This is a genomic window from Desulfuromonas acetoxidans DSM 684, from assembly GCF_000167355.1.
GTDB classification, from domain to species: Bacteria; Desulfobacterota; Desulfuromonadia; order Desulfuromonadales; family Desulfuromonadaceae; genus Desulfuromonas; species Desulfuromonas acetoxidans.
The window spans coordinates 1-57,671 of sequence record NZ_AAEW02000005.1; the positions used below are offsets into that span (position 1 = coordinate 1).

51 protein-coding genes, 1 pseudogene and 1 riboswitch (1 of these 53 running past the window's edge) are annotated in these 57,671 nt (G+C 48.9%); of the genes and pseudogenes, 41 read left to right on the forward strand and 11 right to left on the reverse strand.

Annotated elements, in window-relative coordinates; all coding sequences use genetic code 11:
• The first annotated feature begins 2 nt into the window (after positions 1-2).
• From lepA to mutM, 12 genes and pseudogenes are all read left to right on the forward strand, one after another.
• Positions 3-1,802 (forward strand): translation elongation factor 4, encoded by a 1,800-nt coding sequence (gene lepA, locus DACE_RS04790; protein WP_005998815.1) that lies wholly within the window; start codon positions 3-5, stop codon positions 1,800-1,802.
• A gap of 5 nt (positions 1,803-1,807) precedes the next feature.
• On the forward strand, positions 1,808-2,482 hold the full coding sequence (gene lepB, locus DACE_RS04795) for a signal peptidase I (protein WP_005998818.1): 675 nt from the start codon (positions 1,808-1,810) through the stop codon (positions 2,480-2,482).
• Between the two features lie 86 nt (positions 2,483-2,568).
• Entirely contained in the window at positions 2,569-5,178 is a 2,610-nt protein-coding gene (gene mutS / locus DACE_RS04800; protein ID WP_005998821.1) for a DNA mismatch repair protein MutS, read from the forward strand.
• An 89-nt stretch (positions 5,179-5,267) separates the two neighbouring features.
• Entirely contained in the window at positions 5,268-7,016 is a 1,749-nt protein-coding gene (locus DACE_RS04805) for an N-acetylmuramoyl-L-alanine amidase (RefSeq protein WP_005998823.1), read from the forward strand.
• Entirely contained in the window at positions 7,013-9,691 is a 2,679-nt protein-coding gene (gene glnD / locus DACE_RS04810) for a [protein-PII] uridylyltransferase (RefSeq protein ID WP_005998824.1), read from the forward strand. Before DACE_RS04805 ends, glnD begins: the two co-directional genes overlap by 4 nt.
• The gene (gene xerD, locus DACE_RS04815; RefSeq protein ID WP_005998825.1) at positions 9,692-10,588 is read left to right on the forward strand and encodes a site-specific tyrosine recombinase XerD; all 897 of its coding nucleotides are present in this window, start codon (positions 9,692-9,694) and stop codon (positions 10,586-10,588) included.
• Positions 10,589-10,608: 20 nt separating this feature from the next.
• The gene (locus DACE_RS04820; RefSeq protein WP_005998827.1) at positions 10,609-11,814 is read left to right on the forward strand and encodes a cofactor-independent phosphoglycerate mutase; all 1,206 of its coding nucleotides are present in this window, start codon (positions 10,609-10,611) and stop codon (positions 11,812-11,814) included.
• Between the two features lie 6 nt (positions 11,815-11,820).
• Entirely contained in the window at positions 11,821-12,663 is an 843-nt protein-coding gene (locus tag DACE_RS04825; RefSeq protein WP_005998829.1) for an ABC transporter permease, read from the forward strand.
• A gap of 6 nt (positions 12,664-12,669) precedes the next feature.
• Positions 12,670-12,735: pseudogene (locus DACE_RS18960) on the forward strand (SEC-C metal-binding domain-containing protein); the annotation flags it as partial.
• A 24-nt stretch (positions 12,736-12,759) separates the two neighbouring features.
• On the forward strand, positions 12,760-13,173 hold the full coding sequence (locus DACE_RS04830) for a YchJ family metal-binding protein (RefSeq protein WP_040366265.1): 414 nt from the start codon (positions 12,760-12,762) through the stop codon (positions 13,171-13,173).
• Positions 13,174-13,251: 78 nt separating this feature from the next.
• Positions 13,252-14,598, forward strand: coding sequence for a sodium-dependent transporter (locus DACE_RS04835; protein ID WP_005998832.1), 1,347 nt, complete (start codon positions 13,252-13,254; stop codon positions 14,596-14,598).
• A gap of 4 nt (positions 14,599-14,602) precedes the next feature.
• Positions 14,603-15,421, forward strand: a complete 819-nt coding sequence (mutM, locus tag DACE_RS04840; RefSeq protein ID WP_005998833.1) for a bifunctional DNA-formamidopyrimidine glycosylase/DNA-(apurinic or apyrimidinic site) lyase — start codon at positions 14,603-14,605, stop codon at positions 15,419-15,421.
• Here the strand turns inward: mutM and DACE_RS17065 are convergent.
• Complete coding sequence (locus tag DACE_RS17065; protein ID WP_005998834.1) at positions 15,413-15,886, reverse strand: type IV pilin protein; 474 nt, start codon at positions 15,884-15,886, stop codon at positions 15,413-15,415. The two genes, mutM and DACE_RS17065, sit on opposite strands and share 9 nt — an antisense overlap.
• Positions 15,879-16,403 (reverse strand): hypothetical protein, encoded by a 525-nt coding sequence (locus DACE_RS04850; protein WP_005998835.1) that lies wholly within the window; start codon positions 16,401-16,403, stop codon positions 15,879-15,881. Before DACE_RS04850 ends, DACE_RS17065 begins: the two co-directional genes overlap by 8 nt.
• Positions 16,404-16,649: 246 nt before the next feature.
• On the opposite strand from DACE_RS04850, the gene DACE_RS04855 reads away from it, so the two are divergent.
• The 18 genes from DACE_RS04855 to DACE_RS17800 all read left to right on the forward strand — a co-directional run bounded on the left by DACE_RS04855 (position 16,650) and on the right by DACE_RS17800 (position 36,761).
• Positions 16,650-17,024 carry a molybdenum cofactor biosynthesis protein MoaE gene (locus DACE_RS04855; protein WP_005998836.1) on the forward strand — a complete coding sequence of 125 codons (375 nt, stop codon included), beginning with the start codon at positions 16,650-16,652 and terminating at the stop codon, positions 17,022-17,024.
• Positions 17,021-17,500 carry a cyclic pyranopterin monophosphate synthase MoaC gene (moaC, locus tag DACE_RS04860; protein WP_005998837.1) on the forward strand — a complete coding sequence of 160 codons (480 nt, stop codon included), beginning with the start codon at positions 17,021-17,023 and terminating at the stop codon, positions 17,498-17,500. Before DACE_RS04855 ends, moaC begins: the two co-directional genes overlap by 4 nt.
• Positions 17,497-17,991 (forward strand): MogA/MoaB family molybdenum cofactor biosynthesis protein, encoded by a 495-nt coding sequence (locus tag DACE_RS04865; RefSeq protein WP_005998838.1) that lies wholly within the window; start codon positions 17,497-17,499, stop codon positions 17,989-17,991. Before moaC ends, DACE_RS04865 begins: the two co-directional genes overlap by 4 nt.
• Positions 17,992-18,242: 251 nt before the next feature.
• Entirely contained in the window at positions 18,243-18,779 is a 537-nt protein-coding gene (pyrR, locus tag DACE_RS04870; protein ID WP_005998839.1) for a bifunctional pyr operon transcriptional regulator/uracil phosphoribosyltransferase PyrR, read from the forward strand.
• Between the two features lie 18 nt (positions 18,780-18,797).
• Entirely contained in the window at positions 18,798-19,733 is a 936-nt protein-coding gene (locus tag DACE_RS04875; protein WP_005998840.1) for an aspartate carbamoyltransferase catalytic subunit, read from the forward strand.
• A 26-nt stretch (positions 19,734-19,759) separates the two neighbouring features.
• A complete protein-coding gene (locus tag DACE_RS04880) occupies positions 19,760-21,040 on the forward strand; it encodes a dihydroorotase (RefSeq protein WP_005998841.1) in 1,281 nt (426 codons plus the stop codon).
• Positions 21,041-21,090: 50 nt separating this feature from the next.
• Positions 21,091-22,221 (forward strand): glutamine-hydrolyzing carbamoyl-phosphate synthase small subunit, encoded by a 1,131-nt coding sequence (carA, locus tag DACE_RS04885; protein WP_005998842.1) that lies wholly within the window; start codon positions 21,091-21,093, stop codon positions 22,219-22,221.
• A 10-nt stretch (positions 22,222-22,231) separates the two neighbouring features.
• The gene (gene carB / locus DACE_RS04890) at positions 22,232-25,489 is read left to right on the forward strand and encodes a carbamoyl-phosphate synthase large subunit (RefSeq protein ID WP_005998844.1); all 3,258 of its coding nucleotides are present in this window, start codon (positions 22,232-22,234) and stop codon (positions 25,487-25,489) included.
• A 93-nt stretch (positions 25,490-25,582) separates the two neighbouring features.
• Complete coding sequence (gene greA, locus DACE_RS04895; protein WP_005998845.1) at positions 25,583-26,059, forward strand: transcription elongation factor GreA; 477 nt, start codon at positions 25,583-25,585, stop codon at positions 26,057-26,059.
• Positions 26,060-26,068: 9 nt separating this feature from the next.
• On the forward strand, positions 26,069-26,275 hold the full coding sequence (locus DACE_RS04900) for a DUF1858 domain-containing protein (RefSeq protein WP_040366267.1): 207 nt from the start codon (positions 26,069-26,071) through the stop codon (positions 26,273-26,275).
• A 20-nt stretch (positions 26,276-26,295) separates the two neighbouring features.
• On the forward strand, positions 26,296-28,410 hold the full coding sequence (gene recG / locus DACE_RS04905; RefSeq protein ID WP_005998849.1) for an ATP-dependent DNA helicase RecG: 2,115 nt from the start codon (positions 26,296-26,298) through the stop codon (positions 28,408-28,410).
• A 15-nt stretch (positions 28,411-28,425) separates the two neighbouring features.
• The gene (locus DACE_RS04910; protein WP_005998851.1) at positions 28,426-29,658 is read left to right on the forward strand and encodes a Zn-dependent hydrolase; all 1,233 of its coding nucleotides are present in this window, start codon (positions 28,426-28,428) and stop codon (positions 29,656-29,658) included.
• A gap of 91 nt (positions 29,659-29,749) precedes the next feature.
• Positions 29,750-30,157 carry a hypothetical protein gene (locus tag DACE_RS04915; protein WP_005998853.1) on the forward strand — a complete coding sequence of 136 codons (408 nt, stop codon included), beginning with the start codon at positions 29,750-29,752 and terminating at the stop codon, positions 30,155-30,157.
• Positions 30,154-31,311, forward strand: a complete 1,158-nt coding sequence (locus DACE_RS04920) for a rolling circle replication-associated protein (protein WP_005998854.1) — start codon at positions 30,154-30,156, stop codon at positions 31,309-31,311. Before DACE_RS04915 ends, DACE_RS04920 begins: the two co-directional genes overlap by 4 nt.
• A 325-nt stretch (positions 31,312-31,636) precedes the next feature.
• Positions 31,637-31,873, forward strand: coding sequence for a hypothetical protein (locus tag DACE_RS04925; RefSeq protein ID WP_040366269.1), 237 nt, complete (start codon positions 31,637-31,639; stop codon positions 31,871-31,873).
• 1,056 nt (positions 31,874-32,929) lie between these two features.
• Positions 32,930-33,076: riboswitch (FMN riboswitch) on the forward strand.
• An 82-nt stretch (positions 33,077-33,158) separates the two neighbouring features.
• Positions 33,159-33,800 carry a 3,4-dihydroxy-2-butanone-4-phosphate synthase gene (gene ribB, locus DACE_RS04935; RefSeq protein ID WP_005998860.1) on the forward strand — a complete coding sequence of 214 codons (642 nt, stop codon included), beginning with the start codon at positions 33,159-33,161 and terminating at the stop codon, positions 33,798-33,800.
• 92 nt (positions 33,801-33,892) lie between these two features.
• The gene (locus tag DACE_RS04940; RefSeq protein ID WP_005998862.1) at positions 33,893-35,440 is read left to right on the forward strand and encodes a sensor domain-containing diguanylate cyclase; all 1,548 of its coding nucleotides are present in this window, start codon (positions 33,893-33,895) and stop codon (positions 35,438-35,440) included.
• 86 nt (positions 35,441-35,526) lie between these two features.
• A protein-coding gene (locus DACE_RS17800) for an IS3 family transposase (protein WP_238326394.1) occupies positions 35,527-36,761 on the forward strand; the annotation gives its coding sequence in 2 pieces (ribosomal slippage) (positions 35,527-35,895 and positions 35,898-36,761; 1,233 coding nt in all).
• Positions 36,762-36,819: 58 nt separating this feature from the next.
• On the opposite strand, the gene DACE_RS04955 is transcribed toward DACE_RS17800, so the two are convergent.
• From DACE_RS04955 to DACE_RS04975, 5 genes are read right to left on the reverse strand one after another with little or no spacing between them, the layout of a single operon-like run.
• The gene (locus DACE_RS04955; RefSeq protein WP_005998869.1) at positions 36,820-38,373 is read right to left on the reverse strand and encodes a dihydrolipoyl dehydrogenase family protein; all 1,554 of its coding nucleotides are present in this window, start codon (positions 38,371-38,373) and stop codon (positions 36,820-36,822) included.
• A gap of 43 nt (positions 38,374-38,416) precedes the next feature.
• A complete protein-coding gene (locus tag DACE_RS04960; protein WP_005998872.1) occupies positions 38,417-39,229 on the reverse strand; it encodes a sterol desaturase family protein in 813 nt (270 codons plus the stop codon).
• Positions 39,230-39,252: 23 nt separating this feature from the next.
• Positions 39,253-40,347 (reverse strand): AAA family ATPase, encoded by a 1,095-nt coding sequence (locus DACE_RS04965; protein WP_005998874.1) that lies wholly within the window; start codon positions 40,345-40,347, stop codon positions 39,253-39,255.
• A gap of 45 nt (positions 40,348-40,392) precedes the next feature.
• Positions 40,393-40,773: a DUF423 domain-containing protein gene (locus tag DACE_RS04970; protein WP_005998876.1), complete on the reverse strand. Its 381-nt coding sequence runs from the start codon at positions 40,771-40,773 to the stop codon at positions 40,393-40,395.
• A gap of 34 nt (positions 40,774-40,807) precedes the next feature.
• Positions 40,808-41,269 carry an LEA/WHy family protein gene (locus DACE_RS04975; RefSeq protein ID WP_005998878.1) on the reverse strand — a complete coding sequence of 154 codons (462 nt, stop codon included), beginning with the start codon at positions 41,267-41,269 and terminating at the stop codon, positions 40,808-40,810.
• A gap of 156 nt (positions 41,270-41,425) precedes the next feature.
• Between DACE_RS04975 and DACE_RS04980 the strand changes: the two genes are divergently transcribed.
• Positions 41,426-42,001, forward strand: coding sequence for a hypothetical protein (locus DACE_RS04980; RefSeq protein ID WP_005998881.1), 576 nt, complete (start codon positions 41,426-41,428; stop codon positions 41,999-42,001).
• 151 nt (positions 42,002-42,152) lie between these two features.
• Positions 42,153-43,280, forward strand: a complete 1,128-nt coding sequence (locus tag DACE_RS04985) for a methyltransferase (protein ID WP_005998882.1) — start codon at positions 42,153-42,155, stop codon at positions 43,278-43,280.
• Positions 43,281-43,329: 49 nt separating this feature from the next.
• Here the strand turns inward: DACE_RS04985 and DACE_RS04990 are convergent, their stop codons facing one another.
• Complete coding sequence (locus tag DACE_RS04990; protein ID WP_005998884.1) at positions 43,330-44,256, reverse strand: MBL fold metallo-hydrolase; 927 nt, start codon at positions 44,254-44,256, stop codon at positions 43,330-43,332.
• Positions 44,257-44,529: 273 nt separating this feature from the next.
• Between DACE_RS04990 and DACE_RS04995 the strand changes: the two genes are divergently transcribed.
• The 4 genes from DACE_RS04995 (at position 44,530) to DACE_RS05010 (ending at position 50,506) form a co-directional block, all read left to right on the forward strand.
• Positions 44,530-45,762 (forward strand): acetate/propionate family kinase, encoded by a 1,233-nt coding sequence (locus DACE_RS04995; RefSeq protein WP_005998887.1) that lies wholly within the window; start codon positions 44,530-44,532, stop codon positions 45,760-45,762.
• Between the two features lie 227 nt (positions 45,763-45,989).
• Positions 45,990-47,927, forward strand: coding sequence for a c-type heme family protein (locus tag DACE_RS17070; protein WP_272940858.1), 1,938 nt, complete (start codon positions 45,990-45,992; stop codon positions 47,925-47,927).
• Positions 47,928-48,365, forward strand: a complete 438-nt coding sequence (locus DACE_RS05005) for a response regulator (RefSeq protein ID WP_005998890.1) — start codon at positions 47,928-47,930, stop codon at positions 48,363-48,365.
• A gap of 11 nt (positions 48,366-48,376) precedes the next feature.
• Entirely contained in the window at positions 48,377-50,506 is a 2,130-nt protein-coding gene (locus tag DACE_RS05010; RefSeq protein ID WP_005998892.1) for a GGDEF/EAL domain-containing response regulator, read from the forward strand.
• Between the two features lie 79 nt (positions 50,507-50,585).
• Here DACE_RS05010 and DACE_RS05015 read toward each other — a convergent pair whose 3' ends face one another.
• From DACE_RS05015 to DACE_RS18065, 3 genes are all read right to left on the reverse strand, one after another.
• Entirely contained in the window at positions 50,586-52,673 is a 2,088-nt protein-coding gene (locus DACE_RS05015) for a methyl-accepting chemotaxis protein (RefSeq protein ID WP_005998894.1), read from the reverse strand.
• Between the two features lie 311 nt (positions 52,674-52,984).
• Complete coding sequence (locus DACE_RS05020) at positions 52,985-53,479, reverse strand: hypothetical protein (RefSeq protein WP_005998896.1); 495 nt, start codon at positions 53,477-53,479, stop codon at positions 52,985-52,987.
• Positions 53,480-53,585: 106 nt separating this feature from the next.
• Positions 53,586-53,732: a hypothetical protein gene (locus DACE_RS18065; protein WP_155808995.1), complete on the reverse strand. Its 147-nt coding sequence runs from the start codon at positions 53,730-53,732 to the stop codon at positions 53,586-53,588.
• A 474-nt stretch (positions 53,733-54,206) separates the two neighbouring features.
• Between DACE_RS18065 and umuD the strand changes: the two genes are divergently transcribed.
• From umuD to DACE_RS05045, 5 genes are all read left to right on the forward strand, one after another.
• Positions 54,207-54,638: a translesion error-prone DNA polymerase V autoproteolytic subunit gene (gene umuD, locus DACE_RS05025; RefSeq protein WP_005998900.1), complete on the forward strand. Its 432-nt coding sequence runs from the start codon at positions 54,207-54,209 to the stop codon at positions 54,636-54,638.
• Complete coding sequence (gene umuC, locus DACE_RS05030) at positions 54,635-55,900, forward strand: translesion error-prone DNA polymerase V subunit UmuC (protein WP_005998902.1); 1,266 nt, start codon at positions 54,635-54,637, stop codon at positions 55,898-55,900. The genes umuD and umuC overlap by 4 nt, the downstream gene beginning before the upstream one ends.
• Positions 55,901-55,919: 19 nt before the next feature.
• Positions 55,920-56,204 carry a YkvA family protein gene (locus DACE_RS05035; protein ID WP_005998904.1) on the forward strand — a complete coding sequence of 95 codons (285 nt, stop codon included), beginning with the start codon at positions 55,920-55,922 and terminating at the stop codon, positions 56,202-56,204.
• Positions 56,205-56,338: 134 nt separating this feature from the next.
• Complete coding sequence (locus tag DACE_RS05040; protein ID WP_005998907.1) at positions 56,339-57,661, forward strand: diguanylate cyclase domain-containing protein; 1,323 nt, start codon at positions 56,339-56,341, stop codon at positions 57,659-57,661.
• Positions 57,661-57,671 carry the beginning of a hypothetical protein gene (locus DACE_RS05045; protein WP_005998909.1) on the forward strand. 370 nt of this gene lie beyond the right edge of the window, so the window shows 11 of its 381 coding nt (coding positions 1-11); the start codon lies at positions 57,661-57,663; its stop codon lies off the right edge, out of view. Before DACE_RS05040 ends, DACE_RS05045 begins: the two co-directional genes overlap by 1 nt.

The following is a 57,671-nucleotide window of genomic DNA, read 5'->3' on the forward strand; positions in this document are numbered from 1 at the left end:
TTATGAACCAGAAAAATATTCGCAATTTTTCCATCATTGCCCATATTGACCATGGCAAATCAACGCTGGCAGACCGTCTTCTTGAGGATACCGGCACCGTCAGTGATCGGGAAAAAACCGATCAGTTTCTTGACAAGATGGACCTGGAGCGTGAGCGGGGCATCACCATTAAGGCTCAGGCTGTATGTCTGAAGTATCGTGCAGACAATGGTGAGGACTATACTCTCAACCTGATCGACACGCCGGGACACGTTGACTTCAGTTATGAAGTCAGTCGTTCTTTAACTGCTTGTGAAGGTGCCCTGCTGGTGGTTGATGCCTCACAGGGTGTTGAGGCTCAGACTCTGGCGAATGTTTACCTGGCTTTGGATGAAGACCTGGAGATTTTTCCTGTCCTTAATAAGGTGGATCTTCCTGGTGCCGAACCCGAACGGGTTAAAGAAGAGATTGAAGACATCATCGGTCTCGACACCAGCGACGCCATTGTTGCCAGCGCCAAAGAGGGTATTGGCATTCATGATATTCTGGAGCGGGTGGTTCAGCAGGTACCTGCGCCTCAAGGCGATGTTGATGCGCCGTTGAAGGCGCTGATTTTTGATTCCTGGTATGACTCGTATCAGGGTGTTGTCGTCATGGTGCGGATTGTTGATGGTGAGATCAAAAAGGGAGATAAGATCTACCTGATGGCCAGTAAGGGCAGCTATGAAGTGCTCAAGGTCGGGGTGTTCTCTCCGGGAGCCGTTCCCCAGAGTTCCCTTAAAGCCGGTGAGGTCGGGTTTGTCGTTGCCGGAATTAAAGTAGTTCAGGATGCTAAGGTTGGCGACACGATTACCCACTTTCACAAGCGTGCCGATAATGCGTTGCCGGGCTTCCAGGAAGTCAAGCCGATGGTTTTTTCCGGGCTTTATCCCATTGATACCAGCGAGTACGACTTGCTGCGCGATGCTCTGGAAAAGTTGCAACTCAACGACGCATCGATCAGTTATGAGCCGGAAAATTCTGTAGCGCTGGGCTTTGGTTTCCGTTGTGGTTTTCTCGGACTGCTGCATATGGAGATCATTCAGGAACGCCTTGAACGTGAGTTTAATATTGACCTGATCACCACCGCACCGACCGTTGTCTACCAAGTGACGACAGTTAAAAACGAATTGATTCATGTCGACAGTGCTAACAAGCTGCCCGAAGTGCAATATATTGATAGAATCGAAGAGCCGTTCATTCTGGCTTCGATTCATGTGCCGAATGAATTTGTCGGATCGATTCTGGCTCTGTGCGAAGAAAAACGCGGTATTCAGCGTGAGATCAAATATCTGACGGAAACCCGTGTCATGATTGTCTACGAGCTGCCGCTCAATGAGATTGTCATGGATTTCTACGATCGGCTCAAGTCGATCAGCCGCGGTTATGCGTCGTTGGATTATGAGCCGTTGGATTACCGGCCCAGCAAGTTGGTACGGATGAATGTGATGATTAATGGGGATACTGTGGATGCACTGTCATTGATCGTTCACCAGGACAAGGCTCAGGCGCGTGGACGAGAGCTGGTCTCCAAAATGAAGGAATTTATTCCCCGTCAGCAATATGTTGTGGCCATTCAGGCGGCGGTCGGCGGTAAGATTATCGCCCGTGAAACGGTCAAGGCGTTGCGTAAGGATGTGACGGCCAAATGTTATGGTGGCGACATCTCCCGTAAACGAAAATTGCTTGAAAAGCAAAAAGAGGGCAAGAAGCGCATGAAGCAGGTCGGCAGTGTTGAATTGCCGCAGGAGGCCTTTCTGGCCATACTTAAAGTTAAAGAGTAGGAAATATGACGAAATTGCCTGAATTTAAAGAGGAAATAAAGCAGAATAAAACCTGGTATCGCGAATATGGTGAAGCTCTGCTCGTTGCGGCAATCCTGGCTTTGATCATCCGCACATTTGTCGTTCAGGCGTTCAAAATCCCCTCCGGCTCCATGGAAGATACGTTGTTGATCGGTGATCATCTGCTGGTGTGCAAATTTATTTATGGCACTGAGATCCCTTTCACCGACAAAGTCGTTCTGCCGCTGACAGACCCGCAGCGCGGCGATGTGATTGTCTTTGAATTTCCCGGTGATCTGGAAAAGCCGTGGCTGGAACGGCGTGATTTTATCAAGCGCATTGTCGGCACACCCGGTGATACCGTTGAAGTGCGTAACAAGCGTGTTTATGTCAACGGTGAGGTGTACGATCTTCCCCAGGAGGTGCATAAGGAATCATCGTTGATTCTTCCCGGCACCCGTGTTTCCCCCGAAGATCGGCGTGATTTCATGCCCAAACTGGTGGTTCCTCCCGGCCAATATTTTGTCATGGGGGATAATCGTGATCGTTCTTATGACAGCCGCTTTTGGGGCTTCGTCGATCGCGACCTGATTAAGGGCAAAGCGTTCATCAAGTATTGGTCGTGGGACGGTGAAGAACACTGGCCACGATTCAACCGTATCGGTCGCCTGATTGATTAAATCTACCCGGATGCCGAAGTGTTTCTCTGCTTCGGCATCCGTCGTTCTATCTGCGTTGCTTTCTCTCCAATTCTATTGAGGTTCCCATGGCTACACCCACGCCAATGATGCGCCAATATCTCGAAATCAAAAGTCAATATCCTGATGCGATCCTGTTTTTCCGCCTCGGTGACTTTTATGAAATGTTTCTGGATGATGCCGTCACAGCTGCGCGGATTCTCGATATCACGTTAACATCACGCAACAAAAACTCTGACGACGAGGTGCCGCTGTGTGGTGTGCCGTACCACAGTGCACAACCGTATATTGCCAAACTGGTTGCCAGTGGCCATAAAGTTGCGGTATGCGAGCAGGTGGAAGACCCAAAGTCGGTCAAAGGGATTGTTAAACGAGATGTGGTGCGAGTGGTCACGCCGGGAATGGTTCTCGAAAGTGACATGTTGACGCCGGATGAGAACAATTTTCTCATGGTTCTGGCGCATTGCGACAGTGCTTACGGTGTTGCTATCGTCGATATTTCAACGGGGGAATTTCGCGTTACCTCGGTTGAGTCGCCTGCCGATTTGGGTCGTGAAATCGACGGCAATCAGCCGCGTGAGATTGTGTTGTGCGAATGCGATGAAGAGGTGTTGCGGGATCAGTTGGCCGGACATTTTCAGGAGCGGATGGTCAACGTGTTGCCGGAATGGGTCTTTGAAGGCGAAGACGCTCAGCAACGTCTTTACCGGTTCTTTCAGTGTGACAGCCTCGATGCGTTTGGCTGCCAACAGTTACCGGCGGCGATTTGTGCCGCAGGGGCAGCACTGTATTATGTGGAGGAAACCCAGAAAAACACTGTGGAGCATATCCGCACCCTGAAAACCTATCATGTTCAGGACTTTATGGTTCTGGATGAAGCGACCCGACGCAATCTCGAACTGACGGCCACCCTTATTGATGGTAAGCGCCAGGGCTCACTGTTGGGCGCGTTGGATCGCACCGTGACCGCTATGGGCGGCCGCAAGCTGCGCCAGTGGATTAATCAGCCTCTGATCGATTGTCAAGCCATTGTTCAACGCCATGAACTGGTCAGTGAACTGGTTGATGCACCGCTGTTGCGTGACGAACTCGGCCAGTGTCTTGATGATGTGTATGATCTTGAACGGCTCAGTGCGCGCATTTCCATGGCCAGTGCCAATGCCAAAGATCTGGTCGCCTTGCGCCATTCTCTGGAGCAGTTACCGGCAATTATTGCCCAGGCCTCTGAGTTGCAATCAACCATGGGTACCACCTTGGCTGGTGAGATCGACCCTCTGGATGATGTTTTACGTCTAATCTCTGCGTCAATTGCTGATAATCCGCCGTTTGTGCTGCGCGAAGGCGGCCTGATTCGTGATGGTTATCATGAGGAACTTGATGAATTGCGCCTGATCAGCCGTGAGGGAAAAAGCTGGATCATTGGTTTGGAGAAAAAGGAGCGCGAGCAGACCGGAATCAATACGTTAAAGGTTCGTTTCAATAAGGTGTTCGGTTATTACATCGATGTGCCGAAAACCCAGATTAGCAAGGTTCCCGAGTCGTATGAGCGCAAACAGACTCTGGCGAATTCCGAGCGTTATTTCACCCCAGAGCTCAAAGAGTACGAAGATAAGGTCCTTGGTGCCGAAGAACGTTTGGTTGCCCTTGAATACGAGCTGTTTCAGCAGATACGCAGCCAGGTTGCTGCGCAGGGAGCGCGCATTCAGCAAACTGCGGAAGCGTTGGCCCAGTTAGACGTGATGGTGTGTTTTGCTGCGGTGGCGCATGAGCGCAACTATGTGCAACCGGTGATGGATCAGGGAACGGCTCTGACTATTGAAGAGGGACGTCATCCGGTCATTGAGAGCATGAACCTGGGTGAGCGTTTTATCCCCAATGATGTGCAGCTTGATACCGAAACTGATCAATTATTGATCATTACCGGACCGAACATGGCGGGTAAATCAACCTTTATGCGTCAGGTCGCTTTGATCACTCTGATGGCCCAGGTTGGGAGTCTGGTGCCGGCTAAGTCTGCCCATATCGGTGTCGTTGACCGCATTTTTACCCGGGTTGGAGCCAGTGACAACCTGGCGCGCGGGCAGTCGACCTTTATGGTGGAGATGAGCGAGACCGCAAACATTCTTAACCATGCAACGTCGCGCAGTCTGATCATTCTCGATGAGATTGGTCGTGGCACGTCAACCTTTGATGGTGTCAGTATTGCCTGGGCGGTGGCCGAATATTTGCATGACAACGATCAGGTTGCTGCAAAAACCTTGTTTGCCACCCACTATCATGAACTGACTGATCTGGCATTAACACGCGAACGGATCGCTAATTTCAATATTGCGGTGCGTGAATGGAATGACCAGATCGTCTTTTTGCGTAAAATTGTTGCTGGTGGGGCCAGTCATTCCTACGGCATCCAGGTGGCACGGCTGGCCGGTCTGCCTGATGCGGTGATCGGCCGGGCCAAAGAAGTTCTGGCGAACCTTGAAGGTGGCGAGTTCTCGACTCAGGGGGAGCCGCGTCTGGCGCGGAGCCGGCAGCAACCACACCAGGTGAAGAGCCCACAGATGTCGCTGTTTAATGCGGATGATGACCCGGTACGCCAGCAACTGCAGAAGGTGGATGTGAATACACTCAGTCCACTTGAGGCGTTGAATCTGCTTGATGAACTGAAAAAACTGCTTTAGTGGTCTTCCAAAACAACCGAAAGAACAACTACGGCCAATCATCGTTGCCGTTATAAGCTGTCTTTGCGCAGACCAACAGGGGTTAACCAGTGCTGAGATTGAATCGTATATTTCTGATTCTGTTGTTTGTCTTCTTCGCTGTATCATCAGTGAGCCAGGCCAGTGTTCTGCAGGATTACCGGGATGCGCGTTATGCGTATCAACAGTTGCTCCGGGCACCGCAAAAGCAGCAGTATCGCCATCATTGGGATAAAGTTTTCACCCAGCTTCAACACTTTGTTGATCAGCATCCTGACCACGAAAAAGCTCCCGGAGCGTATTACCTTCTGGGCCAATCCCACGAGAAACTCTATGAAATATCACGGGTCAAAAAAGATGCTCGTGCTGCAGTGGATTACTACCAGAGTCTGGCTCGTCGTTATCCTTCAAGCTCTTTGGCGGATGATGCGTTGCTCTTCAGTGCCCGTCTGCAATGTGAAGTGCTCGGTGCCGAGCAAGCGGCGCGTAACGACTGCCAGGTGATTCTGCAACGTTATCCTTCCGGAGATATGCATAAGAGGGCCAGGGAGTTGTTGGCCACATTACCACCGTCCACAACACCTGTACCTGTGAAGGTCACGACATCTCAACCAGTGGTTTCTCCAGGGCCTCATGTGGTTTCCGCCATTCGCCATTGGCAGGATGCAGATCATACCCGGCTGGTTCTCGACCTTGATGGTATTCCGGTTTATCGTGTCAATACTCTGCCTCCGAGTCAAAAAGACAACACTTCTGCACGGTTATATATCGATCTTTTTAAAACGAATCGCGTTCCTACTCTATCGTCCAACCAAAAAATTGGTGGGACTCTGGTAAAAAGTATTCGCGTTGGTGAAACCGAAGAACGCACGCGCATCGTTTTCGACCTGGCGCAGTTGACCCGCTACAAAGTGATCACTCTTGCTGGGCCACCACGCATTGTAATCGATTTGGCGAACCATGTCGGAGCAACATTGAAAGAGGACGTGCCGCAACTTGAAACTTCGACTGATGCGGTTAAGGGTGACTCGGGTTCCGATCAGATTTCCCAGGTGTTGCAGCGGGTGCCTGCGGATGAAACCCCACAAATTCATCTGCCGGATGTGGCGGCTAAAACACATGGCAAACTGCGGATTGTGGTAGATGCCGGTCATGGCGGCAAAGACCCCGGTGCGATTGGACCGGGCAAACTGTATGAAAAGGATGTCGTGCTGAAATTGGCCAAAACGCTTGCGCAACGGCTTGAATCATCCTTTCATTGCGAGGTGTTGTTAACTCGTGATCGGGATATTTATATCCCGCTTCTGGAACGGACTGCGTATGCCAATGAAGTCGATGCGGATCTGTTCATCTCTATCCATGCCAATGCCAGCGTTAACAAAAAGGCCTATGGCATCGAAACGTTTTATCTGAATTTTTCTAAGACCGATAAGGCCATGGCGGTTGCCGCTCGTGAAAACGGGATGAGTTTGCAGGAGGTCGGTGATCTTGAACTGATCCTGTTTGATATGATGGCCAACTCAAAAATTAATGAATCCAGCCGTTTAGCAGCAGAGATACAGTCGTCTCTGGTGGGACAGTTGAGTCGTAAGTACTCGAATGTCAAAGACCTTGGCGTGCGTCAGGGCCCGTTCCATGTGCTTCTGGGGGCAACGATGCCTTCGGTTCTGGTTGAAGTGGCGTTCATTAGTCATTCACGCGAAGCCAAACGATTGAACAGCCGAACCTATCGTGAACGGTCGGCTGAGGCTATCGTTCATGGCGTGCGTCAGTATTTGCAATCACAGAACCTCCTTGCGAAACGAGCCAGTGACTCATGATTACCATTGACAACAGTTCTTTATTAGCGTTCAGCGACAACATTGACCAACCGGACTTTGACCGATTTCGCCCTGAGTTTCTTAAAGCGTGTATTGAATATCGCGATGTTCATCAGGAGCTGATCAAGCATTATCACCGGACCGGAGGCAGTGGTCGCCAGGTGGTTGAAAAAATTACCTTGATGACCGACCTGATGCTGGAAGGGATTTTCCGCTTTGCCATTCAGGATCTTGACATTAAGCAACCGTGCACCCTGATCGCGTTAGGTGGTTATGGGCGCTCGGAAATGAATCCGTTGTCCGATATTGATCTGATGTTCTTTTGTCAGGACCCGGAAACACCCTATATGCTGCAACTCTCTGAGAGAATGTTGTATCTGTTGTGGGATCTTGCCTTTGATGTCGGTCACTGTGTGCGCAATGAGAAACAGTGTATTGATATTGCCGCAGATGATTTGACCGCGTGTACGGCATTGCTTGATTCGCGCTATTTGTGCGGCGATGAAGAGTTGTTTGCGCATTATGAAAAGAAAGTTTTGCCGGCGGTTATGGGGCGCAACAGTCGCTCTTTTATTCGTGAAAAAATGGCTGAGCACGACAAGCGTATCAAAAAATACGGTTCATCCGTTTATCTTCTTGAACCGAATATTAAAGAGGGAGAGGGCGGTCTGCGCGACCTGCACACAGCCTTGTGGGTTTCAAAGATCAAATATAAGGTCTATACCCTGCGTGGCTTGGTAATCAAGGGGGTCATGAGTGAGGCCGAAGAAGAAAAATTTCTCGAGGCACTCGATTATCTATGGCGGATTCGTACTGAATTGCATTACTTGTCGTCACGTAAAAACGACCAGCTTCATTTTGAACAGCAGGAACAGATTGCGTTATTCCTCGGCTATCGGGACAGCAAGCGCGCTCTGGCCGTCGAACAGTTCATGCAGGATTATTATGCTCAGGCGACTCGTGTCGAACACCTGGCTTCGACAATGATTTCACGAGCATCGGATCATGATAGGGAAGAGTCGCGGATCCTCGGCTACTTGCGACGTCGCAATGTCGATGATGGATTCTATGCATTACGCGGTGAGCTCAATGTGACGGAAGATGATTTGTTCGTCAATCAACCCGAACTGATGATGAAGGCCTTCTGGCTGGCTCAGCGTCAGGAATTGAAGCTGAGCTTGAAGTTGAAAACATTGATTCGTGAGAGTCTGCACCTGATCAATGATCGTCTGCGCCGCTCACGGGCCATGAGCTCAATGTTTCTCGACATTCTGCGTTATAAGCGTGGTATCTACGAAATTCTGTCCCAGATGCATCACCTGCTGTTTCTCAACCAGTTCATTCCCGAGTTTAAGCGGATCTACTGTCGAGTGCAGCATGATGCCTACCATATTTACACCGTGGATACCCATACCCTGTTCGCTATCCGTGAAGTTGAGAAGCTGTGGCGAGGTAAATACACGGAAAAAAAACCGCTGTTGACTCGGGTTGCCGATGAGGTGGAAAAGCCGGAGTTGTTGATTCTCTCTGTCATGCTGCATGATATCGGCAAAGGCGAAGGGCAGAAGCACAGCGAAAAGGGCGCTGCAATGATTCCGACCATTGCCCGCCGTCTGGGACTGAACAAGGAAGACAGTCTGCGTTTGCAGTTCTTGGTGATGGAACACCTGCAAATGGCTCACATCTCCCAGCGACGTGATTTACACGACGAACGGATGATTGCCCAGTTTGCCCAGACCATGGAGATGAGTGAAAACCTCAAGATGCTCTACATCCTGACCTTTGCTGACATTAAAGCGGTTGGCCCGGATGTCTGGTCAGAATGGAAAGGGTTTTTGCTTCAAGAGTTGTACGAAAAAACCTACGATGTTATTGAACGGGGTGATTTTTACAAAGAGAAACGTTCTGAGAAGATCCGCAATCGCAAACGCAAAGTGGTTGAATTGCTCAAAGATGAATTTGATCCACGCGCGCTCAAGGAGTGTTTGCGCAATTTCTCAACGCGCTATTTGATGACTTATCGCTCCCTCCAGATTGCCGAGCATGTGCGTCTGATTTTGAGCCGTGGTGATGATCCTTTGGCCATGAGTGTTGTTTATAATCGGGAGAGCAGCTACACCGAGGTGATTCTGGTCACTGTTGATATCGCCGGCTTGTTCAGTAAAATCAGCGGGGTCATGGCTGCTAATGGTGTTAATATCCTTGGTGCGCAGATTTTTACCCAGAAAAGTGGTATTGCCGTAGATATTCTTCAAGTGGGTCGCGATGGCAATATTTACGACGATGACCGCAAATGGGCGACCATTGAAAAAGATCTGATCTGGTTCCTGCAGGGTCGAGGCGATGTTGACGAGCAGGTGGAAAAACGCAAAAGCTCTATCCTTGATCTGTCCCGTCAGGTGCCAACAATTCCGCCACGGGTCGATATCGACAACGAGGTTTCGGACGAATATACCGTCGTTGATGTTACGACTATGGACAGGGTTGGCTTGCTGTACCAAATTGCTAACAGCTTGAAAAAAATCGGTATTTACATCGGTGTATCAAAGATTTCGACCAAAGGTGATCGCGCTGGCGATACATTTTATGTTCAGGATATTTTTGGCCATAAAATTGTGCAGCCCGAAAAACTTGATGAATTGCGTGAGACCCTGATCAAGGACCTGAGTTCTTAAGTGACCCTACTGAGCCTGCTTGACAGTTTTCTCGACTATCTGAGTATTGAACGCGGTTTGTCGGCCAATACCTTGGAATCCTATGCGCGTGATTTGCAGCGTTATATTGGATTTCTTGAGGAACGTCACATCAACGACGTGATTGCTATTCGTCAGAATGATGTGTTGGATTTTTTTACCGAGCTTAAAGAGCAGGGGATGGGCGTGCGCAGTCGGGCGCGCTTGCTTGCGGCGTTGCGTGGTTTTCATCACTATGCTGTTGACGAGTATCAACTGGCCAACAATCCGGTTGCGCGTTTGACGACACCGAAAATGCTCCAGACACTGCCGGATACACTCAGTCCTGCCGATGTCGATGCTCTGCTGGATATCAACGATGATGGTCAGGCGTTGACCCGCCGCGACATTGCCATGCTCGAATTGCTTTACGCGACAGGCATGCGCGTGTCGGAGCTGGTTGGATTGAAACTGGATGATCTGCATTTGAATAGTGGCTATTTGCGTGTCTTTGGCAAAGGAAGCAAGCAGCGCATTATCCCGATCGGAGAGATTGCCATCGACACGTTGAGGGACTACCTCGCCCGGGTGCGTCCCGAGCTGGATCGTCAGCGCAATCTGAGCCCATGTGTTTTTCTCAACCGATCCGGCAAAGGGTTGACACGGCAGGGGTTCTGGAAGATGATTAAGCGCCGCGCCTTGGAGGCCGGTATCACCAAGAATGTGACACCGCACACCTTGCGCCATTCGTTTGCCACCCACCTGTTGGAGAACGGGGCGGATCTTCGGGTTGTGCAGATGCTGCTTGGTCATGTCGACATCTCGACAACACAGATTTACACCCATGTAACCCGTGAGCATGTACGCCATGTTCATCAATCATTTCATCCCCGTAAGTAATTACGGATTATGAGGAGTATATGAAGTATCTGGTTTTACTCGGAGACGGTATGGCGGACGAGCCGTTAGAGGCTCTCGGCGGCAAAACACCTCTGGAGCACGCGGCAACGCCTAATATGGACAAGTTGGCGGCAACGGGTGAAATAGGATTGGCTGAAACGGTTCCCGATGGGTTTCATCCGGGCAGCGATGTGGCCAATCTCAGTGTGTTTGGCTACGACCCGTCACAGTGTTATACCGGACGCTCGCCGTTGGAAGCGGCAAGTATGCATGTTGAACTTGGCCCGAACGATGTGGCTTTTCGCCTTAATTTGGTCGATATCATGCATCATTACGGCAAATTGTACATGGCGGATTTTGCGGCGGGACATATTTCCACCGAGGAATCCGGTCAGATCATCGCAACGCTTCAGGATGAGTTGGGTGATGAGAACTTCGAGTTTTATCCTGGTGTTTCTTATCGCCATTTGATGGTGTGGCGCAACGGTAAAGATCAGATGGAATTTGTTCCGCCCCATGACATCATCAACCAGAGCATTGAAGATAAGATGCCTAAAGGGGATGGTGCTGATGAGCTGATCCACCTGATGAATTCAGCTCAGATGCTTCTCAGTAATCACCCGGTGAATGTACAACGGACCCGCGACGGCAAAGCGCCAGCCAATTCCATCTGGTTGTGGGGCCACGGCAAAGCCCCGCAAATGGAGACCTATCAGGTTAAATTTGGGCTGAGCGGTGCAGTGATCTCTGCTGTTGACCTGATCAAAGGGATCGGTATTTATGCTGGTCTGGAAATTATTGATGTGCCGGGTGCCACAGGTTACATCGACACCAATTATCAGGGCAAAGCGCAAGCCGCTCTTGACGCATTGCAACGCCACGACTTTGTTTATCTTCATGTCGAAGCACCGGATGAAGCCGGGCATTCCGGCGATTTAGAGGAAAAAATCAGGGCCATCGAACTTTTTGATGAACTGGTGGTCGGCACGATCATTAATCAGGCCGAGCAATTAGGCGATTTTCGTATGCTGGTGTTACCGGATCATCCGACCCCAGTCGAATTGCGCACCCATACGCCGGATCCGGTGCCGTATATTTTGTATGCGTCTGACGGGTCGCTGGCGGGATCCGGTGGGCGTTGTTACAATGAAAAGGCTGCCAAACAGAGTGGTGTTTATGTGCAGGAAGGGCACCAATTGCTGACGAAAATGATTCAGCGGAGTTGATCTTTCATGACTGACGAACGCACCGTGTCAACCTGGCGTTTGATCGCTGCAAATAAAATGGCCATGGCCGGAGCTGCAATGGTTCTGGCCATGTTTGTTTTAGCCATCGTTGCACCATTGATCTGCAAGGATCCCGGAGCTGTTGACATCTCCCGCCAGCTCCAGTCTCCAGGTTTTGATGCCTGGCTGGGGACAGATGATCTTGGCCGCGATGTCTTTTCGCGCATCGCTTATGGCGCACGCATTTCGTTGTTGGTTGGCTTTGTTGCCGTCGGCATTGCCACGGTGATCGGCATTTTTCTCGGTGCTGTGGCAGGTTATTACGGTGGTTGGATTGACACTCTGGTGATGCGTTTCGTCGATATCATGTTGTGTTTCCCGTCGTTTTTTCTCATCCTGGTGGTAATCGCTTTTCTCGAGCCGTCGATCTGGAATATCATGGTCATCATCGGCCTGACCGGATGGATGGGGGTTGCCCGCCTGGTGCGTGCTGAATTCATGTCGTTACGTCACCGCGATTTTGTGTTGGCCATCCGTTCTCTCGGTGCCAGTGATCGACGCATTATTTTCCGGCATATTTTGCCGAATGCCTTATCGCCAGTGCTGGTTTCAGCGGCTTTAGGAGTGGCCGGAGCCATCCTGACCGAGAGTGCCTTATCGTTCCTCGGCATTGGTGTACAACCACCGACCCCATCGTGGGGCAATATGCTGATTGCCGGTAAGCAGACGTTGGGAACGGCCTGGTGGTTGTCTTTTTTTCCCGGTGTGGCGGTTCTGATTACCGTGCTTGGTTACAATTTGTTGGGGGAAGGGTTGCGTGATGCCCTTGATCCGCGTTTGAAACGATAGGGTGTCATGTCTGTTGAGCGTAATGCGCCATGCCCTTGTGGCAGTGGTCAAAAATATAAAAAATGTTGTCTTAATAATGGGATAACGACCACCCGATTGAGCGAAACGAGTCCGCCTGAACTTGTTACTAAACGCGTTGAAGCGTTTTCTCACAACGATTTCGGGTTTATTTTCGACACCTATCACCCTGATTCCAATTTCCGCCTGCAATTCCCATCGCGTGTCGCGTATATTCAATATGGCCAATCAACCCTTAATGATGATTATCGGATTCGCTCCTGTCAGATTTTGACTGAGCGCGATGTTGATGAGAGTGTGGCTCAAGTGTTGTTTTTGTTGACCGTCGACTATCAGGGGCAGCAGCAGCAATATTTCGAATTGTCTGAATTTCACCGTTGTCGCGGGCAATGGTATTATCTGCAGAGCCACCGTTTGGAACGCCGCGAATTCAGTGGCGGACTTGACGAAATGACCTGTGACAAGATGCTTGAACAGGGAATCTGTTTTTAACCGGCAGTTCCTCAAGACATTGTTGCACTCGTAACATTTTCTGCTGAACCTGGCACCCCATTCAATGGAGGAAACACCATGACTCAACGAAGCCAATGGGCCTCCCGTCTCGGTTTTATTCTCGCGGCCTCGGGCAGTTCCATCGGGTTGGGCAACATCTGGAAGTTTCCTTATGTTGCCGGACAAAATGGTGGTGGGGCTTTTGTTCTGGTTTATCTGGTTTCGATCCTCCTGGTCGGTATTCCAATCATGATGGCGGAGTTTCTTCTCGGTCGGGAAGGTGGGAAGGATGCCATTGGCTCTTTTGCCCGCCTTGCTGGTAAAAACAGCCCGTGGTGCCTGGTGGGCGGGACCAGTGTCATCGCCGCATTTATCCTGTTGTCCTTTTACGCTGTCGTTGCGGGTTGGTGTTTTGATTATGTTGTGAAATCTGCAGCCGGAACGTTGCAGCACGCATCCCCGGAACAAATCAGCGCTCTGTTCAGTGACCTTCTTTCGTCTCCAGGCCAGATGATATTCTGGCAGGCCTGTTTTCTGATGGCCACTGCGGCCATCGTTTCGTGTGGCATTCAGCATGGTATTGAGCGCTGGAGCAAAATTCTTATGCCGTTGTTGTTTCTATTGCTGCTGTATCTGTTTGTTCATGGCCTGTTTTCCGGTGGAGCAGGGCGTGCGGCCCAGTTTCTGTTTTCTGCGGATTTCTCTTTGTTGACCCCTCAAAGTCTACTTGCGGCAGTTGGCCATTCCTTCTTTACCTTATCTCTGGGTGCTGGTGTGATGATCACTTATGGCTCCTATCTGGATCGCCAGGCCGATCTGTTCAGTATGGCGATAAAAGTTTCAGCACTGGATACCATGGTGGCGTTGCTGGCTGGTATGGCCATTTTCCCGGTGGTTTTTTCAGCGGGTCTTGATCCTGGTGCCGGGCCAGGGCTGGTTTTTCAGACCATTCCCATTGTCTTCTCCTCGGCACCCATGGGTTGGTTGCTGGCTGTTGTCTTCTTTTTATTATTGGCTTTTGCAGCGCTGTCTTCGTCAATTTCCATGCTGGAGGTCTCTGTTGCCTGGCTGGTCGATGAGAAACAGTGGTCACGTTTTAAGTCCACGACACTGCTCTCCTTGGGTGCGTTTTTGCTGGGGTTACCGTCGTTGTTTTCATTCAACCTGTGGCACGATGTGACATTTTTCGGGTCACTGACGTTTTTTGATCTTTGTGACAAGCTGATCACCTCTTATATGTTGCCATTGGGGGGGATGGCTGTGGCGGTGTACAGTGGTTGGTTCCTGAAACGCTCGTCCTCTCAATGTCGTCAAAGTCTTTGCTGCGCTCAATCCTGGATATACCCGCTATGGTCTATCCTGATCCGTTTTGTTGCACCGGTTGCCGTGGCTATTGTCTTTATCCAACAATTAGGAGTGATCTAAAGTAATGCCAGAGTTGCCGGAAGTGGAAACTGTGTGTGCTGGATTACACGATCTTGTCGTTGGCCAGCAGATTGTTGATGTGCGTGTTTATGAGTCACGCCTGCGCTATCCGGTGCCGATGGAATTGGCTGATGTTCTGTCTGGGGAAACGGTTGTTTCTCTTAGACGGCGAGCCAAATATCTTTTAATGGACATTGGGCCGCAAGTGGTCATCCTCCATTTGGGGATGAGTGGCAGTCTGCGCTGGGTTTCTGATGGTCAGACACCGCAAAAGCATGATCATGTTGATATCGTTTTTTCTGGTGGCTGTTTACGTTTTCATGATCCACGCCGTTTCGGTCTGATTGTTCTTGCTCCGCCCCCTGTGGAACAGCATCGTTTATTGGCGCACCTTGGACCGGAACCTTTGTCTGACGACTTTGATGGCCAATGGCTTTTTGAAAAAAGTCGTGGCCGAAGAATCGCGATCAAATCTTTGTTGATGGAGAACAGGGTTGTTGTTGGTGTGGGCAATATTTATGCGAACGAGTCCCTGTTTCTCAGTGGCATGGCCCCGAAAAAAACGTCAGGAGAGCTCACGGATCAACAGTGTGTGATTCTGGTCGATAAGATTAAAAAAGTTTTGGCCGAAGCAATCAAGGCGGGTGGGACAACGCTGCAGGATTTTGTCAATGGACACGGGCAGCCGGGATATTTTCAGCAGAAGCTATATGTCTATGGTCGTGATGAGCAGCCGTGTTTAATCTGTGGAACAATGATCGAGCGTTGTCGCATCGGCCAACGCTCAACATTTTATTGTCCTGAGTGTCAAAAATTAGAATGAGGTCGGATAAAGAGGAAAAGCTGTTTTGTCCGATTCAAAAAGATATAAATCATCAATTCCGTCCATATTCCGATCAAAATTTGTTTTTATCTTTACGGTATAAGCATTCTCTTCCAATCCTATGGGCGTTTGAATTTGGTAGGCTTGGCCATTCGGTATGTAAAGTTCTAAATCGGTACCAGTGACTTCAACCGGTGAGTCGGCATGGGTTATGACGGTATCACCCAAGCTGAAATAGGTCTGATAACTTGTCTTGTAGACTTCCTGGACTAGACGTATTTGGTGAAGCGTTGAGTAAACTGTGGCCATTTTAGCTTTGTCACGATGCGCAATATAGTGTGGAATGGCGATGGTGGAGAGAATCCCAATGATCGTGATAACAGTTAATAACTCGATTAATGTATAACCGGATTCATGTGTGTGTGTTTGGGTCATTTTTAAATTCTCTTTTTGGAATTTACTCATTTTTATCTTCAATTGTGAACGTTGTATTCCCATTTCTTTTATATGTAAAATTATCCAGGAATGGCTGCAGCTTTTCCGAGATATAATTTGGAATCAGCATTTCAAGTGAATCAGGTGCTGCTCCTTTGTGGTCGGTTTGATATGAATCAATAGCAAATACAATCAAAGACCTCATTGTTTCCTGATTTTTTTTTAAGTCAATATGAACACTTTTTACCGGTTCGGGACGATTCATATAGTTAAAAATTTGTACGCAACCAAAGATTGCAAGGCACGTTACAAAAACATAAGCGGCTCTTTGACGTTGTTTTTTTATGATACGTTTGTGTTCTAGCTGATATTCTTCTTTGCGCTGCTGCTTGACAATTTTTTCAGCATGTTTCACTTCTTTGTCGGTGTTTAAAACCACGCAATCTCCACATAAAACTTTACCGGAATCTTCGATTGCGCATTTTTCCAAAATTTTTTTGCCACAGCGCTCGCAGGCTGTATATTTTTCAGTCTGTTCAGAATTCACTGGTACCTCGCATTTTTAATTTTATCAAGTAAGTACGTTTTTAAGAATAATACAATGAAGGGAAAAAATAAACATATTGTCTCTTTGCGAAAGTGCGCAGACAAATTTATTTTTTCTGAGACACAACCCCATGAATTAGTAAAACAGGATGAGGCCCATCAGGCAGAACTCTACTCAAATAAATAATTTGCCCAATGGCGTATACGTGTTAACTCTTCAATAACCAAATAAACAAGGGGAGCTGTCATGGATATCTCAAAAACAATCGCTGAAATGAAAAATGATCCACATTTTGCCGAAAACGTCGGCATGATTCTCGTTCACAATGGAATCGTCCGGGGTTGGTCGCGTGGCGACCGGACAGCGGTGTGCAAAATGATGGTGAGTTCTGATCTGGGCAAGATTGAACAGATTCGCCAAGATATCGAAGCAATGGATGGAATTTATAAGGTTGCCTTTGAAGCGCGTTCCGGTGTTATGGTGCCTGGGGATGATGTGCTGTTTCTTGTTGTTGCCGGCGATATTCGCGAAAATGTTAAACCGGCGTTGGCGCTCATGTTAGATCGGGTAAAAGCCGAAGCAGTAACCAAAGAAGAATATTTCGAGGAGGGTAGCGTATGAGCTTCAATCATTTCGATGGCCAGGGTAAGGCAATTATGGTTGATGTCAGTGGTAAGAAGAAAACATTACGCACGGCTACGGCAGCAGCGACGGTACATATGTCATCGAACCTGTTACAGGCGATCCTCGATCATAAAACGACTAAAGGGGACGTTCTTGGCGTGGCGCGTCTGGCTGGAATCGCCGCCAGTAAAAAGGTTCCTGACCTGATTCCACTTTCTCATCCTCTGGCCATTCACCATGCGGCAATTGAGTTTAATTGTGATGTTGATCAAGGCACTGTTGAAGTACAGGCGACAGTTCGTGCTTACGAGCGTACCGGCGTTGAGATGGAAGCCATGGTGTCCGCATCTCTTGCGGCTTTAACTATTTACGATATGTGTAAAGGAAGTGAAAAAGATATTTCCATTGATGCTGTTCGGCTTCTGTTCAAAGAGGGCGGCAAAAGCGGAACCTATCGCGCGGAGGGGCTATGAAAGCTGCGGTATTGATACTTTCTGACAAGGGTGCTGCAGGAAAACGGGAGGATTTAAGTGGACCGGCCCTGATCGACTGGCTGGAGCAACACCAAGTTGAAACATTACGCTATGAAATGATCCCGGATGATTATGATGTGATTGTTTCTACATTGACGAATTGGTGTGATGAAGGGTTTTGTGACGTGCTCATCACCTGCGGAGGTACCGGCGTGTCACCGCGAGATGTCACACCGGAAGCCACTATAGAGGTCGTGGATCGCATTCTGCCTGGTTTTGGTGAAGCGATGCGTTCTGAAAGCCTCAAAATTACCCCGATGGCTATCCTGTCTCGTGCTATGGCCGGCATTCGCGGTACCTGTCTGGTGATGAACTTGCCGGGTAGTCCTAAAGCGGCAATTGAAAACCTCGAAGCGGTGTGGCCGGCGGTTGCCCATGGGGTGGATAAAATTGGTGGCAATCCTTCGGATTGTGCAGGGATTCATTCCTGATACAACGCCTTAAAAAACTCGTGTACAGATCATCGATTTTCCTTGACTTCACTTCATCATGATTGTTAGGTTCTCGAAAATATCTTTTCCCTTTTAAACCAATCCAGAGAGGTTGGTAAAGGCGATACGAATGAACCAGGCTTTTCAAAAATATCACTATTTCTGTACCCGCAACCTTTTTGCCTTCTTGGTAGGAAGGTATTTTTTTGTCCAAAAAATGAGTTATTCCAACTGCTTTACGGAGGGCAATGATGGGGAGTAAAGAAAAAGTTATTCTTGACAAACAAGGGATTGATCGTGCTGTCACCCGGATCACCCATGAGATTCTTGAAAAAAATAAAGGGTGCGACGATCTGGTGTTGATCGGCATTCGCAGTGGTGGTGACCATCTAGCGGCTTTGCTTCGAGAACGGATGAAAGAGATTGAAGGTGGGCAGGTTCCTCATGGTGCGGTTGACGTTACCATGTACCGCGACGATGTTGGTCAGGGAGCGGTTCGCCCTCTGGGGAAGACGGAAATTCCCTTTGCTCTGGACAATCGTCACGTCATTCTGGTTGATGAAGTGATCTATACTGGCCGAACTATTCGTGCTGCCATGGATGCCTTGATGGATATCGGCCGCCCCAGCAGTATTCAACTGGCGGTTTTGGTCGATCGTGGACACCGGGAATTACCTATCCGTGCTGATTATGTCGGGCGTAATGTTCCATCCGCCCGGGACGAAAATATACAGGTTTTCTTTGATGAGGCTCACCAGCCGCTTGAAGTTCGACTGATTAAGCCTTGATGGAAAAAGGGGAGTGACATGGGATTTGCACACAAGCACATTATCGGCACGCAGCAGCTATCCAAAGAGGATATCGAACTGATTCTTGAAACGGCAGAAAGTTTCAAGGAGATCAACCTGCGTGACATCAAGAAAGTTCCGACGTTGCGTGGTAAAACGATCATTAATCTGTTTTATGAAAACAGTACCCGTACCCGCACATCTTTTGAGCTGGCTGGCAAGCGGATGTCGGCAGATACTATCAATATCTCTGCTTCAGGGTCGTCCGTTACCAAAGGGGAAACCCTTGAGGATACAGCCAAGAACATCGAAGCGATGAATGCCGATGTGATTGTTATGCGTCATTCCTGCTCCGGCGCTCCGGATTATCTGGCCAAGCGTTTGACTAGGAGTGCCGTGATCAATGCCGGTGACGGTGCTCACGAGCATCCGAGTCAGGCGCTGCTTGACCTGATGACCATCAAAGAACATAAGGGCCGCATTGAAGGGCTGACCGTTGCCATTATCGGTGATATTGCCCGCAGCCGTGTCGCCCGTTCCGATTTGTATGCTCTGAAAACCATGGGCGCCACGGTGCGTCTTGCCGGACCGGCAACCATGCTTCCCCCGGGCATTGATGAACTGGGCGCTGAAGTTTACACCGACATCAATGAAGCGATCAAGGATGCTGATGTGGTCATAATGCTGCGGATTCAATTGGAACGGGAAGGGGGCAATACATTGATTCCTACCCTGCGTGAATACGCCCAGTTCTTTGCATTGAACACAGAGAATATCAAGCTGGCCAAGCCCGATGCGATCGTAATGCATCCCGGGCCCCTGAATCGAGGTGTTGAAATCTCCTCCTATGTTGCCGACGGTGGCCAGAATGTCATTCTGGATCAAGTGGAGAATGGTGTGGCGGTACGCATGGCCCTGCTTTATCTGCTGGCCGGTGGCAACGACGAAGAATAATCCCCTTCCTGAGATGAGGTTTAGTGATGAAAACAGTGATTAAAAATGGACATGTGATTGACCCCTCCCAGGACCTGGATGGTCGTTTCGACCTGATAGTTGAAGATGGCTGCATTGTTGAACTTGGGGAGAATCTGCCAGCAGAGGATGCTGATGAGGTGATTGATGCTGACGGGCTATTGGTGACACCTGGCCTGATCGATATTCATGTTCACCTGCGTGATCCCGGCTTTGAATACAAAGAAGATATTGTTTCCGGTACCCGCTCGGCAGCAGCGGGAGGATTTACCTCAGTGGCCTGTATGCCCAATACTAAGCCGGTTAATGACAATAAAGCGACCACGCTATACATGATCAACAAAGCCCAGCTGGAAGGGTTCGCCAATGTCTTCCCGATCTGCACCATTACCAAAGGGCAGAAGGGGACAGCGTTGGTTGAAATGGGTGACCTCAAGCAGGCAGGTTGTGTCGGATTTTCCGATGACGGCCTCAATGTTGAGTCTGGCGACGTGTTGCGACGTGCCATGGAATATGCCAGCGGGTTTGATATGCCGATCATCGCTCATGCCGAAGATGAAGGTATCAAATGCGGCGGGGTGATGAACGAAGGACGTGTAGCCACTGAACTCGGTCTGGCTGGTAACCCCTGGGTTGCTGAGGCCTCTACCGTTGCCCGCGATCTGATGCTGGCGGAACTGACCGGTGCCCGGCTGCACGTGTGTCACATCTCGACCCGTCGCACCGTCGAGCTGATCCGCGAAGCCAAGGCGCGTGGTGTTAAAGTCACTTGCGAAGTCACCCCGCATCACTTCACCCTCACCGAAGAGGCCGTGCGAGGTTATGATGTCAATGCCAAGATGGGGCCGCCTTTGCGTACCGCTGACGATGTCAAAGCGATGAAAGAGGGCTTGGCTGACGGCACGATTGATGCCATTGCAACGGATCATGCGCCTCATCATGTTGATGATAAAAACGTTGAATTCAATGTGGCCGCCAATGGTTTGGTTGGTCTTGAAACCGCGCTGCCGTTGGCTTTAAACCTGGTCAAAGAGGGCGTGTTGACCCTTAATCAGGCTATCTGCTGTCTGACTACGCGTCCGGCGTCGGTCATGCGCATCCCCCGCGGAACGCTGGCCAAAGGAACTGCGGCTGATATTACCTTGATCGATCCGGATTATCAGTGGACTCTGGATGCCACCCAGATGAAAACCAAAGCACGCAATACGCCTTTTGATGGCTGGGAATTGACTGGTGCGGCAATGATGACCATGTGCGCCGGTAAGATCACGTTTCAACGTAACTCATAAATAGACTTAAGATACAGCTACTAACTCTGCAATAAGGAGCACACTCAAGAATGAAAGCTATTCTGGCTCTCGCCGATGGCCGCGTTTTTCACGGTCAAAGCATTGGTGCCGTTGGGGAAACCTTCGGTGAAGTTGTTTTTAATACCAGTATGAGCGGATATCAGGAGATTCTGACGGATCCGTCCTATCATGGTGAAATTGTCACCATGACCTATCCGCAGATTGGCAACTACGGTGTCAACAAAGAAGATGTTGAGTCTGACAAGCCCCATCTTGCCGGGTTTGTCGTTAAAGAGAGCTGTGAGTTTCCCAGTAACTGGCGCAGTGAACTCAGTCTCAATGAGTATCTGCAGCAAAACAATATCGTTGGTATTCAGGGCATTGATACACGCGCCCTGGTCAAACATATTCGGGATCATGGTGCTCAGACCGGCGTGATCTCCACGGTTGACCTTGATGTCGACAGCCTCGTCGAAAAAGCCCGCAAAGCTCCGGGTCTGGTTGGGCGTGATCTGGTCAAAGAAGTGACCACCGCAGAGTCCTATACCTGGACACAGGGCGTGTGGGATCTTGAAAAAGGCTACACCGAGCTGGTTGAACCGGCGCGCTACCATGTTGTGGCCTACGATTTCGGCATCAAACGCAATATTTTGCGCAATCTGGTCAGCGCCGGTTGTCGTGTCACAGTTGTTCCGGCATCAACATCCGCCTCTGACGTTCTGGCCCTCAACCCTGACGGTGTCTTCCTCAGTAATGGCCCGGGCGACCCGGAACCCATTACCTATGCTCAGGAAAACATTCGTCAATTGCTCGGTAAAGTGCCCCTGTTCGGTATCTGTCTCGGCCATCAATTGCTGGCTATTGCATTGGGTGGCACGACCTATAAACTTAAATTCGGTCATCGCGGCGGCAATCAGCCGGTTCAGCGCGATGAAAACAAGCGTGTCGAAATCACCTCACAAAACCATGGCTTTGCCGTTGACGCCCAAAGCCTTGAATCGGCTTCCGCCATCAGTCATCTCAATCTTAATGACAATACCGTCGAGGGTCTGTGCCATAGTCAGTTGCCGGCATTTTCAGTCCAGTATCACCCGGAGGCATCCCCTGGTCCCCACGATGCACATTACCTGTTTGACCGCTTTATTAGCCTGATGGAAGACTTCAAGAAAAACGAGAACTAAGGATAGATAAATGCCTAAACGTACAGACATAAAAAAGATTCTGATCATCGGTGCCGGTCCCATTGTCATTGGTCAGGCCTGTGAGTTTGACTACTCCGGGACCCAGGCGTGTAAAGCGCTCAAAGATGAAGGTTACGAGGTGGTTCTCCTTAATTCCAACCCAGCCACCATTATGACCGATCCCGATTTTGCCGACCGGACCTATGTCGAACCGGTGACCCCGGCGGTACTGGCAAAAATCATTGAAAAAGAGCGCCCGGATGCGCTGTTGCCGACGCTTGGTGGGCAAACGGCCCTTAACACTGCTGTGGCAGTGGCAAAAGACGGCACTTTGGATAAATTTGGCGTTGAGTTGATTGGCGCCAAGCTTCCGGCCATTGAGAAAGCCGAAGATCGTACCCTGTTTAAACAGGCGATGGACAGCATTGGTGTTGCGGTGCCGCGTTCCGGACTGGCGCATAATTACGATGAAGCCATGGTGGTCATTGAAGAGGTTGGTTTTCCAGCAATTATTCGCCCCTCGTTTACCCTTGGCGGGACCGGCGGTGGTATTGCGTACAATCGCGAAGAGTACGAAGCCATGGCCGTGGCCGGCATCGATGCGTCTCCGACCGATGAGATTTTGGTAGAAGAGTCCGTCATCGGCTGGAAAGAGTATGAGCTCGAGGTGATGCGCGATCTTGCCGATAATGTTGTCATCATCTGTTCCATTGAAAACTTCGATGCCATGGGCGTGCATACCGGTGATTCGATCACCGTGGCACCGGCACAGACCCTGACCGATAAGGAATACCAGATTCTTCGGGATGCTTCGTTGAAGATTATTCGTGAGATCGGTGTTGAGACGGGTGGCTCCAACATCCAATTCGGCATCAATCCCAAAGATGGTCGCCTGGTTGTCATCGAGATGAATCCGCGCGTGTCGCGCTCGTCGGCTCTGGCGTCTAAAGCGACCGGCTTTCCTATTGCTAAGATTGCCGCGAAACTGTCGGTTGGTTACACACTCGACGAAATTCCTAACGATATCACGCGTGAAACGTTTGCCTCTTTTGAGCCAACCATTGATTATGTGGTGACCAAGGTACCGCGTTTTACCTTTGAAAAGTTCCCCAGCACCGATCCGACCCTGACCACTCAGATGAAATCGGTGGGTGAGGCGATGGCCATTGGCCGGACCTTCAAAGAGAGCTTCCAGAAGGCATTGCGTTCCATGGAAATCGGCTCGGATGGTTTTGAAAGTCGTCTGTTTGCTTCACCGGCGGATGTTACCACACCGCTCAGTGCTGGCGATCTGGAGCAACTGCGCGACAAATTGCGCGTGCCTAATGTCGACCGAACCTGGTATCTCGGTGATGCACTGCGTGCCGGTCTGTCTGTTGATGAAATTTATCAGATCAGTGGTATCGATCCGTGGTTTGTTAACAATATTGGGCAAATTATTGCCAAAGAGAAACAACTCTACGACTGCCGCGAGACGATTCTGACTGCCACAGAGCAGGGGTTGGACCTGCTCCGTGAGGCCAAACAGTATGGATTTTCTGATCGTCGTTTAGCTTATCTGCTCGGAACGGACGAAGGGGTTATCCGCCAACTGCGTTATGACCACGCTATTCGTCCGGTTTACAAGCGGGTGGATACTTGTGCGGCTGAATTTGAAGCGTTCACGCCTTACATGTATTCTACGTATGAGGAAGAGTGTGAAGCTAACCCCAGCGATCGTAAAAAAATTATGATTCTGGGCGGCGGCCCCAACCGCATCGGGCAAGGTATCGAGTTTGATTACTGTTGTGTTCACGGTGTTTTTGCGCTCCATGATGACGGTTTTGAAACCATCATGGTTAACTGCAACCCGGAAACGGTTTCCACTGATTACGATACGTCCGATCGTCTCTATTTCGAACCGTTGACTTTGGAAGATGTGTTGGAGATTGTCGCTGTTGAAAATCCAGATGGTGTCATCGTTCAATTCGGAGGACAGACACCGCTTAAGCTGGCGGTTGCGCTTGAAAAAGCCGGTGTGCCCATTATCGGGACCAGTCCGGATGCCATTGACCGTGCCGAAGATCGTGAGCGTTTTCAGGCTCTGCTGCACAAGCTGGATCTCAAGCAACCGGCCAACGGCTTGGCGCGATCCTTTGAAGAAGCGGAGACCATTGCCGAGCAGATCGGTTATCCGGTTGTCGTGCGTCCGTCCTACGTACTCGGTGGGCGTGCCATGGAGATCGTCTATGGTATTGAGCAGTTGCGCAATTACATGAAATTTGCGGTTCAGGCTTCTCCTGAGCATCCGATTCTCATTGACAAGTTTCTTGATCATGCCATTGAAATTGATGTTGATGCCTTGGCCGACGGCACTGATGTCGTTATTGGTGGCATCATGCAACACATTGAGGAAGCCGGTATCCATTCCGGTGACTCAGCCTGTTCCCTGCCGCCGTATTCTCTTGCAGAAGAGCTTGTCGAAGAGGTGCGCCGCCAGACGCGAGCCCTGGCTCTTGAGCTGGGCGTCATCGGCTTGATGAATATTCAGTTTGCGGTTAAAGACAATGTTGTCTACCTCATTGAGGTGAACCCGCGTGCCAGCCGTACGTCACCCTTTGTCTCTAAAGCAACCGGACGTCCCCTGGCAAAAATTGCAGCACGCCTGATGGCAGGAAAAACCTTGAAAGAACTCAATATCCTCGATGATATTGTTCCTGACCATGTTGCGGTCAAAGAATCGGTTTTCCCTTTTGCCAAATTCCCCGGCGTCGACACCTTGTTGGGACCGGAAATGAAATCCACCGGTGAAGTTATGGGCCTGGACAAGGACTTCGGGAAAGCTTTTGCGAAAGCTCAGATGGGTGCCGGCGTCAATCTTCCGTTGAGTGGTAAAGTGTTTATCAGTGTCAAAGACAGCGATAAGCCGGAAACGATTGCGATTGCCAAGAAGCTCGTCGATGCCGGATTTAGCCTGATTGCCACCGGTGGCACGGCAGCAACCCTTCAAGAAAACGGCTTGCCGGTTGAACGTGTCAATAAGGTGAAAGAAGGGCGACCGCATTGTGTTGACGCCATTAAAAATGGTGACATTGCCATGGTCTTCAACACCACCTTTGGTATTCAGTCTATTGCAGACTCTTACTCGATCCGTCGTTCAGCTCTGATGTACAGTGTGGCCTACTTTACAACGGTCACCGGAATGGACGCTGCGGTCGATGGCATCCTGGCCATGCAGCGAGAAACCCTTGACGTTGTTGCTCTCCAAGAGTATAGTTTGAAGTCTTAAACGCAAACAAAAACAAGTTGATACACGATACAAGGTTGCGGGTAGAAGCACTTCTGCCCGTGACTTTGTTTTTTAGAAGAGGGAAAAAGAATAATGTCTGATTCTGTACCGATGACACCTGAATGTTACGCGCGTCTTCAGGAAGAACTCAAAAACCGCATTAAGGTTGATCGCCCTAAAGTTGTTCAAGACATTGCAGAAGCTCGCTCCCATGGTGACCTCTCTGAAAATGCTGAATACGATGCTGCCAAAGACCGTCAGGCCCACATCGAAGGTCGTATTGCTGAGCTCAATGACAAACTGGCGCGAGCTGAAGTGATTGATCCGAAAAGTATTAATACGGATAAAATCGTTTTTGGTGCAACCGTCACGCTTTTCGATACGGACTCTGACAATGAAGTGGTTTACCAGATTGTCGGTGAAGATGAAGCGGACATCAAACAAGGAAAAATCTCTGTAACGTCGCCGGTGGGTAAGGCGTTGATCGGCCATACTCTGGATGATGAGGTTCGCATCAATGTTCCTTCTGGAACACGCATTTATGAAGTGACGGAAATCGAATACAAATAGGCGTTGTCCATGTTCGATAAAACCACAAAAATGGCAGCCGTGTTAAAGGGCCATCCCAAAGCCAAAGAGGTTCTGGAATCCTTTGGGTTACAATGCTCAACCTGCTCCGGAGCCAAGCATGAATCTATAGAGCTCGGGGCGACCAACCACGGCCTGGACGTTAATGAGTTGCTCACTCATCTCAATGCTTTGTTTGACGAGCCTCCTGGAAAATAACCAACAAGATTGACATCGGGATGGGACACCATACGTCACAGTCTGCTGATTTAAACACCCCTCTGAGCTCACTCAGGGGGGTGGGTCCCAAACTGTGCGAAAAACTGACCCGCCTTGGTCTTCACACCGTCGAAGACCTGCTGTACACCTTGCCGCATCGGTATGAAGATCGGCGGCATTTCTCTACCATCAACCAGCTTAAACCTGGAGAACCTGGCCAGTTTCGCGGTAAAATCCTCAATGCCGATGAAGTGCCGATCGGCCGTGGTCGCCAAAAACTCTTTGAAGTTGTTGTTGGCGACGACACCGGCCAGATGCTACTCAAATGGTTCCATTACCGACGCGACTGGATGAAAAAAAACTATACGCCCGGACGAATTGTCCAGGTTTATGGTGAAGTGCGCTTCTACTCCGGTCGCCGTGAAATCCTTCACCCTGAGATTGACTTTAATGACGCGACAGATTCTGCCAGTCTGCGCATTCTTCCGGTCTACCCGTTAACCGAGGGGTTGTCACAAAAGCAGTTACGCAACTTTTGCCAACAAGCTGTGGCGGACTATGCTGATTCCGTTCCGACCCATCTGCCTGAGTGGGTCATGAAAAAGCGCGACCTTCTCCCGTTGAATCAAGCCTTGCTGCACTGCCATTGCCCACCCGTCGACAGTGACTTTCTCTGCTTACAGCAAGGGCAGGACCCGGCGCGACGGACGCTGGTTTATGATGAGTTTTTTTACCTTCAACTTGGTTTGACTCTCCGCCGCCAGGGCGTTCAGGTCGAGCAAGGCCGAGCGTTCACATTGGAGCACCGCTATACGCAACCCTTAGCTAAAGCACTGCCGTTCAGCCTGACCGCCGCCCAAAAACGTGTTTTGGGTGAAATTAAACAGGATATGCTGGCACCGCACCCAATGAATCGCCTGATTCAGGGCGATGTCGGCAGCGGTAAAACCATTGTCGCCTTGATGGCTGCCCTAATCGCTGTTGAAAACGGTGCCCAGGCTGCGGTTTTGGCACCAACTGAAATCCTTGCAGAGCAACACTACAATCAGTTCCACCATTGGATGACGCAACTGGGACTTCACTGTGCTTTGCTGACCGGATCCACGCCAAAATCCGAACGACAGACGCTGTTAGATGGCCTGGCCCATGGTGAGATCAAACTCTTGGTCGGTACCCATGCCATTCTCCAGCCCGACGTGACGTTTGCTGATCTCGGGCTTGTGATCATCGATGAACAACACCGCTTCGGTGTTCAACAACGTCATCAATTGCGCAAAAAAGGTCACAACCCGGACACGCTGGTTATGACGGCGACTCCCATTCCACGCACACTGTCTCTTACGCTCTACGGTGATCTGGCCATGTCGGTGATTGATGAACTTCCTCCGGGACGAACACCGATTACGACGCGTATTGCCCGTTCCTCGCAACGACCACAACTGCTCGACTTTGTCCGCCGAGAACTCGATAAAGGGCATCAGGTGTATTTCGTTTATCCTCTGGTTGAGGAGAGTGAACGCTCTGAACTCAAAGCCGCTACTGAAGCGTTTGAAGCCCTTGAAAAGGAGTTGGGTTCAGAGTATAGCGGTGGTCTGTTGCACGGACGTCTCCATCCACGCGACAAAGAAGCTGTGATGGATAAATTCAAGCAGGGACAGATTCATTATCTGGTCGCAACCACAGTGATTGAAGTCGGAATTGACGTGCCGAACGCCTCTGCCATGGTGATTGAGCATGCGGAACGATTTGGTTTGGCTCAACTCCATCAGTTGCGAGGCCGGGTAGGGCGGGGCGCTGCAAAAAGTTACTGTGTGTTGGTCCCGTCCGAACAGTGCAGTCACGATGGTCAGCAGCGGCTCAATATCATGCAAAGCTCAAACGATGGCTTTGTCATCGCCGAGGCCGACCTGGAATTGCGTGGGCCCGGAGAATTTCTGGGTACCCGTCAGGCGGGCATTGAGAATTTTCGAGTTGCCAACCTGTTACGCGATGCCTCACTGCTCGAACAAGCCAGGGAAGACGCTTTGCAGCTTATTGAGCAGGATGATTTTCTCACTTCACCACAGTACTATGCAGTGCGCGAAACATTAAAGCAGCGATGGGGCAGTCGCCTCGAGCTGGCCAGTGTCGGATAACCCTCAGGAGCGATTATGATAGATACAAAACGTTTTCAAAAAGATTTTCGTGCGATTGCTCAGTTTGGTGCCTTAGATAATGGCGGGGTGACAAGACTGGCGTTATCCAAAGCTGACCATGAAGCGCGTAACTATTTGATTAAACAGATGCAACAAGCTGATCTTGATGTACATATCGACCCTTATGGCAACATTCGTGGCCGGCGTAACGGCAGTGATAGTCAGCTACCTGCAGTCATGGTCGGGTCCCATTTGGATACCGTGCCGCAGGGGGGACATTATGATGGCATTATTGGTGTTCTTGCCGCCCTTGAACTCGTCCGTCACTTGAACGATGAACACATAACAACTAAGCATCCCATTGAAATTATTGATTTTTGTTGTGAAGAATCCAGCCGGTTTGGTGTTGCAACGTTGGGAAGTAAGGGCCTAACCGGTCAACTCAATTGTGCACGCATGAAAGAACTTTGTGATCGTGATGGAATCAGCTTTTATCAGGCGTTGCTTCAATCCGGCTGCTCACCGGATGTCGAAAACGGTGGCTATCTGACACCGGGAGATCTTAAGGCTTTTTTCGAACTGCACATCGAACAAGGCCCGGTTCTTGAGCATCATCAGGAACATCTGGGCATTGTTGAGGCGATTGCTGCACCCAGTCGTTTTCGTTTGACCATCAACGGCCGCAGTGATCATTCAGGCACAACACCAATGACGATGCGCCAGGATGCTTTGGTCGCAGCAGCGCAGCTCGTTCTTGGTACAGAGAACATCGCGCGACAAAGCAGTGAACAGAGTGTTGCGACCATTGGTGAAATTCACACACAGCCCAATGTCATGAATGTCATTCCAGGGTCTGTCACGTTAGGCGTTGATATCCGCGACATTGATGGTGATCGCAAGCAACAGATGGTTGCAGCGTTTCAAAATCTGGTTGACACCGTTGAGAGCCAATCCGGGTGTCGCATCCATACTGAAAGGTTGTGTGATGATGCTCCGGTCCAATTAGATGGGATGCTGCAACAACAATTGATTGACCTGGCTCAAGCACATCAGTGGCGTTGGCGCAAAATGCCCAGTGGTGCCGGTCACGATGCCATGCATATGGCACGCCTTGCACCAACAGCGTTGATCTTTATTCCCAGCCACAATGGGATCAGTCACAATGTTGCTGAATCGAGTTCACTCGAAGATATTATGCGTGGTGTCACATTGTTATCTGAAGCAGTTCAACAATCGGCTCAAGAGTGATCTTTACTGCCTTGGTGATAAAGTAACAAAAGTTTACATAATATTTCTTATGCGACATAGTTAGTGTGTCGTTTACTGGCGGGGTCGTCTCATGACTCCGTCTCTTACGATCTCTCCTGTTGATGATGGTGCCGTTCAGGTCACTGTCACCATACCTGCTGATCAATCTAACCACTTCGTCAACCTGTTCAACTCTCTGTCTGGATCAGGCGCTACACCCGTTACCGATTCAGTACCGTCCAGACCTCGCAATAAAACTATCAGTGAACTTGACAAGGAACGTGCTGAACAGGCTAAGGCTGCCTACTTTGAGCTGATTGCCGGCCTTTTCGATAAATATACCGCTGAGGGATTTAAACGTAATGATGCTATCAAGCGCATTGCTGCCGACCTCAGAGCCAGGAATCACTGTTGGAGTTCTACTGACCTGGTTAGGTCATTTCTTCCTGCAGCTGGTCGACCTGGTACACGTGGCCCTCGTCCTGAGGGTGTGTCATGATTCCAACCGCAGACAGAAAGGCATCCAGAGGTGTTTATGTAGATCGAGCTGCGGCGGTCGGGGGTGGTGTTGATGCTGCGGGAACAGTGGAGCCACCCTTTTCTCCTGATACCGTTCAGAGTTCTGGGCATTCAGCAGACCTTGGGCCACATCTGGTTTCGGAGCCTCCGCGTCACCGAGGGGCCGAGGTACGCGGTGGAGCTAAACCAGACGGGCCGCTTGTTACTTCTCCCATATCTCAAACTTTTGAAGTTCCGACCTTTCACGTTTATCCTGCAACGGTCAAGATAAAGAGACCTTTTATAGGTAAGGTTCCTGTCGCACCTGATCGCACACGCACATCTATTCAAGGCTTTAGCGATAAATCTCGTGGCCGACTTCGCTTTGTTGCTGCCAATTCCAGGGATAAAATCAAGACTCAATTCTGCATGACCTATGGTGATGTTTGGCCCATCAATGGCCGATCACTTAAAGCCGATCTGAACCGCTTTCTTACCAACGTCCGCAAACAGTTCCCAGGCATGGAATACATCTGGATTGCTGAGTTTCAAACCCGTGGATGTCCTCATTTTCATCTGTTCAGTTCAATCCCTCTTACAGACGAAAACCACCAGAAGCTCACCAAGGCATGGCACCGTGTCGCTGGTTATGGCCAAGACAAGCACCTCCGAGTTCATTCCCATGATCGTAACTTTATCGAATGGGATTTGGGCAAAGGTTCCTATCTGTGCAAGTACCTGGACAAGGAAGCTCAGAAAGCCATTCCCGAAGGGTTCTCTTCCTTTGGTCGCTGGTGGGGAAACAGTCGCACCCTTGTAGATGTTCCCGATGAAATACCCTCAGAGTACCTGGACGAAACCTACGGTTATGAGTCGATTGATTTAGATACTGGTGAGGATACCGGATTCACCCCTTCAAAGTGGATATATCGGCAACTTGGCCGCTACCAGGAAGCATTACACCGGGACAGAGTTCGCAAGATCAAGGAACTCAATCTCACACGCTCAAAGGACGATAAAATCCCCATCCCTCCCCGTCCCTGGTTCCGTCACACGAATAAGAGCACTTCGTCTTTTACAGGCGCACCAGTATTTAACCGTCTACTTGCCTATGCTCAATCTGTGCAACCAGAGTCCGAGAAATCTCCTTTCTAATTCAACAACCAAAAACAGACTATCCGTTCCCCTCCTCTCCCCACTGACCGACGCGCACAGGCGCGCAGCCGGGGGGGGTAGCCCGTAGGGGTCGGCTGGTATCGGTCACGCTCACATGCTCCATGCTGGCGGGAACCAGGGCCGAGGCTCACGCTATTTCGTGAAGGAGGCCAAGTTCCCGTAGCGTAAGCGTTAGCGGTAAGCGTCCAAGCTGAGCGAACGGCGATTTAGCCGGAGCGTGAATTGTGAGCGATTACCTGTTGACTACATATTTTCAGTTGTGATAGAAATGTTACATTTAGATGTCACTAGAAAGGAAAATACTATGGCTAGAAAACGTGTTGCTATGACACTCGACGAGGACATTTATGCACAGTTTCAATCAACCGTTATTGAACAGGGCTACCCTCGCGCTGCTGTTGGTATGATCGTTCAAAATTTTATGAAAAAGGTGATCCGAGATATCGAAAAAAATGGTGTCTCTGTTGACCTAGTACGGTTCGATCTTGGTGATGAGATTGGCGAAGATGAAACTTTGGTTGTCCTGGCTGATAAGAAATAGAGCTTTATCAGTCGTATAGTTGACTAAATAAACCCTTTGGTATTACCATCGAAACATTAGAAAGTCGCGCTAATCTCCTACACTATCTGGTAACTGCAATTACCGGATATGTTACAGATTCCGGCACAACATTAAAATAAAAAAGCCTCCAAGAGCTGCAACTCCTGAAGGCTTAGAACGGTGAAACATCAGAGCTGCAACTCCGGTGTTTCGATAAAAAAACCACCACCTATAGCGGATTTTTGTATGATCGTACTGCCTTTTTTGTATTACGTCAACACCCCTGCACCCACCCATACAGCACCCTTCCGCTTTCCATTTCTGGTTGTTAATTCCGAAAGTTTTCACTATTCACCTTTTCATATATTCAAGAAACAATATTTCTTATGCGGCATGATTAGTGTGTCGTTTGCTGGCGGGGTCGTCTCATGACTCCGTCTCTTTATCTGGATCAGGCGCTACACCCGTTACCGATTCAGTACCTGCCAGACCTCGCAATAAAACTATCAGTGAATTTGACAAGGAACGTGCTGAACAAGCCAAAGCTGCTTACTTTGAGCTGATTGCCGGCCTTTTCGATAAATACACCGCTGAGGGGCTTAAACGTAATGATGCTATCAAGCATATTGCTGCCGACCTCAGAGCCAGGAATCACTGCTGAAGTTCTACTGACCTGGTTAGGCCATTTCTTCCTGTAGCTGGTCGACCAGGTGCACGTGGCCCTTGTCCTGAGGGTGTGTCATGAATCCTACCGCAGACAGAAAGGTGTCCAGAGGTGTTTATGTAGATCGAGCTGCGGCGGTCGAGGGTGGTGTTGATACTGCGGGAACAGTGGAGCAACCCTTTTCTTCTGATATCGTTCAGAGTTCTGGGTATTCAGCAGACTTGGGGCCACATCTGGTTTTGGAGCCTCCGTGTCACCGAGTGGCCGAGGTATGCGGTGGATCAAAACTTTTGCCGACTTGGTATCGGAACAATCATGGTCTTGACAACCGTTCATTGGCTTTATGAAAGAATTTTATCTGGAACTGTATAGACAGACTTGTTACTTTAATGCCCTATTCTCAGGGCGGGGTGAAATTCCCCACCGGCGGTGACTCCTTGTGAGAAGCCCGCGAGCGCCTTTATTATTGGGATAAAGGGTCAGCAGATCTGGTGAGATTCCAGAGCCGACGGTTATAGTCCGGATGAAAGAGGATATTCAGCTTCCTGTGGTTGTTGTTGCAACTCGCAGCACTGTCTTCCTGTGCGCCCTGATTCCCGCTTAGCTCTAAGGAGACTTCGCATGAATCAGACCCTTGATACTCTTTTTGGTACCTCTCAACAACGTGTTCAGCGTGCCCTTCAGGCTCTTCAACGTGGTCATGGTGTCATTGTCACGGACGATGAAGATCGCGAAAACGAAGGCGATCTTATCTTCAGCGCCGACCATCTGACCAACGAACAGATGGCCCTGTTGATTCGTGAATGCAGTGGCATTGTCTGTTTATGTCTGACGGAGGACAAAGTTGCTCAATTGCAGTTACCGATGATGGTCAATGACAACCGCAGCCATTACCAGACCGCGTTTACCGTCAGCATTGAGGCGGCAGATGGCGTGACAACCGGAGTCTCAGCCGCTGACCGCGTTACGACAATTCGTGCTGCAAGTGCCCAAGACTGTCGACCGGAGCACATTCATAGCCCTGGCCATGTGTTCCCTTTGAAAGCAAAATCCGGCGGTGTTCTCGAACGCCGCGGTCATACTGAGGCCACCGTGGATTTGATGGATTTAGCGGGGTTGAATCCGTGTGGTGTCCTTTGTGAGGTCACTTTGGAAAATGGTGAAATGGCCCGCATGCCTCATTTAATTGACTTCTGTCAGAAACATTATTTCCCTCTGGTAACCATTGACGACATTGCCTGTTACAAACAACAGAATTCTTGATAGTTCGTTGATATAAAAGAGATTTTTTTCAACGATTTTTTGAACCTGTGCTATGTTGTCATTATTGATTTAATTCAAATGGAGTAATCCCAATGATGACTCAAGAAGATGTCCTAAATTTTGTTCTCAGCTCAGATGAGTTGCCGACATTATCTGCTGTCGCTTCACGGCTGATTTCCATTACAGCGGAAGAAGACACTACAATCAGTGATATCGCCTCATTGATATCCAAGGACATCTCCTTGTCCACTAAGATTCTTAAAGTGGTCAATTCATCATTTTACAGTTTTCCGCAACAGATCGGCACGATTCATCAGGCGGCATCCATTCTGGGAACCAATGCCGTACGCAGCCTGGTTTTATCCTTTTCCTTTCTGAAGCCGGATAAGCAAAAAAAAGATGGCTTTGACTATGCCACTTTTTGGGAAAAATCATTGTCCGAAGCTGTTGCCTCCCGCATGTTGATGACCACTGTTGGTGCGGATGATACAGAAGAAGGTTTTATCGCCGGTCTTCTGCAAAACCTCGGTGTTCTGGTTTTGGCAAAAGCGTTTCCTGCTGAATACAAAAAGATTGATCAGGCTGTTGCCGATGAAGAGATGGAACGCTGTGAAGCAGAAATAAAATTTATCGGTGCAGACCACACCTACATTGGCAGCGAAGTATGTCGCAGTTGGGGCTTTCCTGCTGAGATTGTCGAACCACTTCGTTACCACCATGAGCCGCATAAACTCCCTTCTAAGGACGCTAAACTGAAACTTTTGTGCGAAGTGGTCTGCTTGTCTGGGATTATTTCACGGGTTTACAATGCGAAAAAGCCGGATGAACTGGTTGGTTTGTTCAAATCTCAGGCCAAACGTCGTCTACACCTAACTGAGAAAAAACTGGAAGACTTTCTTGACCGGGTGCATATGGAAGTTGAAGAGATCGGCAAGTTTTTCGACATCAAGATTCAGAATCAGAAATCAATTGCTGAAGTTCTGCAGATTGCCAACGCTGAACTCAGTGTACTCAACCTCAGTTATGAGCAAATGAATCGCTCTCTGGTGGAGAAGACCGTTCAACTGGAGATGCTTACGGCCGAGCTGGAAAAGAAGAATAAACTGTTGGAGCGTCTGGCCAATGTTGATGGTTTGACTGAAGCCTATAACCACCGCTATTTTCAAAACTTTCTTGATCGGGAGATTAATCGCTCGGAACGCAACGATTACACGCTTAGCGTGGTGATGGTGGACATTGATAATTTTAAAAAATTCAACGATTTGCACGGCCATCAAGTCGGTGACTATATTCTCAAACAATTTGCGGATGTAGCACGCAGTTTACTGCGGGAATACGATCTGTTTGCCCGTTATGGAGGAGAAGAGTTTGTCTTGGTTTTGCCTGAAACCAATGCTCAAGAAGGTGAAGTCGTTGCTGAGAAGTTCCGTAGCACCCTGTCGGAACACACTTTTACCCATGAGCGTGAAACCTATTATATTACGGCCAGTTTTGGCGTCTCCGATATCTCCCCTGCTAAGGATAAAATTGATAAAAATGATGTGATTTCTCAAGCGGATTCAGCCCTTTATGAATCAAAGAAAAAAGGACGCAATCGGGTGACAGTTTACAGCGCGAAAAAGAAATGGTTCGGTAAATAACACAAAAAAGGCTTCGTTAGAAAACGAAGCCTTTTTTCTATCTCTTGTCCCGTCCTGAAATAAGTTTACACCTTGGAGACTTATTTATGGACAGAGTAGAAAGCAAGCGGAGTCGGCGGACTCAACGAGATTACACAATGGGCTTTAAATTGCAGGTTGTTGATGCCGTAGAAAAAGGCGATATGACCTACAAGCAGGCCCAGAAGATCTATGGCATCCAGGGTCGCTCAACCGTGCTAACATGGTTAAGAAAGCACGGAAAGTTGGATTGGACCCAGCCAGTGAGGCTCGCTATGCCCAAAACTCCCAAAGCCAAAGAAACCCCTGCACAAAAGATAAAGCGACTTGAGCGCGAACTTGAAGATGAACGTCTTCGTAATCTGCTTTTGAATGAAGTTGTTGATATCCTGGATTCTGAGCACGGAATGAGCTTGAGAAAAAAGTATATTGCCAAGGAGCGAGACGCATTCAAAAACACAAAGGGCTAAGTTTGAGCCGCGCTTGCAAGCTTCTTGGCATCAGTCGGCAGGCCGTTTATCAAAGAGAAAGGCGCACCCAGCAACGCAACATAGAGCTGGCTCCCGTCAAAGGGATGGTGATGGAGTTGCGACGATTCATGCCGAGGTTGGGCGGTCGCAAGCTGTACTCACTGCTGAAACCGAAATTTGATGCTCAGGGCATCAAATTAGGTCGGGATGGATTTTTTGATTATTTACGAGAGCATCGGCTGTTAGTTCCACCGGTCAAACGATTCATCAAGACAACGCAGAGCAGGCACTGGATGAAAAAATATCCGAATCTTATCGCGAGTCAGGATATCAATCGGGCTGAACAGGTCTTTGTCAGTGACATCACGTACGTTGAAACAGATGAAGGGGTTCATTATCTATCGCTGGTTACTGATGCTTATAGCCGTAAAATCATGGGGTATGAGGTCAGTGACAATCTACGCGCAGAAAGTGTTGTCAAGGCATTACGTCAAGCAGCCAGACAACGCCAGACAGGTAAACCGTTGTTACACCATTCCGATAGAGGATTACAGTATTGCTCATCAATCTATCAGGAAGAGCTGAAGCGTCATGACATAACGCCATCCATGACAGATGGTTACGATTGTTATCAAAATGCTTTGGCTGAGAGGGTGAACGGAATTCTGAAGCAAGAGTTTTTGTTGTTTAAGTGTCGTGATTTGCAGGAACTGAAGGACTTGGTTCGCGAATCGGTCGCTATTTACAACCGCCTACGGCCGCACCTTAGCTTGAATATGAAAACACCGGAAGAAGTACATAAAAAAGCCACCTCCATGGGGGAGGTGGCTTAGGAATAAACTGTCAACGTATTTTAGGACGTGACATCTCCCTTGCTCTAATCTCGTTATTTCAGGGTGTTTTTTGGCTGGGGATTTCACATTGTTCCACTTGGAAATCACGTGAACAATCATGATAACCATCTTGAGGATTCCAGGTTTTCACCCACATTTTTCCTGGGAAAGCCTGGGCTTTGTAGATCGATTTTCCAATCAGCAGGCGCAGGCATTCCTGCGTCGTTTCTGAGATGCTCGGATGAGGATACACCGATTTAAGGACCTCGGCAGCGCCTTTATCGTGATCCATAAAATGAGCGATGGACAGAACGACGTTGGACACTTGCGGTCCGGCAGAACGCATACCAAGAATTTTCATTTCGGCATCATCCGTCACCAAAATCTTAACAAACCCCCTCTTCGCCCGCATGGCCAATGGCCTGCTGGACATGGCATACGCCACATAGGCCACCCGATAACTCAGTTTTTTGGCCTGGCATTGTTCTTCACTCAATCCGACGGTTGCAACAGAGGGATTGAGAAACATGATTGCCGACATATTACAGTAATTCAGTGGACGGATGGCCCGACAAAACATCTCTTTGGCGGCCATGCGTGCTTCCAATTCGGCGATGTTGACCAGATTTGGATGACAGGTTACGTCACCACAAGCAAAGATATTTCCATCAACGCGACAGTCCACCCCAGTGGTCAAAAAACCGTTTTCACTGATATCAATGCCAATCTTGTCCAATCTGAGATGTTGTAAATTGGGTTGCCGTCCTACCGAGATCAGTGCGGCATCAACCTCAATCACTTCGCTGTGGCCGTCTGGAAAATCGAGAACTGCGGCGAGGTAGTCCTGTCGACGGTGAATATCCTGCAGTGTTGCGGATTGATGGAGTACGACGCCGGCACCTTCAAGACTCTGTTCAACAAACGCACTGACATCACGGTCTTCATACGACAGAACCCGGTCTTTGTGGTCAACCAGATGAACCTGTGTCTGTCCAAAGTTGGCAAAAATCGTGGCGTATTCGCAGCCAACGACACCGGCGCCGAGAATCAACAATCGTTTGGGGAATTTTTTAAGTCGGTGAATACCGTTTGAATTGAAGATTTTATCCTGATCCACTTGGAGATTGCCATAACCACGTGGATGGCTGCCAGTGGAGATCAGAAAATTCTTCGCATGGATGTGCTGCGTTGTGCCATCGTCGAGACAGACCTCAACAGTGTGCCGATCAACAAAAGATGCCCACCCTCGAACGTAGGTGATTGACCCCTCTCCTTGCCAACGTCGGGGGGAAAAGGTTTCCAGTTGCGTGAGCATCTGATATTGGCGCTCTTTGACGGCTTCTTCAATGGTTGCATTGACTTCGCTAAAATCAACAGTGAGGTGTTGGCTTTGGTAACCACGATCCTGTTTGGCGGCAATGGAGTAATCTTTGGAAAGCTCCCACATTGTTTTTGATGCCAAAGCCCCCCATTTTACCCCGGCACCGCCAATCTCTCCTCCTTCGACAACACAGACATGTTTGCCGAAATCAAATGCCCTCATGGCTCCGGCAAAACCACCGGGACCGCAACCGAGCACACATAAATCATATTCTACTGTCTGTTCTGTCATGAGCAGGCCTTTCAATATGAAGTCAAGTTAAGAGAAGTATACACTATTTTGGGGCGGATGCGTCATCAGGTTGCGGCGGAATAAAGGGTAACTTAAGCAGGTAAACCAACGTGTGCCGGGCAAAACTCTGATAATCGGACAACCCAATCTGCATGCCCTGATGCCCTTTCTGGGGGTGCTCCGTGTAGCTGTGGAACAAAAAATCCCACCAGGATAAACAGAATCCGTAATTGGAATTGGTTTCGCGGACAGTCACCGAATGGTGAATACGATGCATATCCGGTGTCACCAGAAAATGGCGCAGGAGTCGATCAAGCGGTGCAGGGATGGCTATGTTACCGTGGTTGAACATGGCCGCACTGTTAATCAGAATTTCCGAGACCACCACCACTTGTGCTGGAACGCCCATAAAAGCGACTGCCGCACATTTGAGCAACAGCGATAGTAGGATTTCTGCAGGGTGAAAACGTAATCCCGTTGAGACATCAATGTCCAAATCAAGATGATGCACTTTATGCAAACGCCATAAACAGCCGATTTGATGAAACCAGCGATGTTGCCAATAGATCACCATATCCATCCAGATCAAGGCGATCAGCCAGACCATGGGCGTTGGCAGAGGTATTTGATTGAGGATTCCCAACTGATGATCATGGACACGGGTGGCCACCATAACGACCGTCAACGGCATCCACAGGTACACCACAACAACATCAATTGCGATCAGGCCCAAATTACGCTGCCAGCGGGTTTTCTTCGAATGGTGGCTACTGAGGCGTGGCCAACGTATTTCACTGAAGGCAACGGCAGAAAAAACGATGAGAAATACTGTACCGCGTAAGAGAGTGTTATCCACTATAGTCACCTGTCAGCACTGTTTTAATCAAACAGTCTATCCACCGTATCGAAATCCAATTCAATTTCGGCAAGATGGCCGATCAAATCAATTTTCTCCTGATCTTGAGCCGTAATTTTGGAGACATCATTCTGAATTCGGGTAAAGGCTTCAGAGTTGGTCAAATGGGTACGCATATAAGGAATATTACTGTCATCAACAATTCGCGCCGTAATCGGTGAGACCGGCGCATGTCCCGGAATGATCATGCCGGCAATTTTATGGCGGTATTCCGGAAGATGGTATAGCGATGCCAGCATGACCATCAACTCGTCACGAGTACTGTTGACCAGCAAAAGGCTCGACTCCTCAAGCAGATCCGCAACCCGTTGTGCTGAAGCAGCACCTAATTGAACATGATGGACAATGCGGTGCTGCTCGTCCAGATTGCCCTTCAGGGGTGATTCTAGCAAGCGGCTGATGCGGTGTAACGTGGGGTTCGCCAGGATGGGCGAAAAGTTAAAGCCACCCTGAATGTGAATATCGCGGTTGCCAAAGGCTTTCTTAAGATAATGCATTGTCAATTCACGCTTGTCGGCAATCAATTTATTTGCTACCAGCATGCGCACCGGAGCTCCTGCCAGTTGGAAAACACTGAGATTCATGCTGACAGCATCAATCGCGCGACCGATGCCCCCATCCGTAACCATCATGACCGGAGCATCCAATAATTTAGCAACCTCGGCATTGTTGTAGCCCAACACCGATCCGACTCCAGCATGGCCAGCACCTTCGATCACCAGAAAATCGCACTCTTTTTCAAAATACCGACATGCTTCGATCATTTTTTCGGCAAAAAAGTCCGGGCCAATCTGGCCATCAAGAACTTGCCGGGTGGTATCCGCAAACACGGGAACAGGGTTCATCTGGCGGATATGCTCCTCAAGTCCAAAGACTTGAGCCATGAGAACGGCATCTTTATCCACATGGAAATTGTTGAACTCAATCAGTTTAGGACCAATAGGTTTGATAAAACCGATACGGGGGTATTTTCGCGCAGCGCGGTACAATAACGACAGGCAGATGGTTGACTTTCCGCAGTTTTTACCCGTTGCGGCAACAAAGATTTTTTTTGCCATGGAGCCCCTCCGCAAATAAATATCATGTCATATAGATTCAAGCGTCTACCAGCGACTGTCAAATTGACTGGCACAAAGCGCCAACAGACACCAACCGCACAAGAAGGAGATGCCACCAACCGGTGTGATCAGTCCCAAAACAGTCACCTGGGTCAAAACCAATACATAAAGACTACCTGAAAAAAGAACAATGCCGACAAAAAACAACAAACCGGCTGTTCTTACCCGCCGCACTTCCGGCCAGGTTTTAATACACAGGGCGACCAGCAGCAACGCCAGAGCATGATACATCTGATAGTCTACACCCTTTTCCCAGGTGATCAGCAGTTCAGGACTGACCCGTTGACGCAGACCATGCGCACCAAACGCACCCAGAGCAACGGAAAGGAATGCGTTCACACAACCAAGAACAAAAAACAATTTCATAACAGCCAAACTCCGTTCAGGGCAAAAGGAAACATTAACGTGTCAGAGTGCGCAGTGAAATCTCTCCTTGTTTCTCTACGGTAATTCCCGGCGCTAACCAGCCAATATTGAGCTTGGCACGCAAGGTATAAGTGAACTGATCACGAGGTTGACGGGTCAATTGTGAAATCAGATCAAGGCTGTTGAGTAAGTCGGCGGTAACAGACAACGTCACCTTCTGTTCAGAAAAGCCCTCAATGCGTGGTAGATCCGACTTAACACCCGTGAGCAAAGGGATTTCTTCGATTTCAAGGGCATAACTCAGCCCGTCAATCTCCAGAGGCTGCCGGTTATGATTAATAATATTGAGTGTGATGGCAAAACGCGGTGCCAGCCCCTGGCTCTCCATGACGGAGAAACGGGTGACTTGGATCGTCGGCGATTCAAACCCTGGCCGCATCCAGGCACAAGAACACAGTGAAAAAATCATAACCAGAGAAATTAATATTTTTGCCACAACAAGGTTCCTTTCAATAAAGTTCATGACGTCATTGTTAACCTGAATAGGCAACAATTTCAATCATCTATTGGCAAAATAGTAGATTCCCCCCTTCCATCGAGATCTCTGTTATACTTTCAGGTGTAACATTTTTCCATTAACGTGGAGGGCGCCATGATTGAATCAATCAATACATCAACACTCGACAGCTTTAAAGCTGAAGCACGGCAATTGCTCGAAGCTGCTGTTCAAAAAAGACAAATGCAGCAGGAACAAGGACCTCAGAGAGGTGTTCAGGATACCGTGTCTCTCGGCAATAAACCGGTTGATCCAGGAACCTACACTGCCAGCGTTTCAGATGCTGAGCTGGGCAAAACCTTTACCATGTTGCGTGATCTCTTTGCGACGACTCTGCAGGAACAAGGAATTGCTCTGGAAGTTTCGACCGGAGACAGCACCATTGATCTGCAGACTCTGACACCGGAACAGGCTCAGGATCTGGTGGCAGAAGATGGTTATTTCGGTGTCGAAAATACCGCCCAACGGATTTTCGATTTTGCTGTGGGACTGGCTGGCAATGACCCCAGTCGCGTCGATGCCATTAGAGCCGGAATTGAAGATGGCTTTGCCCGGGCTGAAGAAGCCTGGGGAGGTACTCTGCCAGATATCTCCTATGAAACCAGAGATACATTGATGGCTAAACTTGATGATTGGGTGAATGCCGCCACGGAATCGGCCGAAGCCCCTTAGAAAGATTGGCGCAGGCGCACGATTTTAGTCGTACCTAAAAGACTCAGCTCTTTTTTTTACGGGCAAACAGCGCTAGTATGACCGCTTCAACACGCCATACTGTTTTTCAATTTGCAATGTGGCGTTTAACTACACGAAGGTTGCCGGTCATATGAGCCAAATCAGTGTTCCTCAGGGTCAATGGGATCTTTATCGCTATCCGGTTCGTAACAATGATCCGTTACGCGCCTGGGATGCTGCGGACGAATTTATCCTCAACGAGTTACACGATCAGAGCTTGCCCCAGCCATCGCAACGCCTACTGATCGTCAACGACTCTTTTGGCGCATTGAGTTGTTGCCTGCACCCTTATGAGCCGACCTTGGTCAGCGATTCATGTCTAACGTATCACGGGCTATTACACAATCTGAAAAGTAACCGGATAGCCCAGGACTGCATCACGTTTTTTGACAGCTTAACCACTCCGCCAGGCCACTATGATATTGTCCTGATCAAAGTTCCCAAAAGCCTTGCCTTGCTTGAAGATCAACTGGTTCGGCTACGTCCTGTCATCAAACCGGAGTCAGTGATCATTGGCGCCGCAATGGTCAAGCATCTCAGTGCTTCGGCAATTGAGCTGTTTGAAAAAATACTGGGACCAACTCACACGTCGCTTGCCCGAAAAAAAGCGCGTTTGATCTTCAGTAGCTTTGATGCAGAGCGCACTCTCACGCCATTGCCTCCCGCCAACCTCCGCTTACCGGAGTTTCAGCTTAATCTGCTACAACACCCTGGCGTTTTTTCAATGAACAGGCTCGACTTGGGAAGCCGACTGGTTCTTGAGCAAAGTCACCTACTGCCTCCGGCTAAGGTGATTATCGACTTAGGCTGCGGCAATGGCATTCTTGGCATCACCGCAGCACGCCAGCAGCCTGAAGCGCACCTCACCTTTGTTGACGAATCGTATCGGGCCGTTGACTCGGCTCGGATCAATTTTGAAGCGATTTTCGGTCATCGCCCTGCCCGCTTTGAAGTGATCGACTGTTTGAACGGGATCGATCGGGACAGCGCCGATCTGATCATCAATAATCCACCGTTTCACCAGCAACAGGTTGTCGGTGACCAAGTGGCCTGGCAGATGTTTCGCCAGGCTCGCCAGGTGTTAGGACGTTCCGGGCAGCTCTGGGTTGTCGGTAACCGCCATCTCGGCTACCACACCAAGCTCAAGCGTTTGTTTGGTAACTGCAAACTCGTGGCCAGCACCCACAAATTTGTGTTGTTGAAAGCAACGAAATCCTGACTTGATAACGTGGCTTGGATTGTCGTTTCTCTTCACTGATACACCGGCCTTACGATGGATGATTTTTCCAAGCCTGTTGTTGCTCTGCTGGTAACGTCTTATAATAGAGCTGGATGCCACGCAACGAATTGCTCATAAAATAGCGTTCCCGGGCATAAATATCGGTCTCAAGCTGTTCCACAGCACTGAATGTCGGGTCATTATTTAATAACCAGTCATAAATTACCTCGTCACGTTGTTCTTCAACGATATGATCAGTTACCGCCACTGCTTTCACCCACAGTCCCAACTGCTTGCGGGCTGTTTGCAGATAGCTGACAGCCGGTTCGACAAGCCCGTGATGGGCAATGACAAGATAGCGCGGCGCCACGGCAATCATTTTATCGATCGAGTCTCTGGCGACTTCATAGATAAAGCGTGGCGGCGTAGCCGGACGCATATAGCGCCCAGAGTCAACCGGGATATGCACGCCGGCAATCTCTCCACCGAACACCAAGTCTTCATAGCGGTAACAGACATGATGTGGCGCATGCCCCGGTGTTTCATACACCTGAATGCCGCTGTTGCCAACTTCTGAAGCGTAAAAGATCGACTGCGACGGCACCGGAATAATTTCGCCGTAAACTTCGGCAGTTTCTCCCAGTACTTGCAAAGAGCCTTGCCAGAGTTTTTCCGGAGAAATCATATGCTTAATGCCGCTTTGATGACAAATAACTTGAGCTTCAGGGAAGTACTTGATCAACTCACCGGTCCCTCCGGCATGATCAATATGGATGTGCGTCAACAGGATATAATCGATCGATTCTACCTGCAGATCTCTCAAGGCATTTACCAGAACCGGAATAGTCGACAATGGTCCCGGATCGACAACAGCACGGAACCCGTCGGTTTCGATATACCAGCTGCTGATAAAGTTTCGAAATCCTTCCAACTGTGGTTGATCCAGGTAAATACATTTCAACTGTTTGACATTCATGACGATCTCCATTTAAAGATAAACAGCTTTTGAGCATTGTCCCGTCGGGCGTAATATTTGTCAACACACCCCTTATTGGGTGACCGTTCCCCACGTAAATGGCCTTTCGGATTCACGCTTACCTACCAAATCAACGGTAAATATAACTTTGATTAGCTCAGCATACCTCTATAGCGACTTCAACCGGATCAGTCGTCCACAAAAAGGCTAATTGACGCGAGGGACTAAACATGCCATTTTGTTGATCTTCCCGCTCAACCCGGAGGAAACACCGTGATTATTCTGACCCTGAACTGTCGCAGCCAGACCATTCATTACCATTTATTCGACTACCCTAACCCTATCCCATTAACGCAGGGCTATGTCGAAGGAATAGGCACTCATAGCACCAATTGTATTTTGAACGGCTCGCCCCTGCTGCTCGAAGATCACCACGACGCGCTTGATTACATTTTAAAAACTCTTTGCCACCCTGAATACGGAGTGTTGGATTCTTTGTCGCAGATCCGTGGTGTGGGGCATCGTGTTGTCCATGGGGGGGAAACGTATCATCATTCTGTAAAGATTGATGTCGAAGTTCTGCATACCATTCGCAAAGTTGAGCGCATGGCTCCCAAATACAACATTCCCAGCCGGCAAACGATCATCGCGGCCATGGAATTGTTACCCGATGTTGACCATGTCGCCATCTTTGACACGGCTTTTCATCACACTATGCCAGCCAAAGCGTATATGTATCCCCTGCCCTACGAATGGTATGAAAAATATCGTGTGCGCCGCTACGGATTCCACGGCAGTTCGCATCTTTACTTGGCCCGGCGAGCGGCAGCGCATCTCGGCAAACCCGTTGAACAATGCAATTTGATCACTATTCATCTGGATCTCGGTGTGTCATTGTGCGCCATCCGCAACGGTCAGTCCATTGATACCAGTACCGGCATGACTCCCGTTGAAGGGACCGCCCAGGAACGTCGCTGCGGTAATATTGATCCAGGCATCCCTGGATTTATCATGGATTGGGAGGAACTCAGTCCGCAACAGATTGAAGAAGTCCTCAATGAAAAAAGTGGCTTGATGGGCTTGACCGGTGGAGACTGCACAACACGTCAGGAAGTGCTTATCAAAGCCGAACAGAATGATCCTCGCGCCAAATTTGCTGCGCAGATTGAAGCCTATCGGTTACGGAAGTTTATCGGTGAATACCTCTGTGTCCTCGGTCAATGCGATGCGATCGTCTTTTCTTCAGGCCAGGGAAATATTGAGGCCGATGTTCGCCGTCGTGTTCTCGACGGAATGGATTGCTTTAACATCCTTCTTGATGAAAAGAAGAATGGCCAACCGCGCTGTATTCACAGCGAAATAAAAATCAGCCACCCGGATTCAGCCATTGACCTGCTGGTGATCCCAACAGATGAAGCCCGCGTCTTTTGCGAAGATACAGCTCAAATCGTCAATGGCACCTTTGATCCAACACGCCACATCTCCTACACTTTCGACGATCTGTAATTATCAAGGGAAAAGTTCTTTAAAGTAAAGATGTTGAAGGGGAGGATCTGTTTCCCCTGTAACATCTCTATCCCCATCTAACACCGCCACTATTGCACTTTTTTAGACAAGATTTTACTCATAGTCTTTAAATTAAGATCTTCTATGCTAGTCTGTTTAGGGTTGTTGTCCTTCACAGTCAGGAGATTCTGGTGAAGCTTAATGTGAAATTGATCTCGATCACAGGTGTGCTTTTTCTTGTCTTTCTTCTTTGTGAAGCCTGGTTTGAATTTATTGAAATACAGGACTATTCGCGTCAACAGATCCTTGAGCAATCACGCAGTATTCGTGATTTTATGATGTCAACCCGCTATGTCTATCACCATCAGTTCATCTCCAGTGGCCTACCTCTGACCGATGACACTCTTGGGTTCCTCCCTGCTCATGCCTTAGCACGTATCTCGGAGCATTTTGACCAGATCAACCCGACGGAACTCTCATTTAATAACGTCTCAGCCGATCCACGTAATATCTACAATCGTGCTGACAGTATCGAAACCAATGTGGTTCGCTATTTCGAAGAACACCCGCAACAAAAGGAGTATTTTGAAAAAGTGGCCACCGGGTCGCGGATATTCTATCAATATGCAACGCCTATCTGGACAGAAGATTACTGTCTGAGATGCCATGGCGATGCAGATTCCGCTCCCCCGACTATTTCAGCACGCTATACAACCGGGTTTAATTATCATGTCGGCGACCTGCGTGGCATTATGAGTGTCCGCATTCCTGTAGAGCATTTCAACCGACATGTCAGAGCACAACTATTGAGTAACGTGCCGGTTATTATGGCGTTCCTGCTCAGTTTATGCCTGCTGATGTATTGGTTGGTGCAAACCACGATTGTTCATCGCCTAAAGGGGTTGTTAAGGTCAGTCAACTTCATTCGAGAGGGGCATTACGATCGGCATATGCCGATCAACGGTCATGATGAGATTGCAGATCTTGCCAAAAACTTTGAGCGGATGGCGCAAGCGATTGCGTTGCGAGAAAATCGTTTAAAACAGAGTGAACAGCGCCTTGAAAACGCTCAAAGGATTGCCCGAATCGGCAACTGGCAATGGCATGCTGGCCGAAACGAACTATTTTGCTCTGACCAGATTTACACAATCCTCGATTGTTCGCCGGACAGTGTTCTGACGCCACGGCAGTTTATCCGAAGAGTGCCCTCTTCGCAGAGACAACGTCTTTTTGAGCATCTGAAAAACAGCTTTGCAACACAACAGTTCGATGAGTTTGAGACCGTTATCACGGCCGAAAGCTCTGAACTGGGCTATGTTCGACTTCGTGGTGAGTTCGAGTCACGTCATGGTCAGCTCCTGCTTTCAGGTACATTGCAGGATATAACAACAATGAAGCGAGCCGAACAAGAGATCATCGAATTAAACCACAGTCTCGAAGATAAAGTGGCTCAACGTACCGAACAGCTACAACGGACCAACAAAGAACTTGAAGCGTTCTCCTACTCCGTTTCACACGATTTACGTGCACCTTTACGCGCGATAAGCGGTTTTTCGCAGATACTTCAAGATGAATACAGTGAAAACCTGTCGCCTGAAGCAAGCCGATATCTCAGCCTGGTCGTTGATAACAGCCAGATGATGGGAACCTTGATTGATGATTTATTGCGCTTCTCGCGACTGAATCGTCATGAATTGAAAAAACAGATGATCGACACCGAGGCCCTTGTCCGCCAGGTGGTCGATGAGTTGTTACAGGATTGCGTTTATACATTTATTCATGCACCTGAGATTGAAATTGGTTCACTTGAGAGGTGTTACGGTGATCCGGCACTGATTAAACAGGTTTTTATCAATGTGCTCTCCAACGCCCTTAAATTTACGCAAAAGACCTCTTATCCGCACATCTGTATTACATCAACGCACCAAGGGGAAATTGTTACTTTTAACATCAGTGACAACGGGGCCGGCTTTGATATGCAATATGCAGAGAAACTATTCGGTGTATTCCAACGACTCCACCATCAGAGCGAATTTACCGGTACCGGCGTGGGGTTGGCTATTGTGCAACGTGTCATTGCCAGACATCAAGGAACCATATGGGCGCAGGCGGAACCAAATAAAGGGGCCACGTTTTCTTTCACCCTGGAAAGGTATGTGGAATAAATGGATTCTCCAATTGAAATTCTTCTGGTTGAAGACAATCTCAATGATGTGGAGTTGACGCTTCACGCTTTTAAAAAAAACCATATTAAAAACCCGATTGAAGTTGTCCACGATGGCGCTGAAGCACTGGACTTTATTTTTTGTCGCGGACGCTATGTGGATCGCGACCCGAGTGCCCAACCTCGGTTGATTCTTCTGGACCTCAAATTGCCTAAAGTGGATGGGCTTGAAGTTCTCAAAGTCTTGAAATCTACAGAGGAAACACGCCAGATTCCAGTCGTTGTCCTGACTTCATCGCGTGAAGAGATTGACATGCACAAAAGTTATCAGCTCGGCGTGAACAGCTATATTGTCAAACCGGTCGACCTTGAGCAATTTGTTCAAGCTACCGGTCAATTGGGGCTTTATTGGCTGATTATGAACCAAACCGCTTCATAAAAGGATTTTCGATGCCGGAAACCATCCTGAACATTCTTATTCTTGAAGATTCAGCAACCGATGCAGAACTGATGTTACACACTTTGCGCAAAGAAGGGTTGAATGTCTCTGCCCATGTGACAATGACCCGACAGGGGTATGTCGCTGCGCTAAACGACGAAATTGATCTGATTTTATCCGATTACAATCTGCCACAATACGACGCGCTGCAAGCGCTGGAACATCTGAATGCACTGGGATACGATATCCCCTTTATTCTTGTTTCCGGGACAATCGGCGATCAACGGGCCGTGGAAATTATTCGCCGGGGCGCCACCGACTATCTGCTCAAATCACGCATGCCGAAACTTGGTCAGGTGGTCAAACGTGCGTTGCAAGAACGTCATATTCTCCATGAAAAACAACAGGTTGAAGAACAGCTGCACCTTGAACGGGATCTGTTGCACAACGTTATCGACGGTCTGGAGATGCAGGTCATGATCACAGACCGGGATTTCAACATCCAAGTTCTTAACTGGCAAGCTCAGAAATTGGTTCCTGTCGGTCAATCAGCAACGGAAATGACCTGCTACCAATTGACACGCGGCTTTGATAGCCCCTGTTCAGAGCATGGCATGGAGTGCCCGATTGAAACAGCTTTGGCTAAGAACCGAGCAACAAAAGTGCAACAAAATTATCAGGATGAAAATGGCGAAAACGTTTCTGTTGAAAAAACCGCGACATTGCTGCGTAACCGCCAAGACGATGTTACGGGAATTTTTCTTACCTGCCGCGATATTTCTGAAAATATGCGCCAGAAAGAGGATATTGCCTATAAAGAGATGCAGCTAGAGCAGATTCTCCATTACGACACCCTGACGGGATTACCACAACGGGATTTTTTCTTTGATTTGCTGCACAGCCATATGGTCGGCTGCCAAAAGAACAACCGCACACTGGCGCTGCTCTATCTGGATTTGGATCGTTTTAAAAATATCAATGACACTCTGGGACATACCGTGGGGGATCAAGTATTGCAGGAAGTGGCGCAGCGGCTGCAGAACAATATCCGCATTACCGACAATTTGAGCCGCATGAGCGGTGACGAGTTCCTCATTACCCTTGACCCGGCAGACAATCTGAGTGAGGTAACGCAGCTGGCGCAAAAATTCCTCAGTGTCATTTCAGTACCGATGAAAATCGAACATCACCGCTTTCATTTGACAGCAAGTATCGGTATCAGCCTTTTTCCTGGAGATGCCACCAGCCCGGAAAAACTCTTGAGTTGTGCCGACTCTGCCATGTACCGGGCCAAGGAGTCCGGCCGTGATGCCTTTCGGTTTTATAAACCACACATGAACGAGAAAGCTCAGGGCCTTCTCTGGCTCGAAACGGAGTTGAGGCTCGCCATCGAGCAAGAACAACTTGAGTTGCATTATCAACCGCAATACGATCTCAATACCGGCCAGCTGGTCGGGATGGAGGCTCTGGTGCGCTGGAATCATCCCGAGAAAGGGATGATTCCGCCGGGAGAATTTATTCCTCAGGCGGAAGAGACCAGTTTAATTATTCCTCTGGGAGAATGGGTCCTGAACACGGCGTGTCGCCAAATTGCAGCATGGCACGCGATGGGAATCTCGCCAATACGTATGGCTGTCAACATTTCAGCCGTACAATTTTACCGTATTGATCTGGCGCAAATGGTGGCAAAGCTTCTAGACCACTACGGGTTGCCCGCGACTCTGCTTGAACTGGAGATTACCGAGAGTGTTCTCATGGATGATGTTGAAGCCGCTGCTGAGACCATGAATAAATTGACAGCCATGGGCATCCAACTGTCCATTGATGATTTTGGCACCGGATACTCTTCATTAAGTTATTTGAAGCGCTTTCCCATTTCAACATTGAAGATCGATCGCTCTTTTATCAACGACGTCACCATCAATGAACAGGATGCCGCCATTGCCTTGTCAATTATATCTCTGGCCGGCCATATGGGCATTGAGGTGTTGGCAGAAGGTGTGGAGACGGTTGAGCAACTGAGTTTTTTGCAACGTCATGCCTGTCAATACGGCCAGGGCTATCTGTTCAATCGCCCTCTCCCCGCTAAAGACATCGAACGGCAGCTTAAAACAGCTCATTTGCCAGAGTGTCTGCAATAAGCGTTTTCACCTGAAAAGAACCGATTCAATGGCAAAAAGGCCGCTTCGTTTTTGATTCGAAGCGGCCTTTTCTCATGGATCAGTATTTACCGAATTCATCGTCGTCCAAAGCAATTTGTGCCGAAGATGACGAGGTTCCCCACCCATCATCATGGGGTTTTGATGCCGGTGTTGGTGATTCAATGCGGGGTTGTGGTACCGCAGTCGATTGTGATGGCGCAGGTTCAAAAGATTGATGGGTGGCCAATTTAAAATGACTGACCAGTTGACGGAGTTGGATCGCTTGACTGTTCAGTTCCTCACTGGCTGCGGCCCCCTCTTCAGCACTGGCTGTATTCTGTTGAGTCACTTGGTCAATCTGGGTCAGGCCAATATTGATCTGGCCAATTCCCTGAGCCTGCTCGTTACTGGCCGCAGCAATGTCTGCAACCAGATCAGTGACCTTGGTAATGCCATCAACAATCTCATTGAGCCCATCTGCGGTGCGGTTGGCAATTTCAGCGCCGTTTTCAGCTTTGCTCACCGAGCCCTCAATCAGTTCGGCTGTTTCACTGGCCGCTTTAGCACTGCGTGCCGCCAGGTTACGAACTTCTTCGGCCACCACGGCAAAACCTTTACCATGCTGCCCGGCCCGCGCTGCTTCAACAGCGGCATTAAGCGCCAGCAAATTTGTCTGAAACGCGATCTCATCAATCACCTTGATGATTTTGGAAATATTCTGACCTGCTTCGTTGATTTCCGCCATGGCTTGAACCATCTGTTGCATCTGTTCAGAGCCACGCCCTGCTGAGTTATGAGATTGAGAAGAAAGTTGACTGGCCTGCTTGGCGTTATCCGCATTGAGTTGCGTCTGCGACGTCAACTCATTCATCGATGCCGCAATCTCCTCTAAGGAACTGGCTGATTCCGTCGCACCTTGCGACAATGCCTGACTGGTATCAGAAACCTCCGTGGAGCCAGCGGCAATCTGATCACAGGCTGCACGAATCTGCTCAAGAATATGACATAGATCCGTGGTCATTTTCTGCAGGGCCAGCCCCAACCTGTCATCTTTTGACGCCAGTTTAACATCGACACGCAAATCGCCGCTGGCAACGGTTTCAGCTAAAATAGCCTTTTCTTCCAGACCGTCGGCCATGTGGTCGAGCGCTTGCGTAAGAATTCCCAGTTCATCGCTACGCTCAATATTCAACCGTGTCGAAACATCACCACGACGGACCTTCTCGGCAAAAGCAACTCCGGTGCGGATCGCTTTAACGATATTGTTGACAGCCAGATAGATCACCAGTGCGATAATACCGACAACAATCAGGGTTAATGTCACGCTAAGATTACGTACCGTAACAATCGGGGCAAAAATGTCATCCAACTCAGCACCGAAGGCAATCATCCAGCCCGTTGCTTCGACCGGTCGATAGCTGACAATTTTATCCACACCGTTCCAGGGGTATTCCTGAAAACCACTTTTTTGGCGCAGCATGGTTTGTCCCCAATCGTAGCCGGCAATGCCCGAATTGATCAGCTTGGATTGGTCAGGATACGCAATAAAGCGCCCCTTTTCATCGACCAGATAGGCATAGCCGCGGTTACCGGCTTTCACCGGCTTGATAAATGCATCGGAAAAGCTGTTCATGTCTACGACTGCGACAAGAACACCCTCGGTCTGTTGCTCAATTTTCAAGGGTGCGGCAATTGAAAAAATAGGATTTCCGCTGATTTTACTGATCAGAACATCTGAAAGAACTTCCTTTCCACGCAGGGCTTGCTGGAAATAATCACGTTGACTCAAGTCAAGACCGACCTGTTCCTGATTCGAGGCAACAACAACTCGTCCATCCCGATTGACCACCGCAAGAAATTCATAAGAACCGTATGAAGAATAGACCTCGGCAAGAATTTCATGTGCCCGGCCTCGTGCCCCCTCTTCGTCAAGAGCTGCAACCAGTTCTTTGGAGTCGGCCAACACCATGACATCATCCTGATGATCAACGACCCAATTGTTGATTTGCAAGGCCAGAGATTGAGTCATTTGAGTCATCTGACTGCGAATATTGTCCTGAAGTGCCTTTTTTGATGCATTAAAGCTGACCAGTGTCAAAATGACCATGCCAACAATGGCCACCCCCAGAATTGGCACCAAAAATTTCATTTTCAAATTAAGTTTCATCCTAAATCCCCCCTCAAGCAGCTAATTTAATCTAAATAAACCGGCTTTTCCCCTTAGGCTGCCACCATAATTGGACTACATTGTTCAAAAATGACAACGGCTCTCATATATTTTGTATACATAGATACAATAAAACTCAAGCTTATCGGAATTAAATTTAACAAATACATTAGTTCTCCCCCATATCGGTGATCCCATAGGGGTTTCCCATAGATGCTGCAAAAATATATTATTATACCATCGAAGCTGAGCGAATTCATCAGTCACCCCACGTTTCAGGTGACAAGTTCAGTGCAGGATTGTCGTGGTGGTCAAAGGCTGGACAATTGCGTCAAAGCACTTGGAGGGTTGTCAAAGAGTTCTTCATAGGCGGCGGCCAAGGCTTCCAGATGGTGATGATTGTAATGCCCTAAGGCCTGAAACATCTTTTTTAAACGGGGAGAGGTGAATTGCAAGGCATTGCGTGCATGAACAAGAGTGGTCTGCGCTTCAAGATCAACGGCAATTTTAACGGCATCCGCATCAGAAAAAGCGTTGTTTTTCACTTCTTCAAATAATTCATCAACCAGACAGCACAGATCATCCAAGGCGTCAAAAGAGAGTGTGGCGGAAAAAGATTCATCTTTGAGAGCCAAGCGTGACGCCAGTTCGATCTCCAGCGCATGCCCTTCCTCATCCTCACTGAGCTTTTTCCACATTTGACGCCGATGTTCTGGATAGGAGCCTTGTTGGGCCCAATGGTGATACAGATTGCCGATCGAACGTTCAATATGGACACAACGGGAAAAAAAATGATGTGGGATCATGGACTCATCAACCGATAAAAAAAATTGGAAAAATGACCAATCTCAATAGTAATGGATTTTTTGATAATAAAAAAGCCCCGAAAACGTTTTCGGGGCTTGAATCAATTCAGTCGCTACCGAATTTCCAATCTTCATCGGTAACACCGGTGCTCAAATAGCACACATCTTCCTCCGGATCAATCGGCGGAGGTGGTGGATAAAGTCCTTCGGGCCAATTCAAATACTCGCGAGTCCCTTCTGCAGCATTTTCCATGAGGCATCTCCTTTTTTCAGCCTGGTACAGATGGCGGTTCATCCTGTCGAAAAGGGTAATTGCGACACTTGTGCCAAAAACCGTAAAGTAGAATAAGTATTCCAAATCATTAACCAGATTGAAATATCTCTCTAACATGCTGAATTTTGTATACAAAACCGAACTGTTCCACAACTGAACAAAGTGTCCTCATGTATGGCATTGTGACCACATATGGAACAAAAGAACATTTCGTGTTTACAGCGTGAGGGTGCTGCATGTTCTTACATTCAATATATTCAACGCTGAGAATCAAATTGCCCTGTTTCAACTCCAGGCTATTTATCTTGACAACCGATTCACTTTCACCAACCCTGTGTGGACGGGTGTATCGCAAGCCAAATATCGTATTTTTACCGTGCATCGTTGTGGGACACTTCTGACGGGTAGTGCGTCAACATCCTGTTCACAAAACACGACAAAAGAGTTGATTTAATGACTGTTGAATACCTGGGCAAAAGCGACGAATTTCCGGCGCTGGACATTCCCCTGTTTCTTGAAGCTGTTCCTGCCGGTTTTCCCAGCCCGGCATCGGACTATTGCGAGCGAACACTGGATCTCAATGCGTTGTGCATCCAGAAACCGGCGGCCACCTACTTTGTTCGGGTTCAAGGTGATTCCATGATCGAAGCAGGCATCTTTCCCGGTGATGTTCTTGTCGTTGACCGTTCACTGGCGGCTCAACATGGCGATATCGTCATTGCGGCCCTCAATGGTGAATTAACCGTCAAGAAGCTGGAAACATCATCGACAACCCGGCTGGTACCGATGAATAAACAACATCAGGCGATTGAGATACCCGAAGGTGCTGAGCTGGAAATTTTCGGTGTCGCAACAACTGTTATCCATTCGTTAAAAAGATTATGACAAGCTACGCTCTGGTCGACTGCAATAATTTTTATGTCAGTTGTGAGAGGCTGTTCTGCCCACAACTCAAGCGGCGTCCTGTTGTTATCCTGTCCAACAATGACGGCTGTGTTGTGTCACGCAGTCAGGAAGCCAAAGCACTCAAAATCCCCATGGCAACGCCGCTGTTCAAGGTTCATTCTTTGCTCAAACGGCATCAGGTGGCCATCTTTTCATCGAATTACACCCTCTATGCCGACATCTCCTCCCGGGTTATGCAAACCCTTGAATTGTTTTCCCCCGAGGTGGAGGAATACTCCATAGATGAAGCTTTTCTCAACCTGACCGGGTTGGTTAAAAGCGAAGATCGTCTGGACTATGGTCAAAAAATTCGTCAGACCGTGCATCAACATGTCGGCATCCCGGTTTGCGTTGGCCTGGCCCCGACCAAAACCCTGGCTAAATTAGCCAACTATGCGGCAAAAAACTACCCGGCAACCAACGGCGTTGTCGATCTGCACTCACCTCAGCGTCGCCAACGCTTGCTCCATCTCACCCCGGTTGGTGAAATCTGGGGCATTGGTCGGCGCACGGCCTTACGTCTGCAACAGATGGGCATTCATACCGGCTGGCAACTGACCCAGATGCCGCTGAAGCAGGCTCGGCACCGCTTTTCCATCGTCATGGAGCGATTGATTCGGGAACTGCATGGGGAAAACTGCCTGGAGGTCGACCATCAACCGGCGCCTCAGCAACAGGTGATCTGTTCGCGCTCCTTTGGAGAAAAAATTGTTTCTTTCGATGAGTTACGTGAGACGGTTTGTGAATTTTCCGCGCGAGCCGCCGAAAAGTTACGTCACAATCAACAGGCAGCTCGGCTGATTAATGTCTCGATTCGCACCAGTGCGTATTGTGCTGCGGAACCGTGCTATGCCAATTCCGCCAGTGGCATGTTGCAACAACATACCAGTGATTCACGTCAGATTGTCGCCAAAGCCACTCAGCTTCTTGAGGGGTTGTGGAAAGAGGGTTATCGTTATGCCAAAGCTGGAGTTATGCTGAGTGATCTGTGCCTGGAAAACAACATTCAGCCCGGACTGTTTGATGATGTAAACCAGAAGAATAAAAGCAAAGCCCTCATGCAAGCAATGGATCACATCAATGAACAGTGTGGTTCCATCTGGTTGGGCGGGCAACGGCCGCAACGCGATTGGTTCATGAACCAGAATTATCTGTCCCCCGCCTATACCACACGCTGGGACTGCCTGCCGGTAGTCTCCTGATTGGCTACGGAGAAAAACAATGGCTTCTAAATCGGATTTAAGCAGCCTGCTTAAACTCAAGCGCCGCATTCTCGAATATGTCGCGGTGGTCCGTTCGCCTCAAACACCTGTTCACGTTAAACTTCTGGCCGTTGCCGCCGGACTTTATCTGCTCATGCCTGTTGACCTGATTCCCGACATGATTCCGGTATTGGGCCTTACCGATGATGCCGCTATAATCGGCCTCTTTCTCAGTTATCTCAATCGATTTGTCACCGAGGATATCAAGCGGTCAGTCGAGCAAAAAAACACGCCAAAAAGTTAATGCCGCACCTCCAATCTTTCGTGTAGTTAATATTAAAAAGCATAATTAAAACACATACTTCGCAATGTTTTGTGTTATGTTGTCTACGTTTTTTTGTTAATGGTCTCAGCTTTGGACGCTTGGAAAGTGTTGGAATGAAGGCATACCACTCCATTACCAGACGTGTTGCCGTCGGTTATCTCGTCATTGTGTTCTTCAGCACACTGGCGATCGGCTATGCCCTGACCCGTCTTCACGACCACACCAGACACACCCAACAGTTGGTTGAAACCCAGTTTCATGCTTTCACATTGCTTCGCGATATCCGTCAAAACCTACTGGCTCAGGAAAATCTTGAAAAGCAATTGCTTATTCTTGAGGACACGCAACTGCTGGATCTGGTCGAACGACGCTGGGATGACTTTGATCTGATTCTGGCAAAATCAAAGCGCGCTACCCTGCCCGACCACTTCTCCACACTGCCGCGCACTCTGGCCAATTATCGTAAGAACGGAAAAATTCTGCTGCAGGCCTTTATGGATAAAGACTGGCAACAGGCACGCAAATACAGCAAGGCGGCAACACTGCAACGCAATCAACTCCTTGATCGTCTGTCAAAAATACGCAACATCCACCAGATTGCCGTTGATCACGATCTGCATTCGCTCTCAGAACAAAGCAACCAGGCGTTTACGGTGACAGTCTTACTTGCCTTTGCCGGCCTGCTGCTCTCTGCTCCCGTGGCATTAACGGTTATCCTGGGAATACACCGCTCTGTAAAAGCGCTGCAGGATGGAACGCGCGATATCGCTCAAGGGAACTTCAACTCAAAGCTCGGCATCCGCAGCAAAGATGAATTCGGCCAGTTGGCCCTTGATTTTTCATCCATGGCACGAAAACTTCGTGAATTGGAACAACTGCATCTTGATGCCAACCCGCTGACCCGACTTCCCGGCAACCTGGCGATTGACCGCGAACTGGAACGACGCATCCAGGACCAGGAGGCTTTTGCCCATCTCTATATCGACTTGGATAACTTCAAAGCCTATGGTGACCGCTATGGCTACAAAGCCGGCAGCGATGTTATCCACGATGTTGGAACCATGTTGAAAAATGTGGTGAAAGATCATGGAACGGAAAATGACCTAGTCGGCCATATCGGTGGTGATGATTATGTTGTGCTGACCACTCCGGCCAAAGCCGAAACCATCGCCCAAGCCCTGATCAAAGATTTTGAAAACTATGTCCCGTCGCTCTATAACGAAGAAGATCGCAAAGCCGGATATTATATGGGCACAGATCGTTATGGTGTACAGCGGAGTTTCCCCCTGCTCACCATGTCCATTGCCGTGATCTTATCCGAAAATATGGAAAGCCCTTCCGTCTTAGCCATCAGCGATGATTGCGCCAAGATGAAAGACCACCTCAAACGACTTAAAGGTAGTAACTACCTGATTGATCGAAGAAAGCATCTCTAATGATATTTCG

Excerpts from the sequence above, each read along its gene's own strand:
- carA (WP_005998842.1), top strand. The coding sequence starts at position 21,091 with ATGAAAGCTATTCTGGCTCTCGCCGATGGCCGCGTTTTTCACGGTCAA.
- carB (WP_005998844.1), top strand. The coding sequence starts at position 22,232 with ATGCCTAAACGTACAGACATAAAAAAGATTCTGATCATCGGTGCCGGT.
- DACE_RS04880 (WP_005998841.1), top strand. The coding sequence starts at position 19,760 with ATGAAAACAGTGATTAAAAATGGACATGTGATTGACCCCTCCCAGGAC.
- DACE_RS04965 (WP_005998874.1), bottom strand. The coding sequence starts at position 40,347 with ATGGCAAAAAAAATCTTTGTTGCCGCAACGGGTAAAAACTGCGGAAAG.
- DACE_RS04910 (WP_005998851.1), top strand. The coding sequence starts at position 28,426 with ATGATAGATACAAAACGTTTTCAAAAAGATTTTCGTGCGATTGCTCAG.
- DACE_RS04875 (WP_005998840.1), top strand. The coding sequence starts at position 18,798 with ATGGGATTTGCACACAAGCACATTATCGGCACGCAGCAGCTATCCAAA.
- DACE_RS04925 (WP_040366269.1), top strand. The coding sequence starts at position 31,637 with ATGGCTAGAAAACGTGTTGCTATGACACTCGACGAGGACATTTATGCA.
- DACE_RS04970 (WP_005998876.1), bottom strand. The coding sequence starts at position 40,773 with ATGAAATTGTTTTTTGTTCTTGGTTGTGTGAACGCATTCCTTTCCGTT.
- DACE_RS04990 (WP_005998884.1), bottom strand. The coding sequence starts at position 44,256 with ATGAATGTCAAACAGTTGAAATGTATTTACCTGGATCAACCACAGTTG.
- DACE_RS04940 (WP_005998862.1), top strand. The coding sequence starts at position 33,893 with ATGATGACTCAAGAAGATGTCCTAAATTTTGTTCTCAGCTCAGATGAG.
- DACE_RS04985 (WP_005998882.1), top strand. The coding sequence starts at position 42,153 with ATGAGCCAAATCAGTGTTCCTCAGGGTCAATGGGATCTTTATCGCTAT.
- DACE_RS05010 (WP_005998892.1), top strand. The coding sequence starts at position 48,377 with ATGCCGGAAACCATCCTGAACATTCTTATTCTTGAAGATTCAGCAACC.
- DACE_RS04825 (WP_005998829.1), top strand. The coding sequence starts at position 11,821 with ATGACTGACGAACGCACCGTGTCAACCTGGCGTTTGATCGCTGCAAAT.
- DACE_RS05040 (WP_005998907.1), top strand. The coding sequence starts at position 56,339 with ATGAAGGCATACCACTCCATTACCAGACGTGTTGCCGTCGGTTATCTC.
- DACE_RS04980 (WP_005998881.1), top strand. The coding sequence starts at position 41,426 with ATGATTGAATCAATCAATACATCAACACTCGACAGCTTTAAAGCTGAA.
- DACE_RS05020 (WP_005998896.1), bottom strand. The coding sequence starts at position 53,479 with ATGATCCCACATCATTTTTTTTCCCGTTGTGTCCATATTGAACGTTCG.
- moaC (WP_005998837.1), top strand. The coding sequence starts at position 17,021 with ATGAGCTTCAATCATTTCGATGGCCAGGGTAAGGCAATTATGGTTGAT.
- DACE_RS04865 (WP_005998838.1), top strand. The coding sequence starts at position 17,497 with ATGAAAGCTGCGGTATTGATACTTTCTGACAAGGGTGCTGCAGGAAAA.
- DACE_RS18065 (WP_155808995.1), bottom strand. The coding sequence starts at position 53,732 with ATGGAAAATGCTGCAGAAGGGACTCGCGAGTATTTGAATTGGCCCGAA.
- glnD (WP_005998824.1), top strand. The coding sequence starts at position 7,013 with ATGATTACCATTGACAACAGTTCTTTATTAGCGTTCAGCGACAACATT.
- DACE_RS04920 (WP_005998854.1), top strand. The coding sequence starts at position 30,154 with ATGATTCCAACCGCAGACAGAAAGGCATCCAGAGGTGTTTATGTAGAT.
- DACE_RS04855 (WP_005998836.1), top strand. The coding sequence starts at position 16,650 with ATGGATATCTCAAAAACAATCGCTGAAATGAAAAATGATCCACATTTT.
- umuC (WP_005998902.1), top strand. The coding sequence starts at position 54,635 with ATGACAAGCTACGCTCTGGTCGACTGCAATAATTTTTATGTCAGTTGT.
- lepA (WP_005998815.1), top strand. The coding sequence starts at position 3 with ATGAACCAGAAAAATATTCGCAATTTTTCCATCATTGCCCATATTGAC.
- DACE_RS05005 (WP_005998890.1), top strand. The coding sequence starts at position 47,928 with ATGGATTCTCCAATTGAAATTCTTCTGGTTGAAGACAATCTCAATGAT.
- mutM (WP_005998833.1), top strand. The coding sequence starts at position 14,603 with ATGCCAGAGTTGCCGGAAGTGGAAACTGTGTGTGCTGGATTACACGAT.
- DACE_RS17065 (WP_005998834.1), bottom strand. The coding sequence starts at position 15,886 with ATGAGTAAATTCCAAAAAGAGAATTTAAAAATGACCCAAACACACACA.
- umuD (WP_005998900.1), top strand. The coding sequence starts at position 54,207 with ATGACTGTTGAATACCTGGGCAAAAGCGACGAATTTCCGGCGCTGGAC.
- recG (WP_005998849.1), top strand. The coding sequence starts at position 26,296 with ATGGGACACCATACGTCACAGTCTGCTGATTTAAACACCCCTCTGAGC.
- mutS (WP_005998821.1), top strand. The coding sequence starts at position 2,569 with ATGGCTACACCCACGCCAATGATGCGCCAATATCTCGAAATCAAAAGT.
- DACE_RS04955 (WP_005998869.1), bottom strand. The coding sequence starts at position 38,373 with ATGACAGAACAGACAGTAGAATATGATTTATGTGTGCTCGGTTGCGGT.
- DACE_RS05035 (WP_005998904.1), top strand. The coding sequence starts at position 55,920 with ATGGCTTCTAAATCGGATTTAAGCAGCCTGCTTAAACTCAAGCGCCGC.
- DACE_RS04915 (WP_005998853.1), top strand. The coding sequence starts at position 29,750 with ATGACTCCGTCTCTTACGATCTCTCCTGTTGATGATGGTGCCGTTCAG.
- DACE_RS04900 (WP_040366267.1), top strand. The coding sequence starts at position 26,069 with ATGTTCGATAAAACCACAAAAATGGCAGCCGTGTTAAAGGGCCATCCC.
- DACE_RS04820 (WP_005998827.1), top strand. The coding sequence starts at position 10,609 with ATGAAGTATCTGGTTTTACTCGGAGACGGTATGGCGGACGAGCCGTTA.
- pyrR (WP_005998839.1), top strand. The coding sequence starts at position 18,243 with ATGGGGAGTAAAGAAAAAGTTATTCTTGACAAACAAGGGATTGATCGT.
- lepB (WP_005998818.1), top strand. The coding sequence starts at position 1,808 with ATGACGAAATTGCCTGAATTTAAAGAGGAAATAAAGCAGAATAAAACC.
- DACE_RS04835 (WP_005998832.1), top strand. The coding sequence starts at position 13,252 with ATGACTCAACGAAGCCAATGGGCCTCCCGTCTCGGTTTTATTCTCGCG.
- DACE_RS05015 (WP_005998894.1), bottom strand. The coding sequence starts at position 52,673 with ATGAAACTTAATTTGAAAATGAAATTTTTGGTGCCAATTCTGGGGGTG.
- ribB (WP_005998860.1), top strand. The coding sequence starts at position 33,159 with ATGAATCAGACCCTTGATACTCTTTTTGGTACCTCTCAACAACGTGTT.
- greA (WP_005998845.1), top strand. The coding sequence starts at position 25,583 with ATGTCTGATTCTGTACCGATGACACCTGAATGTTACGCGCGTCTTCAG.